Origin of the sequence: Plantibacter sp. MMLR14_011, assembly GCF_001865025.1 — a bacterium.
Lineage (GTDB): Bacteria > Actinomycetota > Actinomycetes > Actinomycetales > Microbacteriaceae > Plantibacter > Plantibacter flavus_A.
This window is the reverse complement of the sequence record NZ_MJGW01000050.1, coordinates 169158-226489: the sequence shown is the minus strand read 5'-3', so window position 1 is coordinate 226489 and position 57332 is coordinate 169158. Positions and strand designations below refer to the sequence as shown.

General features: G+C 69.5%; 50 protein-coding genes and 1 pseudogene (2 of these 51 cut by a window edge). 19 read left to right on the top strand and 32 right to left on the bottom strand.

Annotation, left to right across the window (positions count from 1 at the left end):
* A protein-coding gene (locus tag BIU99_RS15415; RefSeq protein ID WP_071262052.1) for an ABC transporter ATP-binding protein crosses the window boundary here: on the bottom strand, positions 1–24 show its 5' end (the start). It extends 990 nt beyond the left edge of the window; the window shows 24 of its 1014 coding nt (coding positions 1–24); it begins with the start codon at positions 22–24; its stop codon lies off the left edge, out of view.
* A gap of 120 nt (positions 25–144) precedes the next feature.
* Positions 145–1770, bottom strand: coding sequence for an ABC transporter substrate-binding protein (locus BIU99_RS15410; protein ID WP_064294093.1), 1626 nt, complete (start codon positions 1768–1770; stop codon positions 145–147).
* A gap of 143 nt (positions 1771–1913) precedes the next feature.
* Here BIU99_RS15410 and BIU99_RS15405 point away from each other — a divergent pair, with 143 nt between their 5' ends.
* Positions 1914–2612: a GntR family transcriptional regulator gene (locus BIU99_RS15405; protein WP_071262051.1), complete on the top strand. Its 699-nt coding sequence runs from the start codon at positions 1914–1916 to the stop codon at positions 2610–2612.
* A 65-nt stretch (positions 2613–2677) separates the two neighbouring features.
* Here BIU99_RS15405 and BIU99_RS15400 read toward each other — a convergent pair whose 3' ends face one another.
* Complete coding sequence (locus BIU99_RS15400) at positions 2678–3994, bottom strand: sugar ABC transporter substrate-binding protein (protein WP_071262050.1); 1317 nt, start codon at positions 3992–3994, stop codon at positions 2678–2680.
* Between the two features lie 129 nt (positions 3995–4123).
* Entirely contained in the window at positions 4124–5575 is a 1452-nt protein-coding gene (locus BIU99_RS15395; RefSeq protein ID WP_071262049.1) for a CCA tRNA nucleotidyltransferase, read from the bottom strand.
* Positions 5576–5763: 188 nt separating this feature from the next.
* On the opposite strand from BIU99_RS15395, the gene BIU99_RS15390 reads away from it, so the two are divergent.
* Entirely contained in the window at positions 5764–7404 is a 1641-nt protein-coding gene (locus BIU99_RS15390; RefSeq protein WP_371263816.1) for a stealth family protein, read from the top strand.
* A 51-nt stretch (positions 7405–7455) separates the two neighbouring features.
* Here BIU99_RS15390 and BIU99_RS15385 read toward each other — a convergent pair whose 3' ends face one another.
* On the bottom strand, positions 7456–8535 hold the full coding sequence (locus tag BIU99_RS15385; RefSeq protein ID WP_071262048.1) for an SDR family oxidoreductase: 1080 nt from the start codon (positions 8533–8535) through the stop codon (positions 7456–7458).
* A gap of 137 nt (positions 8536–8672) precedes the next feature.
* Positions 8673–9611 carry a phosphodiesterase gene (locus BIU99_RS15380; protein ID WP_234994036.1) on the bottom strand — a complete coding sequence of 313 codons (939 nt, stop codon included), beginning with the start codon at positions 9609–9611 and terminating at the stop codon, positions 8673–8675.
* Between the two features lie 179 nt (positions 9612–9790).
* On the opposite strand from BIU99_RS15380, the gene BIU99_RS15375 reads away from it, so the two are divergent.
* Positions 9791–10558 (top strand): DUF1353 domain-containing protein, encoded by a 768-nt coding sequence (locus tag BIU99_RS15375; RefSeq protein WP_071262046.1) that lies wholly within the window; start codon positions 9791–9793, stop codon positions 10556–10558.
* A 94-nt stretch (positions 10559–10652) separates the two neighbouring features.
* Here BIU99_RS15375 and BIU99_RS15370 read toward each other — a convergent pair whose 3' ends face one another.
* Genes BIU99_RS15370 through BIU99_RS15350 form a run of 5 tightly spaced genes read right to left on the bottom strand, consistent with a single transcriptional unit; the run spans position 10653 to position 15804 of the window.
* On the bottom strand, positions 10653–11432 hold the full coding sequence (locus BIU99_RS15370) for an ABC transporter ATP-binding protein (RefSeq protein WP_079003721.1): 780 nt from the start codon (positions 11430–11432) through the stop codon (positions 10653–10655).
* Positions 11429–12247: an ABC transporter ATP-binding protein gene (locus tag BIU99_RS15365; protein ID WP_064294086.1), complete on the bottom strand. Its 819-nt coding sequence runs from the start codon at positions 12245–12247 to the stop codon at positions 11429–11431. The genes BIU99_RS15370 and BIU99_RS15365 overlap by 4 nt, the downstream gene beginning before the upstream one ends.
* A 38-nt stretch (positions 12248–12285) precedes the next feature.
* Complete coding sequence (locus tag BIU99_RS15360; RefSeq protein ID WP_064294085.1) at positions 12286–13167, bottom strand: ABC transporter permease; 882 nt, start codon at positions 13165–13167, stop codon at positions 12286–12288.
* Positions 13164–14237 carry an ABC transporter permease gene (locus BIU99_RS15355; protein ID WP_071262045.1) on the bottom strand — a complete coding sequence of 358 codons (1074 nt, stop codon included), beginning with the start codon at positions 14235–14237 and terminating at the stop codon, positions 13164–13166. Before BIU99_RS15355 ends, BIU99_RS15360 begins: the two co-directional genes overlap by 4 nt.
* A complete protein-coding gene (locus tag BIU99_RS15350; protein WP_217635013.1) occupies positions 14221–15804 on the bottom strand; it encodes an ABC transporter substrate-binding protein in 1584 nt (527 codons plus the stop codon). The genes BIU99_RS15355 and BIU99_RS15350 overlap by 17 nt, the downstream gene beginning before the upstream one ends.
* A 174-nt stretch (positions 15805–15978) precedes the next feature.
* Between BIU99_RS15350 and BIU99_RS15345 the strand changes: the two genes are divergently transcribed.
* The gene (locus BIU99_RS15345; RefSeq protein WP_079003723.1) at positions 15979–16539 is read left to right on the top strand and encodes an Lrp/AsnC family transcriptional regulator; all 561 of its coding nucleotides are present in this window, start codon (positions 15979–15981) and stop codon (positions 16537–16539) included.
* Between the two features lie 32 nt (positions 16540–16571).
* Here BIU99_RS15345 and BIU99_RS15340 read toward each other — a convergent pair whose 3' ends face one another.
* A complete protein-coding gene (locus BIU99_RS15340; RefSeq protein WP_083397402.1) occupies positions 16572–16955 on the bottom strand; it encodes a hypothetical protein in 384 nt (127 codons plus the stop codon).
* A gap of 175 nt (positions 16956–17130) precedes the next feature.
* Here BIU99_RS15340 and BIU99_RS15335 point away from each other — a divergent pair, with 175 nt between their 5' ends.
* The 3 genes from BIU99_RS15335 to BIU99_RS15325 all read left to right on the top strand — a co-directional run bounded on the left by BIU99_RS15335 (position 17131) and on the right by BIU99_RS15325 (position 21613).
* Complete coding sequence (locus tag BIU99_RS15335) at positions 17131–18549, top strand: aminopeptidase P family protein (protein WP_139205473.1); 1419 nt, start codon at positions 17131–17133, stop codon at positions 18547–18549.
* A 131-nt stretch (positions 18550–18680) separates the two neighbouring features.
* Positions 18681–20159 carry a SulP family inorganic anion transporter gene (locus BIU99_RS15330; RefSeq protein WP_071262040.1) on the top strand — a complete coding sequence of 493 codons (1479 nt, stop codon included), beginning with the start codon at positions 18681–18683 and terminating at the stop codon, positions 20157–20159.
* A 371-nt stretch (positions 20160–20530) separates the two neighbouring features.
* Positions 20531–21613, top strand: a complete 1083-nt coding sequence (locus BIU99_RS15325) for an NYN domain-containing protein (protein WP_071262038.1) — start codon at positions 20531–20533, stop codon at positions 21611–21613.
* A gap of 91 nt (positions 21614–21704) precedes the next feature.
* Here the strand turns inward: BIU99_RS15325 and BIU99_RS15320 are convergent, their stop codons facing one another.
* Complete coding sequence (locus BIU99_RS15320) at positions 21705–22988, bottom strand: M18 family aminopeptidase (RefSeq protein WP_071262037.1); 1284 nt, start codon at positions 22986–22988, stop codon at positions 21705–21707.
* 63 nt (positions 22989–23051) lie between these two features.
* Between BIU99_RS15320 and BIU99_RS15315 the strand changes: the two genes are divergently transcribed.
* Both BIU99_RS15315 and BIU99_RS15310 read left to right on the top strand, forming a co-directional pair.
* On the top strand, positions 23052–24416 hold the full coding sequence (locus BIU99_RS15315) for an LssY C-terminal domain-containing protein (RefSeq protein WP_254773630.1): 1365 nt from the start codon (positions 23052–23054) through the stop codon (positions 24414–24416).
* Positions 24413–24910 carry a DUF2809 domain-containing protein gene (locus tag BIU99_RS15310; RefSeq protein WP_064294077.1) on the top strand — a complete coding sequence of 166 codons (498 nt, stop codon included), beginning with the start codon at positions 24413–24415 and terminating at the stop codon, positions 24908–24910. Before BIU99_RS15315 ends, BIU99_RS15310 begins: the two co-directional genes overlap by 4 nt.
* An 8-nt stretch (positions 24911–24918) precedes the next feature.
* On the opposite strand, the gene BIU99_RS15305 is transcribed toward BIU99_RS15310, so the two are convergent.
* From BIU99_RS15305 to BIU99_RS15295, 3 genes are all read right to left on the bottom strand, one after another.
* Positions 24919–26136: a DUF429 domain-containing protein gene (locus BIU99_RS15305; RefSeq protein ID WP_083397420.1), complete on the bottom strand. Its 1218-nt coding sequence runs from the start codon at positions 26134–26136 to the stop codon at positions 24919–24921.
* 125 nt (positions 26137–26261) lie between these two features.
* Positions 26262–27812: a S1C family serine protease gene (locus BIU99_RS15300; RefSeq protein WP_071262033.1), complete on the bottom strand. Its 1551-nt coding sequence runs from the start codon at positions 27810–27812 to the stop codon at positions 26262–26264.
* Between the two features lie 143 nt (positions 27813–27955).
* A complete protein-coding gene (locus tag BIU99_RS15295) occupies positions 27956–28537 on the bottom strand; it encodes a TetR/AcrR family transcriptional regulator (RefSeq protein ID WP_071262031.1) in 582 nt (193 codons plus the stop codon).
* 93 nt (positions 28538–28630) lie between these two features.
* On the opposite strand from BIU99_RS15295, the gene BIU99_RS15290 reads away from it, so the two are divergent.
* Positions 28631–29254, top strand: a complete 624-nt coding sequence (locus BIU99_RS15290) for an NAD(P)H-dependent oxidoreductase (RefSeq protein ID WP_071262030.1) — start codon at positions 28631–28633, stop codon at positions 29252–29254.
* Here BIU99_RS15290 and BIU99_RS15285 read toward each other — a convergent pair.
* On the bottom strand, positions 29229–32762 hold the full coding sequence (locus tag BIU99_RS15285) for a bifunctional RecB family nuclease/DEAD/DEAH box helicase (protein WP_071262028.1): 3534 nt from the start codon (positions 32760–32762) through the stop codon (positions 29229–29231). The two genes, BIU99_RS15290 and BIU99_RS15285, sit on opposite strands and share 26 nt — an antisense overlap.
* 214 nt (positions 32763–32976) lie before the next feature.
* Between BIU99_RS15285 and BIU99_RS15280 the strand changes: the two genes are divergently transcribed.
* A complete protein-coding gene (locus BIU99_RS15280) occupies positions 32977–33369 on the top strand; it encodes a (deoxy)nucleoside triphosphate pyrophosphohydrolase (protein WP_071262170.1) in 393 nt (130 codons plus the stop codon).
* 18 nt (positions 33370–33387) lie between these two features.
* On the opposite strand, the gene BIU99_RS15275 is transcribed toward BIU99_RS15280, so the two are convergent.
* The 3 genes from BIU99_RS15275 to BIU99_RS15265 form a co-directional block, all read right to left on the bottom strand.
* A complete protein-coding gene (locus BIU99_RS15275; RefSeq protein WP_071262027.1) occupies positions 33388–34263 on the bottom strand; it encodes a hypothetical protein in 876 nt (291 codons plus the stop codon).
* A gap of 109 nt (positions 34264–34372) precedes the next feature.
* Positions 34373–35206 (bottom strand): siderophore-interacting protein, encoded by an 834-nt coding sequence (locus BIU99_RS15270; RefSeq protein ID WP_071262025.1) that lies wholly within the window; start codon positions 35204–35206, stop codon positions 34373–34375.
* 63 nt (positions 35207–35269) lie between these two features.
* Positions 35270–36748: an MFS transporter gene (locus tag BIU99_RS15265; protein WP_071262023.1), complete on the bottom strand. Its 1479-nt coding sequence runs from the start codon at positions 36746–36748 to the stop codon at positions 35270–35272.
* Positions 36749–36884: 136 nt separating this feature from the next.
* Here BIU99_RS15265 and BIU99_RS15260 point away from each other — a divergent pair, with 136 nt between their 5' ends.
* Both BIU99_RS15260 and BIU99_RS15255 read left to right on the top strand, forming a co-directional pair.
* The gene (locus BIU99_RS15260) at positions 36885–37520 is read left to right on the top strand and encodes a uracil-DNA glycosylase (protein WP_158596626.1); all 636 of its coding nucleotides are present in this window, start codon (positions 36885–36887) and stop codon (positions 37518–37520) included.
* 97 nt (positions 37521–37617) lie between these two features.
* Complete coding sequence (locus BIU99_RS15255; RefSeq protein ID WP_064294068.1) at positions 37618–37830, top strand: hypothetical protein; 213 nt, start codon at positions 37618–37620, stop codon at positions 37828–37830.
* A gap of 72 nt (positions 37831–37902) precedes the next feature.
* Here BIU99_RS15255 and BIU99_RS15250 read toward each other — a convergent pair whose 3' ends face one another.
* The 3 genes from BIU99_RS15250 to BIU99_RS15240 form a co-directional block, all read right to left on the bottom strand.
* Positions 37903–39360: a catalase gene (locus BIU99_RS15250; RefSeq protein ID WP_064294067.1), complete on the bottom strand. Its 1458-nt coding sequence runs from the start codon at positions 39358–39360 to the stop codon at positions 37903–37905.
* Between the two features lie 115 nt (positions 39361–39475).
* A complete protein-coding gene (locus tag BIU99_RS15245; RefSeq protein WP_071262021.1) occupies positions 39476–39922 on the bottom strand; it encodes a Fur family transcriptional regulator in 447 nt (148 codons plus the stop codon).
* A 157-nt stretch (positions 39923–40079) separates the two neighbouring features.
* Complete coding sequence (locus BIU99_RS15240; RefSeq protein ID WP_071262019.1) at positions 40080–40691, bottom strand: TetR/AcrR family transcriptional regulator; 612 nt, start codon at positions 40689–40691, stop codon at positions 40080–40082.
* A 94-nt stretch (positions 40692–40785) separates the two neighbouring features.
* On the opposite strand from BIU99_RS15240, the gene BIU99_RS15235 reads away from it, so the two are divergent.
* Positions 40786–41559, top strand: a complete 774-nt coding sequence (locus BIU99_RS15235; RefSeq protein ID WP_071262017.1) for a 1-acyl-sn-glycerol-3-phosphate acyltransferase — start codon at positions 40786–40788, stop codon at positions 41557–41559.
* A gap of 111 nt (positions 41560–41670) precedes the next feature.
* Entirely contained in the window at positions 41671–42591 is a 921-nt protein-coding gene (locus tag BIU99_RS15230; protein ID WP_071262016.1) for a hypothetical protein, read from the top strand.
* A gap of 10 nt (positions 42592–42601) precedes the next feature.
* Here the strand turns inward: BIU99_RS15230 and BIU99_RS15225 are convergent, their stop codons facing one another.
* Positions 42602–43684, bottom strand: coding sequence for an alpha/beta hydrolase (locus BIU99_RS15225; RefSeq protein ID WP_175116600.1), 1083 nt, complete (start codon positions 43682–43684; stop codon positions 42602–42604).
* Between the two features lie 194 nt (positions 43685–43878).
* On the opposite strand from BIU99_RS15225, the gene BIU99_RS15220 reads away from it, so the two are divergent.
* Complete coding sequence (locus BIU99_RS15220; RefSeq protein WP_064294062.1) at positions 43879–44052, top strand: CsbD family protein; 174 nt, start codon at positions 43879–43881, stop codon at positions 44050–44052.
* Positions 44053–44148: 96 nt separating this feature from the next.
* Positions 44149–44412: a GlsB/YeaQ/YmgE family stress response membrane protein gene (locus tag BIU99_RS15215; protein WP_064294061.1), complete on the top strand. Its 264-nt coding sequence runs from the start codon at positions 44149–44151 to the stop codon at positions 44410–44412.
* Positions 44413–44707: 295 nt separating this feature from the next.
* Here BIU99_RS15215 and BIU99_RS15210 read toward each other — a convergent pair whose 3' ends face one another.
* The 3 genes from BIU99_RS15210 to BIU99_RS15200 all read right to left on the bottom strand — a co-directional run bounded on the left by BIU99_RS15210 (position 44708) and on the right by BIU99_RS15200 (position 47343).
* On the bottom strand, positions 44708–45259 hold the full coding sequence (locus tag BIU99_RS15210; RefSeq protein WP_064294060.1) for a type 1 glutamine amidotransferase domain-containing protein: 552 nt from the start codon (positions 45257–45259) through the stop codon (positions 44708–44710).
* A gap of 109 nt (positions 45260–45368) precedes the next feature.
* Positions 45369–46310 carry a G5 domain-containing protein gene (locus BIU99_RS19495; protein WP_083397398.1) on the bottom strand — a complete coding sequence of 314 codons (942 nt, stop codon included), beginning with the start codon at positions 46308–46310 and terminating at the stop codon, positions 45369–45371.
* Between the two features lie 88 nt (positions 46311–46398).
* Positions 46399–47343 carry a DnaJ domain-containing protein gene (locus BIU99_RS15200; protein WP_071262015.1) on the bottom strand — a complete coding sequence of 315 codons (945 nt, stop codon included), beginning with the start codon at positions 47341–47343 and terminating at the stop codon, positions 46399–46401.
* Positions 47344–47415: 72 nt separating this feature from the next.
* Here BIU99_RS15200 and BIU99_RS19490 point away from each other — a divergent pair.
* Positions 47416–47574 (top strand): annotated as a pseudogene (locus BIU99_RS19490) (Txe/YoeB family addiction module toxin); the annotation flags it as partial.
* 20 nt (positions 47575–47594) lie between these two features.
* On the opposite strand, the gene BIU99_RS15195 reads toward BIU99_RS19490, so the two are convergent.
* Together BIU99_RS15195 and BIU99_RS20310 are read right to left on the bottom strand one after the other, a co-directional pair.
* Positions 47595–49220, bottom strand: coding sequence for a methyltransferase (locus tag BIU99_RS15195; protein WP_083397397.1), 1626 nt, complete (start codon positions 49218–49220; stop codon positions 47595–47597).
* Positions 49183–52779 carry an efflux RND transporter permease subunit gene (locus tag BIU99_RS20310; protein WP_071262014.1) on the bottom strand — a complete coding sequence of 1199 codons (3597 nt, stop codon included), beginning with the start codon at positions 52777–52779 and terminating at the stop codon, positions 49183–49185. Before BIU99_RS20310 ends, BIU99_RS15195 begins: the two co-directional genes overlap by 38 nt.
* 256 nt (positions 52780–53035) lie before the next feature.
* Here BIU99_RS20310 and BIU99_RS15185 point away from each other — a divergent pair, with 256 nt between their 5' ends.
* On the top strand, positions 53036–53416 hold the full coding sequence (locus BIU99_RS15185) for a hypothetical protein (protein WP_064294055.1): 381 nt from the start codon (positions 53036–53038) through the stop codon (positions 53414–53416).
* Between the two features lie 19 nt (positions 53417–53435).
* Here the strand turns inward: BIU99_RS15185 and BIU99_RS15180 are convergent, their stop codons facing one another.
* From BIU99_RS15180 to BIU99_RS15170, 3 genes are all read right to left on the bottom strand, one after another.
* On the bottom strand, positions 53436–54008 hold the full coding sequence (locus BIU99_RS15180; RefSeq protein WP_071262012.1) for a hypothetical protein: 573 nt from the start codon (positions 54006–54008) through the stop codon (positions 53436–53438).
* 9 nt (positions 54009–54017) lie between these two features.
* A complete protein-coding gene (locus BIU99_RS15175) occupies positions 54018–56060 on the bottom strand; it encodes a primary-amine oxidase (RefSeq protein ID WP_071262010.1) in 2043 nt (680 codons plus the stop codon).
* Positions 56061–56121: 61 nt separating this feature from the next.
* Positions 56122–57332 carry the 3' portion of an APC family permease gene (locus BIU99_RS15170; protein WP_071262009.1) on the bottom strand. It continues 268 nt past the right edge of the window, so only the last 1211 of its 1479 coding nucleotides appear in the window; the start codon falls outside the window, past its right edge — the gene reads right to left on this strand; its stop codon occupies positions 56122–56124.

Genomic DNA, 57332 nt, shown 5'->3' with positions numbered 1-57332 from the left:
GGAGACGTCGAGCAGCGCACTCATGTCGCGTCCTTTCGGTGGGGGCGCCGCGGGTGGTCCGTCGAGGGACCACCCGCGGTTCGGGTTCCGTGGTGCGGTGATGCGGGTGGCGCGCCGGTGCGCCGGGTGATGCGTATCCGGTGGCTACCGCTTGGCGGTGCCGTCGGACTTCCAGTACTCGGCCATGTCCCAGCCCCAGATCGGCTGCGGGAAGTACCCCTCGATGCCGGTGCTGTGGAGCTCGGTCTTGGTACCGAAGTACAGCGGCACGATCGGGTTGTCGGCGAGCATGAGCTTCGACGCCTCCTCGTACTTCGCGGTCGCCGCATCCGGGTCGGTCTCGGCGAGCGCCTGGGCGACGAGGTCGTCCATCTCCGGGTTGCAGTAGTACGCGTAGTTGTGGCCCTGCGGGACCGCCGAGGCGCACGACATGAGCGCCTGCAGGAAGTCCGAGCCCTCGGGGTAGTCGGCCACCCAGAAGGTGAGGGCGAGCGGCGCCTTGCCGGCTCCCGCCAACTCGCTGAAGGTGTTCGGAGCCAGCGTCTGGAGGTTGACGTCGATGCCGATGGCCTTGAGGTCCTGCTGCATCTGCGGCGCCAGGGCAGAGAAGGGCGGGACGTTCCAGGCGTACATGTCGGTCGTGATGCCGTCCGCGAACCCGGCCTCCGCCAGCAGCTGCTTGGCCTTCTCGACGTCCTGTTCGTGGGTCATCTCGTCGCCCGTGTAGCCGAGGACCTTCGGCGGGATGAACTCGGTCGCCGCAGAGCCCTGGCCGTTGACGAGCTTGAGCAGCGCCTTCCGGTCGAAGGCGAGGGAGACGGCCTCACGCACCTTCGGGTTGTCGAAGGGGGCGGTGTTGACGTTCATCGTGAGGTAGTAGGTGCTCGGCTTCTCGATCTCGACGAGCTGATCCTTGAGCTTCGGGTCCGAGGTCACCTGGATGAACTTGGCTGGCGGGATCGGGCTGCCCATCAGGTCGATGTCGCCCTTCTGCAGCATGAGCACCTGGTTGTCGGGGTCGACGCCGAGGATCATGCGGATGTGGTCGGCGTACGGACGCGGGGAATCCCAATAGTCGGGGTTGCGGTCGAGCGTGATCTCCTTGCCCGCACTGAAGGTGTTCAGCGTGAACGGCCCGGAGCCGACGGGCTCGGTCGCGACGGTGCCGCCGCTGCCCTCGGGGATGATCGAGCCCGCGGGCATGGCGAGGATGTACTTGAACGAGGAGTTGGGCGTCGTCAGCGTGATCTTGAGGGTCTGATCGTCGACGACCTCGATGCCGGTCGGGAGTCCGGTCGGGTTCGCCGCGTACTCCTCGGCGCCGGCGATACCGCGCCAGAACTCCGCGAGACCCGCCTTCGTCGCGGGGTCGAGGACCCGGGCGTAGGAGTAGGCGACGTCCTTGGCCGTGAGCGGGTCGCCGTTGCTGAAGGTGAGTCCCTCCTTGAGCTTCATCGTGTAGGTGAGCCCGTCGTCACTGACCTCCGGGAACGACTCGGCCGCCTGGAGCTTCAGCTCGCTGGTGTCGCGGTCGTAGTCGTACATGCGGTCGAACATCATCCGCATCATGTTCCAACACGTCGCTCCCGTGCAGACGGCCGGGTCGAAGGTCTCGGGGTCGGACGCCGCGGCGGTGGTGATCGTGCCGCCGTACTTGGGGTCGCCACCAGTGGCGGAGGTGCTACCGCCGCCGGCACCGCCAGCGCTGCACGCCGTCAGAGCGACCGCGAGCGCTGCTCCGAGCAGCGCGCCTCGCAGTGATTTCTTCACTGAGTTCTCCTGTCAGGGTTGTGCCGGACCTCCTGAGGAAGCGAGCCGCCGACGGAACGTTCGTGTGCTGTTGGTGGACGATATCACAGACTGCACACTGTCGACAATCGACAACAACGATTCGTTTGAGCTAGGATTCGGGCATGGAAACTCTCGAACGAACCGGCTTGACAGGAGCCGCGGTCAACGAGCTGCGGGAGGCGATCCTCGAGGGTCGCCTCGTCCAAGGTGAACGCCTCAGCGAGGTCAATCTGTCGACCACCCTCGGCGTCAGCCGCGCCCCGGTGCGAGAAGCCCTCCTCCACCTCGAGCAGGAGGGGCTCGTCGTGTCGCTGCCGTACAAGGGAGCGTCGGTCGTCACGCTGTCACCACAGGACTTCCTCGAGTTGTCCACGCTCCGCACCGCCCTCGAACGGCTCGCCTGGTCGCGTGCGATCGAACGCACCGGCGACGACGAGGTCGCGGCCATGCGCGCGATCATCGAGGAGATGCGTGTCGCCGTGGAGACGGACCAGAAGGCGAAGCTCGTCCGACTCGACATCGACTTCCACGACCAGGTGTTCCTCCTCGCCGACCACTCACGGCTCTACACCGCCTGGCAGGCCATCAAGTGGCAGGTCGCGCTCTTCCTGCTCACCCGGCGCGTGAAGGTGGACGACTACCACAGCATCATCGTGCAGGAGCACACCGAACTCCTCGACCTGCTCGTCGGACGGCGTTCGGGTGCGATCGACGAGACCATCGAGCGGCACATCGGTTCCGGGTACGGGCGGGTCAGCGAACGACTGGCTGGAGACGCCCGCGCTGCTGCGAGCGACGGAGCGGTCGTCGAACCGGCGTGAGCCCTCGGGCGCGCTGACCGGTCAGAATTTGGCAGCGCTCGACGTGCGTCCGGCCCGGCGCCGACTCAATCGTTGATGGCGGCGTTGGCCGCCTCCTGCGCCTTCTTGAGGCCGTCGGCGACGGGCGTCGTGCCGGCGAAGATCTCCTTGAAGATCGGGTCGTAGGCGGCGAGTCCCTTTGCATACCCGGCACCCGTCGGCGGTGCGATGGTCTTCGCGTCGTCGGCGATCACGTCGAAGAAGGGCTGAACGTCGACGTCCTGGCCCTTCCAGTAGTCGAAGTACTGCTTCTGAGCGGCGGTGACGGCCGGGACCGCCGAGCCGGATGCACCGACGGGCGCGTTGCCCTCGGAACTGCCCAGCCAGGCGAGCACCTTCTTCACCTGGTCGGGGTGCTTGGTGGCCGCGTTGCCCGCTGCGGCGATCCCGTTCGTGACGCTGACCTTGCCCGCGGGACCGGCCGGGAGCTCGGCGACACCCCAACGGAAGTCGGCGCCATCGTGCACGGCCTTCAGGCTGTAGAGCCCCGACTGGAACATGGCGACCTTGCCCTGGATGAAGGCGTCGCGGGCGAAGTCACCGTCGGCGTTCGTGGAGGCGGCCGGCGGGGCGACCTTGGCGCCGTTGATCGCGTTCACGAGGTAGCTCACGGACTCGCTCGTCTTCGGGTCGTTGAACGCGAAGTCGTCGCCGTCCTGGTACTTTCCGCCGTTCGAGCCGATGAACGGCAGGAGCACGGCCTGCAGGTCGTACCCGAGGCCGGTGCCGTAGGTCGCGGGCGCTGCCGGGTTGAAACCGGGCTGATCGGCGGAGACCCCGGCCGCGTCCTTCGTCAGCTTCTTCGCCAGGGGCAGGAAGGTGTCCTTCGTCGCGTCGGGCGACCAGGTCGCATCCTCGAGCTCGGCGGGCTTCACGCCGGCCGCGTCGAGGAGGTCGGCGTTGTAGTAGACCGCGATACCGGCGTCGGACAGCTGCGGAACGGCCCAGAGCTTGTCATTCCGGGTGAACTGGCTGACCACGCTCGGTGCCCAGTCCTTCGAGGCGTCCTTGCCGAGCGTCTGACCGACGTCGAGCACGCTCCCGCTGTCCGCGTACCCGGCGAGATAGGAGTTGTTCAACCAGAAGACGTCTGGAGCGCTGTCCGCCGCGACGTCGGTGCGGAGCTTCGTCCAGTAGTCCGCCCATTCGACGACGTCGACGCGGACGCGGATGTCGGGGTTCTCGCGCTCGAAGGCGGCGAACGAGGTCTCATAGGCGTCGGCGACGGCGGAATCCCAGACACGCACGGTGACCGTCGTGCGCTCCGTGGATCCGGCGGCGCAACCGCTCAGCATCAGGGCGGAGGCGGCCGCGATCGCGAGGGCGGCGTGTCTCTTGAGCATGAGAATCCTTCGTTCCGTGAACCTCAGGGAGGCTAGCAGTTCAGTCTGAACGCCCGCGAGCTGTCAGAAACGGTCAGTGTGACGCCGTCGGACTGTGCGTTCGTGACAGTTCGCGGGCAGGTGGGGGCGTCACCGGGAGGACCACCAGTCGAGGAGGCGACGCGTCGCCTCCTCCTCGCCGAGCGGGCCCTCGTCGAGACGCAGTTCCAGCAGCCAGCGGTACGCCTCGCCGACCTCGCGACCGGGTGCGATGCCCAGCACCTCCTGGATGCGGTTGCCGTCGAGGTCGGGCCGGACGGACTCGACCTCCTCCTGCTCCTGGAGCTCGACGATGCGCTGCTCGAGGTCGTCGTAGGCGAAGCCGAGGCGGTCGGCCTTGCGCCGGTTGCGGGTCGTGACATCGGCACGGACGAGCATGTGCAGTCGCTCGAGCAGCGGACCGGCGTCGCGGACGTAGCGCCGCACCGCCGAGTCGGCCCACACGCCCTCCGAGTAGCCGAAGAACCGCATGTGCAGTTCGACGAGCCGCGCGACGCTCTTGATCGTGTCGCCGTCGTACCGGAGCGCGGTGAGGCGCTTCTTGGCCAGCTTCGCACCCACGAGGTCGTGGTGGTAGAAGGTGACGGCTGCGCCTGGGCCGGTCTTCTTCGTCGCGGGCTTGCCGATGTCGTGGAGCAGCGCGGCCCAACGCAGGACGAGGTCGGGCGCCTCACCGGGGTGCCTCGAGTGCTCGTAGCCGATCGCCTGCTCGAGCACCGTGAGCGAGTGCTGGTAGACGTCCTTGTGGTGATGGTGCTCGTCGGGCTCCAGCCGGAGTGCCGGCAGCTCGGGCAGCACCAGGTCGGCGATGCCGGTGTCGACGAGCAGCTCGAGGCCGGCGCGCGGGTGGTCCGTCGCGAGCAGTTTGCCGAGCTCGGCCTGGACGCGCTCGGGGCTCACGATCGAGATGGTCTCGCGACGCTCCTCCATCGCCTCGATCACGTCGTCGGCCGGCCGGAAGCCGAGTTGCGAAGCGAACCGCGCGGCCCGGAGCATGCGCAACGGGTCGTCGCCGAAGGACACCTCGGGCGAGCTCGGCGTCCGCAGCAGGTGGGCGACGAGGTCCTCGACGCCGCCGGAGGGGTCGACGAGGGTGATCTCGGGGATGCGGAGCGCCATCGAGTTGACGGTGAAGTCGCGCCGACGCAGGTCGTCTTCGAGGGTGTCACCGAACGCGACGACCGGCTTGCGGGTCACGCCGTCGTAGGCATCGGCCCGATAGGTGGTGATCTCGACCGTGTCGGCGTGCTCGACGCCGTCGTCGTCGGTGACGGTGACCTTCGCACCGATCGTGCCGAAGTCGCGGCCGACGTCCCACCAGGCGCTCGCCATCGGCTTGAGGACCGCGAGGATCTGGTCGGGCGAGGCGTTCGACGTGAAGTCGAGGTCGCTCACGGTGCGACCGAGCATCGCATCGCGGACCGGTCCGCCGACGAGGGCCAGCTCGTACCCGGCTTCGGCGAACGCCGACGCCACCCGAGCGACCACGGGCGACGAGGCCAGGTCCTGCAGGCGCACCAAGGATTCCGCCACGCTCACCATGGGGTCAATCGTACCCGGACGCCGCCCGCGACCCCGTCGCCGTCAAGCAGCGAGCGCTCCTGGGCGACGGCCGTACAATAACGAGGAACCCACTCCCCAGCAGACCAGAGGCGGACACGATCACGAACGAACTCGACGACCAGCGGCCAACCGTCGGCACTCAGGCACCGACGGCCTTCACCAGTACCGTGAAGGACCCGATTCCGCCGGAACTCCCGTTCACCACCGCCCCTGAACTCGTCCTCGTGACCGGAAGTTCGCGGTCCCAGCGCTTCGACCGACCGGACGTCGTGCAGCGCAAGGGCGTCTACACCCTCATCAACGGTCACCTGACCCCACAGCAGTCGATGGTGGAGGACCTGCTCGCCGTCGCCGACGTGCTCGACGCGGCCGAGATCGAGTACCTCCTCATCCGGGGCGAGCACGACCGCCCCGTCATCGTCGTCGACCGCTCCCTGCGCAAGCGCCTGCAGACCGCACTCGCGGAGGCGTTCGCCGACGAGCCCTTCTACAGCGTGCCGCTCAAAGCACGCATGTCGACGGTGAAGCCGGCCGGCGATCCGCACCTCCTCTCCGACGGCCTGCTCAACGGCGCCCGCAAGGCCGAGGTGTTCCGGCTGTACCGGCCGCGCATCGAACCGCTCGGCCGCCTCCGCTACGGCATGGAGACCGCCCTGCAGCTCGAACTCTGGCGCTTCGGCGACGAGGAGATCACCGCGCCCGTGGAGAACGTCCTCATGCGGACGTACATGCCGCGGACGGAGGCCGTCGAGACGACCGTCGAACGCTACGGCCGCAGCTGGCGGACGCTCGAGCACATGTTCGGCGCGCTCGCGAGCGACGTCACCTTCGACATCGACCTCGTCTTCTCGTGGGTGGACGGCTCCTCCGAGGAGTTCCAGCGCGCCCGCGCCAAGCGGATGCAGAGCTACGTCGTCGGCGACGGCGACGACTCCGACGCCCGCTTCCGCCAGATCAACGAGCTCAAGTACGCCCTCCGCAGCGTGCACACCTTCGCCCCGTGGATCCGACGCATCTTCATCGCGACCGACTCCCCCGCGCCCGAATGGCTGGCGGAACACCCGAAGGTCACCATCGTGCGCAGCGAGGAGTTCTTCGGCGATCTCGACGCCCTGCCGACGCACAACTCCATGGCCGTCGAGAGCCAGCTCCACCGCATCGAGGGGCTGTCGGAGCACTTCCTCTACTCCAACGACGACATGTTCCTCGGCCGACCGATCAGTCCCGAACTGTTCTTCTCACCGGGCGGCATCAGCAAGTTCGTGGAGGCGACCACCCGTATCGGCCTCGGGGCGAACGATCCCTCGCGCAGCGGCTTCGAGAACGCGGCCCGCGTGAACCGTCGGCTCCTGCACGAGCGCTTCGGGCGCGTCACCACCCGCCATCTCGAGCACTGCGCCGCCCCCCTCCGCCGGAGCATCATGGCGGAGATGGAGCGGGAGTTCGCCGAGGAGTTCCGCGCGACCGCCCACAGCGCCTTCCGCGCGGCCGACAACATCTCGGTGACCAACTCCTTCTACCACTACTACGGCCTCATGACGGGTCGCGCGGTCCAGCAGACTCAGGCGAAGGTCCGCTACATCGAGACGACGCTCAAGCAGTCGCTCGGGCAGATGGAGCGACTCCTCAAGCGACGCGACCAGGACATGTTCTGCCTGAACGACGGCAGCCGGCCGGAGATCTCGGTGGAGCAGCGCACCACCGCCGTGATCGACTTCCTCGAGCGGTACTTCCCGTTCCCGGCGCCGTGGGAGCGCGAAGCGGCCGTGCCGAACGCGCTCGAGATCGAGCCAGCCAAGCTCAGCTGACCGCCCTTCGACAGGCTCAGGGACCGGAGGGGTGCTCCGGGACCGCTACGGCTACGGGACGATGCGCTCTGCGCGGAGTCGGTCGAAGATCGCGGTGAAGGCGTCCAGCGTCCGCCGGTAGCCGGTGAAGCCGGCGAGTCGACTCTTGCTCATGTCGGTGACGACCTCGATGTCCCGGCCGAGGTCGCCGTCGGTGTGCCACCACGACGCCACGCGGGAGAGGTCGGCCTCGACGAGACCGTGTTCGGCCACCACCTCGGCCCAGGTGCCTCCGACGCCCGCCATCTGCTGCTCGAGCGGACGCGGCGCGGTGTCGAAGCCCTCCGGCTCGACGCCGAGGTGCGCCGCCAGGCGCGGCCACATCCAGCGCCAGCGGAAGACGTCGCCGTTGACGATGTTGAACGCCTCGTCCGCACCGGCCGGTGAGGTCGCCGCCCACAGCATCTGCTCGGCGAGGAGTCCGGCGTCGGTCATGTCGGTGAGGCCGTTCCACTGGGTCTCGGAACCGGGGAACACGAACGGTCGGTCGAGTCGCTTGCAGAGCGCCGCCTGCACCGCGAGCGTGGACGCCATGTTCATCGCGTTGCCCACCGCATGTCCGATCACGGTGTGGGAACGGTGCACCGACCAGGTGAAGCCCGCTCGCGCAGCCGCGGCGAAGAGCTCGTCCTCCTGCTCGTAGTAGAAGTTGGGCGTGTCGAGTCGGTCCTCGTCCTCGTGGAACGGGGTGTCGGGCATCTCCCCCGCCGCGTAGGCCTCGAACGGGCCGAGGTAGTGCTTGAGGCCGGTGACCAGGGCGACGTGCTGGACGGGCTCGGCGGCGAGGGCGGCGAGCAGGTCGCGGACCATGCCGCCGTTGACCCGGATGTTCTCGGCCTCGGTGTCCTGACGTGACCAGGCGGTGAAGAAGACGTGGGTGACACCGGTGCCGCCGAGGGCGTGCGCGAGGTCGTCCGCGTCCCGGAGGTCGGCCGCGACGTGCTCGACCTGCGGGTGGGCGGCGGGCGCGCGGCGAGAGAGGGCGAGGATGCGCCAGTCGCCGTCCTCGAGGAGCTGCGACACGATCGCGGAACCGGTGATGCCGCTGGCGCCGACGACGAGTGCGGTGCGGGGTGCTTCTGGGGAGGTCATCCGTCCACGATAGGCGCGTCCGACCGGGGAGGCTCCCGGAACGGCGGTTCCGCCGGGTTGCGGTACCCTGCCGCGGTGCGGCCCTTCGACAAGCTCAGGGACCGGAGGGGAAGCTCAGGGAGCAGGGAGGTGCAGCCCTAGACGAGGACGCCGATCGGCATCGTCAGCGGCGGCTCCGGCTGCACCGGCACCGTGTCCGACACGGGCAGCTCGATGCCGTCGCGAGCGAGCAGGCGCGCACTCTCCTCGGCGTCGATGTAGTGCAGCGGCGGGGTCTCCCCCAGGGGCACCACCGAGTGCAGGACCGTCTTGCCGTAGACGTGGACGAGGTTGAATGCCCGCGCGCCGTCGCGACCACGCGTGCCGCCGACGGGCACGTTGAGGTCCTGCGTGTAGCACGTGGCCGACGCGACCGACACCGGGATACCCGCGAAGGTCGCGGTCGACGAGTAGTGCAGGTGCCCGGCGATGATGCTCCGGACGTCGGACCCCTCGAGCACCTCGGCGAGCTTCGCCTGGTCGCGCAGCTCGACGCTCACGGCGAGGTCGAGCACGCTCGGGACGGGCGGGTGGTGCATCGCGAGGATCGTGCCGTGGGGCGCCTTGGTCGAGAGTTCCTCGGCGAGCCAGTCGAGCTGCTCGTCCGACACCTCACCGTGGTGGTGCCCGGGGACGCTCGAGTCGAGGGTGATGACGCGGAGGCCGTTGACGTCGTAGACGCGGTCGACCGGTCGGGTGGTCGGCACCTCACCGAACAGCCCGGCCCGGAACGCCTGGCGGTCGTCGTGGTTGCCCATCACCCAGATGATCTGCGATCCGAGGCGCTCGGCGACCGGCTCGACGATGGAGCGGATGCGGTCGTACGCGTCGGGTTCGCCCTTGTCGGCGAGGTCGCCCGTGAAGACGATCGCTTCAGGCCGACCGCCGGATGCCTCGAACTCGGCGAACAGTCGACGCAGGTGCGTCTCGCTGTCGACACTGTCGTAGAGGCTCCCCCCGCCGGCGAGGAGGTGCGTGTCGCTCACATGGAGCAGGAAGTGATCGGGCCTCGGGTACTCGGCCGTGCGAAGACTCACGTGACAACTCTCGTTCGAGCGATGCTCTCCGAACCGCATCGCAGCTGTTTGACCATCTGACCAGACTCGGTTGAACGGCGACGGAACGCCACGCTACGACGCGGGAAACTCGTGAGCAAGGTCAGAAGCCGACATCCAGGGGACTCACACCTGACGGTGGGCTGCGAGAGGATGTCCGCATGCCCTACCTCGACGACGATGAGCAGCCGCTGCAGCGGATCGATCTGGCGCAGATCCCCCCGGCCGGACGCCGGTTCCGCCTCGAGCGGCGGATCGGGTTCCAGGAGCACGCCCCTGACGGTCCCGTCGTGTGGGCACCGGCGTCCGACGACGGGCACGACGGCGACCGGGCGGAGGGCTGGACCGACCTCGCGTCCGTCCCGGGCGTCCTGTGGAGCTTCATCGGCAGCTACGGCCGACAGTCCGCGCCGGCCGTCGTGCACGACCACCGCGCGCTCCTCGCACTGGGGCTCCCGGCGGACCAGGCACTCGAGCAGCGGTTCGAGGACGACCGACAGTTCCGCGTCGGACTCCGCCAGCAGCGGGTGCCGCTCCTCCGGGCCTGGCTCATGTGGGCCGTCGTGTCGGTCGAGCGGCACGTCAGGCACACTCCAGGCGTCGCCGCCGTGCTGATCGGGCAGTCGGTCCTCGGGGTCCTGGCCGTCTGGGTCGCGACGATCGGACTCGTCACGCCCGTGCTCGGCGCTCCGACGCCCGGGTGGCTCGGCCTCGCGATGGCACCCGCGGTCCTCGCCGTGTGCTGGCGGGAGGAACGGAGACTCCTCGTCTGGTTGCCCTACGCCGGTGCGCTCCTCGGGCCGCTCCTCCTCGTCCAGCTCGCGGCGGTCGGCGCGTTCCGCCTCCTCGAACTGCTCGTCCGGGAGACGATCGACCGTCCGTTCATCGACGACTCCCCCGGCCCCGTCGGCCCGCCGACCCTCCGCTGACCGGTTCCCTGTCTCAGGAACGCCTCGGCGTGTCGAGCGCGGGGGACCCGACACGCCGAGACGCTCCTGAGACAGGGACGGAGCAGGGGTCCGGTCAGGCGCCGGGGAGGGTGCCGAGTCCGTCGACGACCGGGATCGCCGCGAGCAGCCGCTGCGTGTAGGCGTCCTGCGGGTCGGACCAGACGCGGTCGACCGGACCGTGTTCGACGATGCGACCGGCGCTCATGACCGCCACGTCGTCCGCGATGACCCGCACGACGGACAGGTCGTGGCTGATGAAGAGGAGCGCCGCGCCCGTCTCGACCGCCAGCTTCCGCATGAGCTTCGCCACGCGTGCCTGCAGGGAGGCGTCGAGCGACGCGATCGGCTCGTCGCCGATGAGCAGCTCGGGGCCCGCCGCGATGGCCCGGGCGATCGCGATGCGCTGCCGCTGGCCGCCCGAGAACTGGTGCGGATAGCGGGTGCGGCTGGCTGCGTCGAGCTCGACGTGCTCGAGCAGCTGACCGACGTCCCACGCGTCGCGCACCGGGTTGACCCGGAGGCCGTCCTCGATCTGACTCCCGACCGTGCGGCGCGGGTTCAGCGACGCGTACGGATTCTGGAAGACCATCTGGATCCGCAGCAGTTCGGGCGCGCGCTTCCGGAGGCCCAGCTTGCCGATGGGCGTCCCGTTGAACGTGATCGCGCCACCCGAGGTCGGTTCCAGCCCGCAGACCGCTCGTGCGAGGGTCGACTTGCCGCAGCCCGACTCCCCCACCAGGCCGAGCACCTGTCGCGGCTCGAGGTCGAAGCTCACGCCGTCGACCGCGTTCAGCGTGCCGCGACCGGGCAGCTTGTACGTCACATGGACGTCGTCGAGGTGCAGCAGCGTCATGACGCCGCCTCCGTTCCCGTGTCGGGCAGCGCGTCGATGAGCGCCTTGGTGTACTCGTGCTGCGGAGCGGTGATGACCTGGTACCGGCTGCCGTGCTCGACGATCTCGCCGAGCCGCATGACCGCGATCGTGTCGGCGAGCGCCGACATCACCCCGAGGTCGTGGGTTACGAGGATGATCGCGATCCCGAGCTCGTCGCACAGCTTCCGCAGCAGGCGGAGGATGCCGGCCTGGACCGTGACGTCGAGCGCTGTCGTCGGTTCGTCGGCGATGAGCACGGAGGGCTCGCACATGAGCGCCGAGGCGATCGCGATGCGCTGCAGCTGTCCCCCCGAGAACTGGTGCGGGTACTTGCGCAGCGCCGCCTCCGGGTTCGGGACGGCGACGAGGCCGAGCATCTCGAGCGCCCGCGCGTGGGCGGCCGCCTTCGAGGCTCCCGTGTGGTGCCGGTAGTGGTCGACGAGTTGGGCCTCGACCGTGAGCATGGGGTGCAGGCTCGCGGTCGGGTCCTGGAAGATCATCGCGATCTCCGTGCCGCGGTACCGGTTCATGGTGCGCTGCTTGAGCCCCACGAGTTCGGTGCCGTCGAAGCGGATGCTGCCGCCGAGGTCCGCTCCGGCCGGTAGGAGCCCGCAGATCGCGAGCCCGGTCATGGTCTTGCCGGACCCCGACTCACCGGCCAGCCCGGTGATGCGACCGGCGGGGACCTCGAGGTCGATGCCGCGGAGGATCTGCTTGGTGGCGGCGCCGCGACCGAAGCCGAGCGTGAGCCCCTCGATGACGATCCCGCCGCCACCGCCTGCTGCCTGCGTCATGTCGCGTCCTTTCGGGTCGCCCGCACCGCGTGCGCCGCTCACAGTGCGCGCCCCTGCACGGCTTCCTGCGACCGGGGGTCGAGGGCGTCGCGAAGGGCGTCGCCGAGGAAGTTGAAGGCGAGCACCACCGTGAGGATGGCGAGTCCCGGGAAGACGGCGATCCACCAAGACGAGAAGTTCTGCACCCCGTCGGACACCATCGCACCCCAGTCCGGCGTCGGCGGGACGGCACCGAGACCGAGGAACGAGAGACCCGACAGCAGCAGGATGGCCGTGCCGACGTCGAGCGTGGCGAGCACGACGACCGGCGACACGACGTTCGGCAGGATGTCCTTGCCGAGCGAGGTGAACGGCCCGTTGCCGAGCAGACGACCGGCGATGACGTACTCGGCTCCCCTGGCTCCGATGACGAGTGAACGCGTCACGCGGGCGTACGCCGGCCACGACACGATGAGCATCGCGATGACGGCGTTCGTGAGGCTCGGGCCGAGCGCTGCGGCGATGACCATCGCGAGGATGATCGTCGGGAACGCGAACACGAGGTCGGCGATCCGCATGATGGTCTCGTCGAGTGCCTTGCCGAAGTAGCCGGCGATCGCGCCGAGCAGCGAACCGATGAGCATCGCGAAGATCACGAGCATGAGGGCGAGCGGGATCGAGACCTGCGCGCCGCTGACGACCCGGGACAGGACGTCGCGGCCCACCTGGTCGGTGCCGAACCAGTGCGCGGCACTCGGGGCCTGCAGCCGGTCGAAGTCCTGGGCGAGCGGGTCGAACGGCCGGATCCACGGCGCGAGCAGCGCGACGAGCAGCCAGAAGAGCACGATGACACCACCCGCGACGGCGAGCGGAGTGCGCAACTGCTTCGAGATGCGGAGGCGGCCCCTGCGCTTGGTCTGGACGGCGAGGACGTCGGTCATGCCACCCTCACTCTCGGGTCGATGAAGCCGTACAGCACGTCGACCAGGAAGTTCAGGCCGATGTACACGAAGCCGACGATGAGCCCGACGCCCATGATCGCGGGCAGGTCGAGCTTGGTCGCCGCGGAGTACGCGTACTCGCCGAGGCCGTGCCACGAGTACACCTTCTCGACGAGGACCGTTCCGGACAGCAGCGATCCGAAGGCGACGCCGAGCACGGTGATGATGGGGACGAGCGCACCGCGGAGCACGTACCGGGTCACGACGACGTGGCCGGGAAGGCCTTTCGCCCGCGCTGCCCGGACGTAGTCGAGGTCGAGCACCTCCAGGATCGCCGACCGCGCGAACCGGGTGAGCAGGCCGATCGTGTAGAGCGCCAGGACGGAGGCGGGCAGGATGAGGTGGGCGATGGCGTCGCCGAAGGTGGACCACTGGCCGGCGAGCAATGCGTCGATCGTGTACATCCCGGTGACCTTCGGCGGCGGGATCGCCGCAGGCGAGAGCCGCCCGGAGCCCGGGAACCAGTGCAGCTGGGAGAAGAACACGAAGTAGACGACGAGTGCGAGCCAGAACGACGGTACCGAGATGCCGATGAGACTCACGACCCGGATGACCTGGTCGGTGATCGTCTTCCGGCGCAGCGCGGCCCACATGCCGAGGCCGACGCCGATGACGATCGAGATGACGATGGCGGTGAGCGCCAGTTCGGCCGTGGCCGGGAAGGCGCGACCGAGTTCGTCCGCGACGGCGCCCCGGGTCTGCTGCGAGGTCCCGAGATCGCCCTGGAACAGGTTCGCGACGTAGGTGACGTACTGGACGGGCAATGGCTTGTCGAGGCCGGCGTTCTCGCGGAACTGCGCGACGATCGTCGGATCCGCTGCGGCCTGCTCACCGAGCGCCGCCTGCACGGGATCCGCGGGGACGAGGTTGGTCAGCGTGAAGGTGACGAGCGTCACCCCGAACATCAGGAGGACCGTGAGTCCGAGCCGGATGCCGAGGTAGCGCGCGAGCGGGTGGAGACCCGCTCGCGCGCTGGACGTCGTCGGTGCGACGCTACTTGATTCCGGCAAGGTCGACGGTCCACGTCGGGTTCAGCGGAACCTCGGTGATCGTGGTCGCGGTGACCACGTTCTGCGCCGGCTGCAGGAGCGGGATGAACGGTCCGCTCGCGTTCTGCGCCTTCTGGAGGTCCTGGTACGCGGCGGCACGGGCGTCCGTGTCGGTCGCGGCGAGCGCCGCGTTCGCGAGGTCGGTCACGGTCGGGTCGGCGCCTGCCGGCCAGCCCGCGCGGAGGCCGACGAGCTCACCCGGCGTGAACGCGAGGTAGTTCGACGGGTCCGGGAAGTCCGGGCCCCAGTACCAGAGACCCACGGTCTCCTTGCCGTCGCGGTAGGCGTCCAGCTCGGTGGCGACCGGAGCCGGGGCCAGCGTGATGGTGATGCCGACCGACTTCAGCTGCGCCTGGACCGACTCGGCGATGCTCTGGAGCGACAGCCCCTGCACCGTGATGTCGTTCGGGAAGTTCAGGGTGACGGCTTCGCCGGCGTACCCGGACTCCTTGAGCGCAGCCTTCGCCGCATCGGCGTCGAACTGATTGCCGTCGGCGGCGTCGAGCGCCCCGTTGAAGATCGAGGGGATGAAGCCACCGGGACGGACGGAACCGTCGCCCGCGAGGTCGACGATCTTGTCGTAGTCGATGCCGAGCTTGACGGCCTCGAGGAACTTCGGGTTGCTCGTGATGTCACTGATCGCGGGGTCCTGGTTGAGCATGAGGAAGATCATGTAGCGCGAGGGGTTCGCGATGATCTTCACCTTCGAGTCGTCGAGCTCGGAGACCTGGTCGGGGTTCAGGTCGAGGGCGACCTGCGAGTCACCCGCCTCGACGTTGAGCTTCTGCGTCGGGCCCTGCACGTTGCGGAGGACGACGCGTTCGTACGCCGGCTTGGTCCCCGTGTACTCGGGGTTCGCGGTGAAGACGACCTGCGAGGCGGCGTCGAAGGACTCGAGCTTGTACGGGCCGGAGCCCGCGGACGTGGTGTTGAGGAACGACTCGGCCGCGTCGTCGGCGGTCGCGCTGCCACCGTTCTCCTCGACGACCTTCTTGTTCACGACACCGAGGGCCGGGTTCGGAAGGATGAACGGGAGGGCGGGGTTCGGCGTCGCCGAGGTGAGCGTGAGCGTCGTGTCCGAGGTCTTCTCGATCGTGACGCCGTCGAGCAGGAAGGACGGGTTTCCCTTCACGCCCTGGACGCGCTGCAGCGAGAACACCGCGTCGTCGACGGTGACGTCGGAGCCGTCGGAGAACTTCTTGCCGTCCTTCATCGTGAGGGTCATCACCGTGTTGTCGGCGTTCATCTCGTAGCTCGCGAGGCCGTCGACGGGGGCGGTGACGTCGTCGTCCTTGAAGGTGAGGAGGGTCTCGTAGAGCGCCTTCGCGACGATCGAGCCGGTGGTCTCGTACTCGCGGTTCGGGTCGGCGGTCTTGAGGTCGAAGGACGCGTCGACGACGAGCGACTTGCCCGCACTGTCATCGGAGCCACCTGAGGAGGAGCAGGCGCTGAGCGCGAGGCCGGCGGCGAGGGCGAGGCCGAGGGCCGCCATGCCGCGCCGGCTGGTGCGGCTGAAGGATCGTGACAAGGTGGAGCTCCTTATCTGGTTGGAGGGATGAGCTGAAAGTAGTGCGATATGCGATCATTCGTCAATCCACAAGCCGTTACCAAAGAAGAAATGTCTCGATTTCGCGGTGAATCTGCCATATCCTCTCAATCGACCGCCAGGACCACCGCCGAATCTGGACGTTTGGAGCAATCGATGCAACTCGACGACACCCACATCCGCATGCTGGAGCTGCTCCGGGAGGACGGGCGGGCTTCGGTCGCCGCTCTCGCGGAGGAGCTCGGGATCTCCCGCTCGAACGCCTACTCGCGCTACGAGGCGATGCTCCGCGCCGGCGTCCTGAAGGGGGTCCACGCGGAGATCGAGCCGGCCACGGTCGGGCTCGGTGTCGCGGCGATGGTCTTCATCACGCTGCGCCAGAGCCAGTGGGCCGACTTCCGCGCACGGCTCTCCTCGGTCCCGGAGCTGGAGTACTTCGCAGTGACGACCGGCGAGCACGACGCGATGATGCTGATCCGGGCCCCCGACGTGGCGGCGATCCACGAACTGGTCGCCACCCGGCTCGCACAGTGGCCGTCCATCAAGGCGACGACGACCGTCTTCCTCATGGACGAGGAGCGGTCGAACGTGTCGCTCCGCATGACGAGGTCCGAGCGCACGAGCGTCGAGGACTCCGGCGAGCGCTTCGGCATGACCCGGTTCGTCCGGACGAGCGACGAGCGCGCCCAGCGGGTGCCGGAGCGACGCGGACGCTGACCCGCCGGCGGTGGCGTGCCGACCCGACCGGTTCAGGCGGCGACGATCTCCCGACAGATGCTGACATGAGCCTGTCCGTCCGGACCGATGAAGTCCTCGGTGAGGATGAACGAGCCGTCCTCGGCGCGGGAGATGATCGAGCTCGCTTCGCCGCGCGTCGTCAGGTCGCCGGCACGGTTGCGGTGCACGAACGAGATGTCGATGCGTTCGCCGGTGCGCACCCCGCAGAACCGTCCGACGGAGACGGTGTCACCGACGTATTCGCCCCACAGCACGCCGTGCGTCTCGTGGTAGACGAATCGCGTGGGCGCGTCGACGTCGACGACGCTCGCGGACGACGAAACCATGTCGAACACCTTCGCGTCGAGGTTGAAGTCGAGCGTCGAGCTGGTGCCGGTGTCGGCGGTTCCTGTCATGCCGTCATTCTGCGGAGGCGTCCGAACAGGTGTCAACCTGCCGACGATCCGTCCATCCCGTCCATCACCTGAGCCGGTCGGACAGGACGAAACGACGGATCAGGCGGTACGGACGAGATGTTCCGCTGGCTCCGGAGGTCGCAGCTTGACGGCGTCCACCGCGGGTGGCTTACTGATGTCCATGTGTCCAGACAGCCTGCAGTTCCGCGACCCCCGCACCCAGCCACTCCCCCGGGACGACGCGTTCCGCGAGTACCTCGCGACGGGCTGGGGTGCGGTGGACCGCTCCGTGGACCTCGCCGAGGGCGCCGGCGCAGCCGCCGGACGTCACCGCGACGCCATCAGCGCGCAGTTCCCCGGCCACTGGCTCGTGGTCACCGCGGGACGCGCCGTGACGCGCGCGAACGACAGCGAGTTCCCGTTCCGTCCGGACAGCGACTTCGTGTGGCTCACCTCCTGTCAGGCGGAGGGCGCGGTCCTGGTGATGCGGCCGACCGCTGGTGGGCACGACGCGACGCTGTACCTCGCCGAGCCCGTCGGTCCCGGTGAGGAGGCGTTCTACGCCGACGCCATGCGCGGCGAGCTCTGGATCGGCCCGTCCGCCGGACTCCCCCAGTGGGCGGAGGCGCTCGGCATCGAGGTCCGCTCCCTCGAGGTGCTGGACGAGTCCCTCGCGCTCCTGCCCGCCGACGCACTCCGCGCAGGCGCCCCGGAGCCCCGGGTCGACGGTCGCTTCGCGGCGTCGCGAGCGCTCCTCATCGCCCTGTCCGCCGCGAAGCTCGTCAAGGACGACTGGGAGATCGCGCAGCTCCGCGCCGCCGTGGACGCGACGGTCGGCGGGTTCCGCTCGGTCGTGCGCGAACTGCCCGCCGCCATCGAGTTCGGCGGAGAACGCTGGTTGCAGTCGACCTTCGAGCGCCACGCCCGCACGTTCGGCAACGGTGTCGGGTACTCGACCATCATCGGCAGCGGGCCACACGCTCCCACGCTGCACTGGACGCGCTGCGACGGTCCGGTCCTCCCCGAGCACCTCATCCTCATGGACGCCGGCGTCGAAGCCCGCTCGCTGTACACCGCCGACGTCACGAGGACCTTCCCGGCGAGCGGGTCGTATTCCGCGGCCCAGCGCGAGGTCCACGACCACGTCGAGCGGGCCCACCGTGCCGCGATGTCGCAGGTCGGCCCCGGCCGCTCGTTCATCGACATGCGGAACACGGCGTACGAGCAGATCGCCACGAGCCTTCGCGACCTCGGCATCCTGCAGGTGTCGGTCGACGAGGCGATGTCGCCGAACGGCCAGCAGCACCGCCGCTACCTGCCGAGCGGCACCGGCCACCACCTCGGACTCGACGTGCACGACTGCGCCCGCATCGGGGACGAGCGGTACCTCGACGAGCCACTGCAGCCGGGCGCCGTCCTGACGGTCGAACCAGGTCTCTACTTCCACGCGAACGACCTCACCGTGCCGCCGGAGCTGCGCGGCATCGGCGTCCGCATCGAGGACGACCTGCTCGTGACCGCCACCGGCCACGAGGTCCTCTCCGCGGCACTCCCGATCAGCGCAGACGGTCTCGAGGCCTGGTTGCAGAGCTGACCGACGGTTCGCGACTCAGGACGGTCGCCGCGTGTCGCGGCCCTTCCGTTCGGTGCTACCAGCGACTCGCCCGGTGCGTCCTGCGTTGCGAACGAGCCTAGGCTTGCACGGTGAGTCAGCCCGACGCCCCCATGCGCACCGCCGTCCGCCCGAGCCCCGGCGTCCTCGCGACCCTGCGGAACCCCAGGGCCTTCAGCGTCGAGATCCTCGCCGGGATCGTCACGACGCTGGCGCTCATCCCCGAGGTCATCTCCTTCTCGATCATCGCCGGCGTCGACCCGAAGGTCAGCCTGATCGCCTCCGTGGTCCTCGCGATCTCGATGTCGATCCTCGGCGGGCGTCCGGCGATGATCACGGCCGCCGCGGGCGCCGTCGCCCTGGTCGTCGCGCCGCTCGTCAAGGAACACGGCGTGGAGTACCTGCTCCCCGCGGTGATCCTCGCGGGCCTCATCCAGATCGTGTTCGGCGTCACCGGTCTCTCCCGACTCATGCGGTTCATCCCCCGCTCGGTGATGATCGGCTTCGTCAACGCGCTCGGCATCCTCATCTTCGTCGCCCAGGTCCCCCACCTGCTCGGTGTCCCGTGGCTCGTCTACCCGCTGTTCGTCATCACGGTCCTGATCGTCCTCCTGCTCCCCAAGCTCACCACCGCGGTGCCGGCGCCGCTCGTCGCCATCGTCGTCGTCACCGCGATCACGATGATCGCGCACGCCGCCGTGCCGACCGTCGGCGACCAGGGCGACGTCTCCGGCGGCCTCCCCGGGTTGACCGCGCTGCTCGTGCCGCTGAACCTCGAGACGCTCGGCATCATCTGGCCGACCGCGTTGAGCGTCGCGTTCGTGGGGCTCATGGAGACCCTCCTCACGGCGAAACTCGTCGACGACATCACCGACACGACGTCGTCGAAGGGGCGCGAATCGTGGGCCCTCGGCGTCGCCAACATCCTGGCCGGGTGGTACGGCGGGATCGCCGGCTGCGCGATGATCGGTCAGACGGTCGTCAACGTCAAACTGGGCCGCGCTCGGACGAGGATCTCCACCTTCGTCGCCGGCGTCTTCCTCCTGCTGCTCGTGACCGCGCTCAGCCCGGTGATGGCGCAGATCCCGATGGTCGCGCTGGCCGCCGTGATGATGATCGTCGCCATCAAGACCGTCGACTGGCACAGCGTGCGCCCGGCGACCCTGCGACGCATGCCGATCCCCGAGACGGTCGTGATGGTGGTGACCGTCGCGGTGGTCGTCGTCACCCACAACCTCGCGATCGGCGTCGCTGCAGGAGCGGTCCTGGCCATGGTGCTCTTCGCGCGACGCGTGGCCCACGTCATCCGCGTCCGCCGGGTCCTCGCGGACGACGCCACCTCCGTCCGGTACAGCGTCATCGGCCCCCTGTTCTTCGGCAGCAGCAACGACCTGGTCGAGCAGTTCGACTACGCGGCCGACCCTGCGGACGTCGTCGTCGACTTCACCGCCTCGCAGATCTGGGACGCCTCGAGCGTCGCCGTCCTCGACGCCGTGCAGGAGAAATACGCCGCGCACGGCAAGCAGGTCGTGTTCACCGGACTCGACGAACGCAGCTCGGCCTTCCACGGGAAGCTCACCGGCCACCTCTGAGCCGATCGCTCCGGCACCACCTCAGAGGTGCAGCACTCGCCGGAGCCCCGCGTCCAGATCCAGTGACAGCGCGACGGGCACCCTTCCGGCGGCCGGACCGAGGTCGTCCTCATCGAGGGTGAGCAGCTGTGTGGTGTTCACGACCGAGTCCTTCGGCAGGCCGGAAGCCGTCGCAGGGAGGAACACGTTGCCCGGGAGCTCGGCGAGCGAGGGCTGGAGATGTCGACGGCGTGACTGGGCATGGGCGCACGCTACGCAGCCCAGGTCGGTCACGGCCTGGCCCGCGCAGCAGCGGTGGAGAGGAGCTTCGCAAGCCGAGCTGTGGAGGACTGAAGTCGCCGATTCGCAGGCCACCAGAGGATGATGGAGTCATGGCAGAAACCGGAACGCCCAGAGTCGCGGTCTACATCGACTTCGACAACATCGTCATCTCGCGCTACAACCAGCTCTACGGGAAGGCGGCGTTCAGCCGGGATCGCGCGCGGTCCCACGTGCCCTCCGCCGCACCCGAAGGCGACGAGATCTCCGAGCGCCTGCAGGCCGCTCGCGTCGACGTTGGCGCCATCCTCGACTACACCTCGTCGTTCGGGAACATCGTCATCAGCCGTTCCTACGCCGACTGGTCCGAGCCGGTCAACTCCGCGTACCAGAAGGACCTCGTGGACCGCGCGGTCGACCTGACGCAGATGTTCCCCACGACGAAGGCGATGAAGAACGGTGCCGACATCCGCCTCGCCGTCGACGTCGTCGAGGACCTGTTCCGCCTCCCCGACCTCACGCACATCGTGATCGTCGCCGGCGACTCGGACTACATCTCCCTCGCGCAGCGCTGCCGACGCCTCGGACGCCACGTGATCGGGATCGGTGTCGCCGGTGCGACGAGTCGTGCGCTCATGGCGGCGTGCGACGAGTTCTCCGACTACGACGACATCCCCGGGATCGTCCGCCCGGTCGTCACGCGCACGCCCCGCACCCCTGCCGCCGTCGAGAGCACGGCGGAGGTGTCCTCTGAGACACCGAAGTCCGCACCCAAGTCCGGAGGGCGTCGTCGCGCCTCGTCCGGGTCCGCGCCGACGGCCGAAGCACCGGTCGCCCAGACACCTCCGCGGATCGGCGGCCTCTTCACCGAGCCGGTCTTCAGCCACCGCGACGCCGACGACCTGGACGACTCCGACGACGAGACCGCGGACCCCTCCGGTCCCGACGCACAGCGCGCGGCGACGGAGCTCCTGGTGCGCGCACTCCGCCTCGTGCACGCCAAGAACGACGACGAGGACTGGCTGCTGAACGCCGAGGTGAAGAACCAGATGATCCGCATGGACCCGGCGTTCAAGGAGAAGCCGCTCGGCTACCGCTCGTTCAGCGACTTCATCAACTCGCGCTCGGACCTCGTCGAGGTGAACCCGGACGCGAGCCCCGACGGACGACGGCTGCGGCTGCGCGAACTGGGTTGAGCCCGACCCCGCGGCAGGAGATCAGCTTCGCAGCAGGACCGTCCGCCTTCGGGCGTCCTGCTCCCGCGAGGATCTCCTGCTGCGGCGGTGCTCAGGCGCCCCGGAAGAACGCCTGGACCGCCGCGCTCAGAGCGGTCGGATCGTCGATGTGGCACAGCTCGCGGGCGGAGTGCATCGACAGCAGCGGCGTCCCGACGTCGACCGTCCTGATGCCGAGTCGCGTCGCGGTGAGCGGGCCGATGGTCGAGCCGCACGGCACCGTGTTGTTCGACACGAAGTCCTGCGAGGGCACACCTGCGGCGGCGCAGCTCCGGGCCCACAGCGCGGCCCCGAGGGCGTCGGTCGCGTAGCGCTGGTTCGCATTGATCTTGAGGAGCGGACCGCCACCGGCGATCGGCCGGTTGGCCGGGTCGTGGCGTTCCGGGTAGTTCGGGTGGATCGCGTGGCCGGCGTCCGCTGACAGGCACCAGGAGGCCGCATAGGCCTGGAGCCGTTCGGACACCGTCGCCCCCAGCGACGCACCGATGCGGGTGAGGACGTCGTCGAGGAACGGACCGCTGGCGCCGGAGGTCGAGGCCGAACCGAGCTCCTCGTGGTCGAAGGCGGCGAACACCGTGATGTGTGCGGCGTCGTCCGTCGCTCCCCCGTCACTCGCGGCCAGCAGCGCCGCGAGTCCGGCGTGGACCGAGGTCAGGTTGTCCATGCGTCCGGCGGCGAACAGCTGCCCGTCGAGACCGAATCGCCGGGGCTCCTGGGTGTCGGCCAGGAGCACGTCGTACCCGGCGATCGCGGTGGGATCGATGCCTGCGATCGACGCCAGATGCGCGAGCACGTCGGCGTGGCCGAGGTCACCGACCCCGTACACCGGCTGCAGGTGGCGCTGGCGATCGAGGACGAGGCCGTCGTTGGCGCTTCGGTCGAGGTGCACGGCGAGCTGCGGGATGCGCAGGAACGGGCCGGTCCGGACGAGGTGCACGGTCCCGTCGAGCGTCACCAGGCGTCCGGCGAGTTCGAGTTCGCGGTCGAGCCAGGAGTTGAGGAGCGGTCCGCCGTAGACCTCCACCCCGGCCTGCAGCCACCCGTGGGCGCCGGTCGTCGGCTTCGGCTTGAGCTTGAAGCTCGGCGAGTCCGTGTGCGAGCCGAGGATGCGGAACGGCGTCGTGGCGTGCGCCTGCTCGGGCTGCACCCAGGCGATCACCGCACCCTCGCGTTCGACGAAGAACCGGCCGGCGCCACCGTTCCAGGACTCGGTCTCGAGCCGCCGGGTGAAGCCGGCCGCCGTGAGGCGCCGAGCGCTCTCCGCGACCGCGTGATACGAGGTGGGCGAGGCGACGATGAAGTCGGCGAGGTCGGTGATGTGGGCGACGGAGTCCATGCCACCATCCTCCCACCAGCCACGCACCCGGCACGTGGATGCACCAGGCCCTACCCTGGACGGGTGACGAAGACCCGCAGCGACCTCATCGGGCCCGCAAGCGGCCTGTCCGAGGATCGTCGCGGACGGATCGCACGCATCGTCGACGGTTGGTTCTTCGCCTTCGGCACGGCTGCGGCGGTCTTCCTGGCGTACGTGCTGCTCACCGAGGCGTTCGCCCGCGGGTGGGCCCAAGCCTGGTTCATCCTCGTCATCTACCTCGTCATCGCCTACCTGATCCTCCCCCGCCTGCACACCGTGCTGTCGCGCGTCTACCTGCCCGACTACTTCATCGGACGCACTCGCACGCGCGAGGGCATCCTCGGTGATCCCGTGAACCTCGGCCTCCGGGGTCGGGAGGAGCAGATCCACATGGCGATGCTCTCGGCGGGCTGGACGCTCGCCGACGACCTCGGCCTGCGTGCGAACCTGCGGATCGTGACCTCGACGCTGACCAGGCGCAGCTACTCGGAGGCGCCCGTCTCGTCGCTCTACCTGTTCGGTCGCCGCCAGGCGTTCTGCTACCAGCAGGAGGTCGACGGCAGTCCGGGGAAGCGGCACCACGTCCGGTTCTGGCCGACACCAGCGGGCTGGCTGCTCCCGGGCGGATACCAGGCGGATTGGTTGGCCGCCGGGACGTACGACCGATCGGTCGGGATCAGCATCTTCACGCTGCAGGTGACCCACCGGATCGCCGACGACGTCGACGACGAGCGCGATCACATCGTCGCGTCGATCGCGGCAGCGGACGTCGGAGCGACGACGTCCGTGATCGAGAACTTCTCCACCGGCTACCACTCACGGAACGGCGGAGGCGACGCGATCGTCACCGACGGCGACCTGCCGATCATCGATCTCAGCGCGGTGGTCGTCCCGCCGGCGGCGACCCTGCCGGCCGCCGACGCTCCCCCGACGCGCTCCCTCATCCGGGCCGGCGACCCGCGGCCGCTGGACACCACCGTCGGCGTGGTCCTGATGGTCGTCGCGGCACTGTCCACCGTGCTCTCCGGCGTCATCCTCGTCTCCGATTGGAAGCAGGTCATCTCGGAGGCCCGTGCAACGGCCGCGACGGCTGACGACGTCGTCCTCATCCCGTGGGTCGTCGGGGCCGTGCTGGCCCTGTCGGCCGTGGTGACGCTCTGCTACCTCGTCCTCGCCTGGCGGGTCCATCGGGGAGGCAACCTCGCGCGCCTGCTCGCCATGACCTTCAGCTCGACGTCCATCGCCACCCTCGCCGCGAGCTATGTCGCCGGCGCCGGCGGATTGACGCTGCAGACCAACCTGATCGGCTTCGCGGTCGACTGTTCCATCATCCTCGCCCTCTCCGGAACCGAGGCCCGTGACTGGGCCCGTGGGCGACAACGACGCACCCGGAGGACGAAAGCATGACCGACGCACCCGACCAGACGGATGAGGGGCCACGCCCCGCCACCTCGCTCAAGCGCGCGCTGCTCCTCGGCGCAGCCATCATCACGATCGTCGCCGGGCTGACGGTGCACTGGTCGGTGGCAGCGGCCTGGGCGAACCCCGTAACCAACGCGCTCTACACGGTCCTCGTCGCGCTCCTGCTGGCCTTCGCCGCCCCACGGCGTCCGCTGTGGCAGATCGCCCTCGGCGCGTTCGGCTTCTCGGCGGCGATCGAGTGCTTCCAGGCCACGGGCGTGCCGGCCGCACTCGCGGACCAGTGGCCGCCCTCGGCGCTCGTGCTGGGCACGACGTTCATCCCGACGGACTTCATCTCCTACGCCCTGGGCGCGGCGGCGTTCCTGTTCCTGTCGCTCGCCATGTCGCTGGTGATCCGCTGGGTTCGCAACGACATCCTCGAACGACGCGCACGCGCGGACCGGGAGACACGGCGCCGATCGGACTCAGGACCCGCCTGACCAGTGCCCTAGCCGCGAGTCGTCTCCCCGTACTGGACGTGTTCGAGGTCGAAGACGGCCTCGGCCAACGCCGACCTCGCCGCTTCGAACTCGACGTCGTCGGGGTGGCCCACCACCCGGGCATGCTCGAGGTGCCAGGTGGCACTGCGCAGGAGTTCGACGGTGGTCGGAGCGGGGGAGGGCGCTCGCGTCGAGGCCGCGGGTGAGACGTCGGCGTTCGCCGCTCCGCCGGGGACGAACTCGATCGTGTTCGATTCCGCCGGAGTGTCGTCCTGAGCGTATGCCTTCTTCTTCATATGTCCTTCATCGAGGTTGTGAACTGTTGTGGCTTGCCGGGCGATGGGCTCCGATAGCGGCGAAGATGCCAGCGGCGGAGCCGACCTAATATATGCCGATATTGGAATGTCCTGCTTGGGGCGCTGTTCAGGTCGCGCCATGGCGAGGAGCGTGGGGACACGCCCACGGTCGTCCGGAGCATCCGAGGCACCGAGGACCTGGAACCGTTCCAGGCCCCAACGGGACCAGGCGGACGCCGTCCACGCGCAGATGGCCGCGTCGATGAGGTCCTCCCGATGCTTGTGCGCCGATTCCTTCAGCGGCGACGGTTCCGCGGCGAGGAGCGCCGTCACCGGGTGGGTGTCGAGGTCGAGTGGCGGCGTCGCCGAGGTCAGCGCCTGCAGGCGCGAGACGAGGTCGTCACAGACCTCCGCGCGGCGTCGCCGTCGCTCGGCGGCGGGGAGACCGGGGTCGAGGCGTTTGTACCGGGGCCGCGCATCCGGGTACCCGAACTCCTCGGCACCCACCAAGGTGGTGTGGGGATAGGCCTCGAAGAACACGACGGCATCCGCCGCCGGCGTGCTCAGTCCGTCGAAGTACTGGAACCCCGCCGCCTCCAGCGCCGTGAAGAGCGCGACACCACCGAGCGCGGGCAGGCCGAGGTTCGACGGGTAGGCCGAGACCTGCCAGCGCCCGTACCGCTGCCCGACCTCACGTTCACAGAGACGCATGCCGGTCTCGTTCCGGACGAGCAGAGGGGCGTCGACCGCGATCACGGAGCCCGGTGAGGCGGTGGCGACGATCCAGGCGACGACGGCGTCGATCCCCACGGCCCACCCGGCCTCGATGACCGTCCCGGTCTCGTCGATGCACACCAGTCCCGACTCGTTCGCCGCGCGGGAGCCGGTCCCCTCGCCCCAGGCGAGGTCGACTCCGAGGAAGCGGGTCACGAGCGGTTCCTTCCGGTGCATGCGGCGAGGCACCGCCTCCCGAGCCTACTGGGCAGACGTCGACGACTCCTCGGATCCGGCGGCGGGCCGGAGGTGAGGAGCCGTCGAGCCTCCCGAGCGCTCGATCAGCCGACCGGGCCCTCGATCAGCGTCACGTCAGCGGTCTGGGAGGTCCCATTCGCCGTGGTCCAGGTGACGGAGACCGTCTGGCCGGGTTCGAGCGTGGCCATGGTCGCCGTCAGGGTCTGAGCGGAGTCGATGGCGGCACCGTTGATGCCGGTGATGACGTCGCCGGCTGCGAGGCCGATCGACGCCGCGGGCGTGTTCTCGATCACCGAACCGACCACGGCACCCGGCATGGTCTGGGCTGCGCCGGACGCGGCCAGACCGATCCCGATGAAGGCCGGGTAGCCGATCGAGACGGTGTCGGTCTCGACGCCGGTGCGGATCTGGTCGACGATGGACAACGCGTCGTCGATCGGGATGGCGAATCCGTCGATGTCGGTCCCACCGGAGGAGGCAGCGGTGTCGACGCCGACGACCTCGCCCTCCGAGTCGTAGAGCGGCCCGCCGGAGTCGCCGGACTGGATGTCCGCGTCCGTCTGGATCAATCCGGTCAGCTGCTTGCCCGCCCCGGTCGTCTCATCCTGGACCGTGATGTCCTGCTCGAGGGCGGTCACGGACCCGTCCGCAGCGCTGGGGGTCCCACCCGTGCCGCCGGCGTTCCCGACCCCGGTGACGGCGTCACCGACGGCTGCGCCGCCGTCGTCGTCGATCGTGACGGTGTCCAGCCCCGAGGCGCCGTCGAGCTGCAGGAGCGCGACGTCGTTCGTGGCATCCGTCCCGACGACGCGCGCGTCGTACTGCTCTCCGGTCGCCACGACGGTGACGACGATGCTCGTCGCTCCCGCGACGACGTGGTTGTTGGTCAGGATCTGGCCGTCCGCGGTGAGGATCATCCCGGTTCCCGCGGCGGCGGCCCCCTGATAGGCCAGCTCGGTGTCGATGTCGACGACACCCACGGACTCCGCGGCGGTGGCGCTCCGGGTGTTCGCCGTCGCGGCATCCGGCGTCGCCTGCTGTGGCCCAGGCTGCCCACCGGGAGCGCGGAAGCTCTGACCGCCCTCGTCCGGCACCGTCTCCGTCACCTGTGAGGAGGCGGCGACACTCTGGAACGCGCCGGCCGCCAGCGAAGCGAGGCCGAGGCCACCGGTCACGAGGGACACGACCGTGGCGGCCGTCGCGGCGGCGATGATCCACCCGATGGGCTGCTTCTTCGCCGGGGTGCCGGTGGTCGACGGCGGCTGGGGCATCGTCTGCTGTCCGTACGGTCGGAGCTGCCAGGTGCCGGAGGGGGCGTACTGGCCCTGGCCGGCGGCGTACGGTCCGTACTGACCCTGCGGGCCCTGGTGATGACCGGGCCACACGTGACCGCTCGTCGCGTGGGGAGCCGTCGCGTAACCGAAGGGCGTCGTCGGCTCGCGTCGTGGGCCACCCGCGGCCGTGTTGCCGGGGTAGCCGGCCGGGGGAGTGACGTCCACATCGGGCTGGGGCTGGTACGAGCCGGTGGGCGGCTGGTACGGATCGGGAGCGGGGGACGACTGCGGCGTCTCCGCCGCTCCGGTGCCGTCCGTTGGACGCGGCTCAGGGCGTTCCGGGTCTGGGGTGGTGTTCACGGGGATTCCTCTCGGCGGGGGTGCTGAGATCATCTGACTCCCGCAATCCGAGTGAATCGTCTGGTTCGACCATGAACGACCTTTGAGCTTCCCGACCGTTTCCCGGATGACGATCGTGTACAGGCTCCATGCGGGACACCACCTCAGGGTCGCGTGAGCAACGCCTCCAGCGCGGGTCGGGCCTCAGCCTCGGAGATGTGTCCGGCGACGACGAGTTCCGCGAGGCCGTGGACCGCGGCCCAGACCGCCGTGGTCAGCGCGGCGATGATCTGCGGCTCGGCGCCGGGGGCCAGCGACGCCGTCGTCTCGGCGAGCAGCGCTTCGACGCCACCGATGAGTGGCGCCATAGCCTCGCTGGGTGAGCCGGGGACACAGACTTCGGGGTCGTAGATCAGGCGGAACCGCTCCGGATGCTGCGCCGCGTAGTGCACATACGTCGAACCGATCCGGACGGCCGTCTCCTGTGGGTCTCGACCCGCCGTCGCGTGCCGCTCCTCGCGCATGGCGTCCAAGAGCTCGGCCATGCCGCGTTCGCTCAACCGTTTCAGGAGCGCGGTCCGGTCGCCGAAGTGGTGGTACGGCGCGTTGTGACTGACTCCGGCGCGACGTGCGACCTCTCGCAGGCTCAGCGTGGCATGGCCGTGCGTCCGCATGAGTTCGAGCGCAGCGTCCTCGAGCGCCGGCCCGAGGTTGCCGTGGTGGTACGCCGTCGTCGATCTTGACACAAGCAACATCGTACCCGTACCGTCGGTTCCGACCAGAAGTGGACAGTGTCCAGATTCTTGGCACTGTCCAGACCTACAACTGATGGAGAACTGATGCCCACCCTCGTCATCGACGGACACCCGAACCCCGGGTCTCTGTGCGCCGCCCTCGCCGCGAACTACGCGGAGGCGCACGGCGACGCGACCGTCCTCGCCGTGCGCGACCTCGCGTTCGACCCGAACCTCCGCCTCGGGTACACCCGCCGTCAAGACCTGGAGCCCGACCTCGAACGAGCGTGGGAGCAGATCCTCGCCGCGGACCACCTCGTGATCGTGGCGCCGGTCTGGTGGGGATCGGTGCCGGCGCTGCTCAAGGGGTTCTTCGATCGCCTGCTGCTTCCCCGTCGCGCCTACCGGACCAAGGACAACGGTCTCCCCGAGGGACTGCTCGCCGGCCGCTCGGGGCGGGTGATGGTCACGACCGACTCGCCGTGGTGGTACCTCCCGCTCGTCGGCGACACGACGGTGAAGCAACTCCGCACCACCACCCTCAGGTTCTGCGGGGTCAAGCCCGTCGCCGTGAACCGGTTCGGTCGGGTGAAGGATTCGACCGTGGAGCAGCGTCGGCGGTGGCTCGCGAAGGCGGCACAGAACGGTCGTGCCGACGCGGCGCGACGGAGTTCTCGTTCCTCCGCTGCGGCCGCAGAACTGGTCAGTGGCCGTCGACCAACCGGATGAAGGCACTGAGCTCGGCGACGCCCTCCGGCGTGACCGGCAGGTACTCGGTGAGTGCGGGGGAGTGCACGAGGTACGCCGCCCACTGGGCGCGGGAGATACCGACGTTCAGTCGGTTCTTCATCAACAGGAACGACATACCCCTCGGGACGTCCGCGGGGGAGGACGCGGCCAGCGAGACGATCGCGATGACGGCCTCCTGACCCTGGAACTTGTCGACGGTCCCGACGCGCACCGCGTCGAACCCGGCCGCGTCGAGCGTCGCTCGGACGACGGCGACGTGGGCGTTGTAGGGACAGACGACGATGATGTCGGCCTCGCTCACCGGGTCGTCGATGCGGCCGGCATCCGGATCGGTCCAGCGGAGCCCGATCGTCGACCGGACGAGCTCGGCGACGCGGTCGGCCTCCTCCTGCGAACTCGTCGCGTTTCCGACGTGATGGACCGGGACGACGTGCAGTCCCGGCACACGACCCTCCAGACGCCGCTTCGTCGTGGCCGCTGCCGAGCGCAGCTCGCCGCCGTACGACAACCGCGAGACCGGCTCGGTGACCGCGGCGTCCATCCGCCAGGTCTCGTGGAGGAAGTAGCCGAGTTCCGGAGGGAGGACGTCACGCCCGTCGGCCACGAATCCGAGCGCCGAGGTGTCGATCGGTTCGGGATGCGTCCCCTGGCTCACCTGCGGCAGCTGCTGCGGGTCGCCCAGAAGCAGGAGGTTCCGCGCGGCGACGCTCGCCGCGATCGTGTAGGCGAGTGAGAACTGCCCGGCCTCGTCGACGACGAGCAGGTCGAGCGATCTCCGGTCGAACCGGTTGGGATTACTGAAGTCCCAGGCGGTCCCGCCGATGACGAAGCCGCCGGTCTGCTCCGCCACGAACGCGCCATGACCATTGGCCGGAAGGACCGTGTAGCCGCGCTCAGCATCCGGGTCGGCACCGGATCGCAGGGTCTTCGCCACGAGCGCGGGGGAGAGCCCCGCCTTCACCACACGCTCGAGCAGGTTCTCGACGACGTCGTGCGACTGCGCCACGACCCCGATCCGCCAGCCGTGCTGCTGCACGAGGGCCGTGATGACGTGCGAGGCGACGTAGGTCTTGCCGGTTCCGGGCGGCCCCTGGACGGCGAGCGCCGAGTCGTCGAGGTCGAGCAACGCGGCGGTCACGTCCTCGATCGTCCGGCCGTCTCCGCGGTGGGGGAGTGGATCGCCCGAGCTCGTGCGGGGCGGTCGTCGCCGCAGGATGTCGACGACGCCGTCGTCCGGCCACCCGGGAGCGGCGTCGAGGACCGCTTGCCCCCACTCGGCGATGGCGTCGACCTGTGTTCCGGGTCGCGGGGGAGGAGACGGCGTGAGCGCGACCGGCAGCTCCGTGTAAGGCTCACGATCCGTCTTGAGCGTCTCCTGGATGAGCAGGGAGTCGTCGTCGACCTCGAGGATCGTGATCTGTCCGGCCGGGCGCGAGCCGGGCTCGGCGCGGGGGACCGTGTACGGTCCCGGGTGGTCGTAGACGGCGAACGGATCGGCGCCGACCTTCACGCTGCTGCCGGGAGCCCATCGGCCGCGGAGTCGGACGTGACGGCGGTCGCTGCGCTGCCGCCCCTCGCGGAACCAGTCGCGCTCGACGACTCCCGAGGTGACGGTGAAGACGTTCCGGGTGTCCTCCCATTCGTCGCGCGCGGCGATGAGTCGGGAGAAGTGCTCCTGCCAGAACGACTTGTGCTCGCGCCGGTGGTAGTCGATGGCGGCGGCCGCGAGCGCATACGCGGTGGCGTCGTCGGAGCGTTCGGGGTCGAGGGGGTCGCCGGCCAACGCCGTCAGCGCGTCGTGGAGTGGCGTCGGTTCGTCCACCAGGGGCTCGGGTGCGTCGGTGACGAAGGTGCCGGGCAGCACGCCCCGTTCCGCACCGAGGTCGAGCAACCAGTTCCGCAGCCGACGGGTCGACTCGCAGTCGTACGCGTTGTACTCGGCGATCTCCGAGAGCTTCCGTTCGCCTTCGGCGACGAGCTCCGGGTCGTCGCTCCGACTCAGCTCGCGCGCCTCCGCGTAGGCCGTGATGGATGCCGCGGCGTCGGTGACGTCGCTGTCGCGGTGCTCCTCACCCATGTAGAGCGGCTCGAGCTTCTTGATCGAGTACGACCGCGATCCGACACGCACCGTCTTGCGGACGAACGGGTAGAGGTCGAACAGCACGGCCTCGCGGAGGAGGTCGTCGATCGTGTCCTCCCCGACCCCGTGCCGGGCGGCCAGCGAGAGCAGGTGCGTCCGCTCGTAGGCGGCGTAGTGATACACGTGCATGCCCGGGAACTCGGCACGGCGGGCGGCGAGGTAGGCGAGGAAGTCGATCAGCGCCGTCCGCTCCTCATGGAAGTCGTGCGCCCACCAGGATCGGAACCGGCCGTCGGTGTCGACCAGGCCGAACAGGTAGTCGATGCCCCACCTCGTGCGGTCGCCCCGGCGGGCGTCACCCGGCTCGCCCTCGGTGTACAGCGGGTCGCCCTCGAAGTCGAAGAAGAGGTCGCCGGGATCGGGTTGCGGCAGGAGCCCGAGTGCCGTGGCGTCGTGCACACGGAACGCCGGCACGCCGGCGGCTGGTGACGGCTCGAGCTGCAGATGCGCCTGCTCGCGCAGCGCAGCGAGCGTGCTCTCGGCGATGCCGTCGACCGTCCCGCCGGCGCCACCCGACAGCCCGTGCGGCCCTGGTCGCTCGGTCGACCCGGTGAGCGTGAGCGACGCCAGATCGTCGATCGTGGCGATGCCGGCCGCCAGCAGGCGGTCGCGCTGCGTCAACCGGAGCCCGGCCACCAGCAGGACGTCGCGTGAGGCCGTGATCTCGGCGTCGCACCACGCGCATCGTCCGCAGACGCTGTAGCGCTGGTCGCCCCAGGCCACCGGAGCGTCGGCTTCGAGCCGTTCGGCGACGATCCGCAGCAGGCGCGCACGACGGCGACGGTACACCGGCAGGATGTCGGCCACCGCGTGGGTGCTGACGGTGCCGTCTCCCAGGATGAGGTCGACGTCGTCGTCGACCGGGATCCCGGCCGTCTCCAGCTGCTCCACGTAGGCGGCGAGCTGGAGCAGGGCGGTGACCTTCGGCGAGCGCGCGAGTTTGGTGTCCTGCACGCGATACCGGCCGTCGGGCCGGCGCACGATGAAGTCGGCGAAGCCGATGAACGATCCGTCGAAGAACGCGGCCTGGAAGACGACCGGGGCTCCGTCGCGGAACGCCGTGATCGTCGACTCGACGGCTGCGGCGAGCGCCACCGTGTCTCGGACGTCGGGGCGGTCGAGCTCGACGACGCCGGTGCCGAACTCGGCGCGGTACGACTCGAGGACCCGCAGCTCGTGCTGGTCGCCGAGCTTGGAGGTCCGCATGAGCATCTCGTCCTCCGGCTCGACGATCGGTTCGATCCGACCGAGCTTCGCGTCGACCGTGCGCAGGAACGCGAACTCGCAGTGGGAGGCGTTGGAGAGGTCGCTGGCGCTCGTGATGGCGGAACCGTCGAGGAGGAACATCGGTGCGGTGGGTGCCTTTCGAGACGACTGCTGCGGGGGCAGGTCCGCCTCCGATCGCTGTCAGTCTGGCACGCACCACCGACCACAGCGCCGCCGCGGGACGCAGGGTGAGGCCAGCCGAGCGGCAGCCGTCTGTGGAGCGGCGTCGGGCGCGCTCGATCCCGCGTCCCCTAGCCTGGAGACGGACCACGACGCCATGGGACGGGAGTGCATCATGACCACCACGATCCAGGTCGTCGCGGGTGTCGCCACGCAGGACGACACCGTGCTCGCGTGCCGGCGGGCACCCGGGCGGGCGTCCGGTGGCCTGTGGGAGTTCCCCGGAGGCAAGGTCGAGACCGGCGAGCGGCCGCAAGACGCGCTGGCTCGTGAGCTGCGCGAGGAGCTCGACGCCGCCGTCGCTGTGGGGGCACTGCTGGACCGGTCCACCGTCACCGTGGGCGAGCTCGTGATCGACCTCGCCTGCTACGAAATCACCTTCCTCGGCGCGCCCCCGGTCCACAGCACGGACCACGACGAACTGCGCTGGGTCACCCGCGAACGGCTCCTCGGGCTGGACTGGGCGACGCCCGACCTCCCGATGGTCGGGCGACTCACCGCGAGCTGACCCCGGAGCCCCAGGGCGTCACTCGACCGCGTGGAGCGGGATGCGGGCGAGCGTGCGTCCGCTCAGCACGAGGTCGTCGTTGGTCGAGGTGACCGCCAGCTCGGTGACCGTCCACTCGAACAGGGTGACGTCGCGCCAACGCTCGAGGAATGCGGCGAGCGCCGCGGTCTCGGCGGCGTCGAGCTCATCGCGGAAGTGGTGCAGGCCCACCCCGACGAGCGGTGCTGGACGCCCGCCGACCGCCCGCTGGATGGGGGCGAAGGCGTCCGCGATGGCGGGGAGGTAACAGCGTCCGCGGTTGAAGCCACCGATGACGGGGCCCGCCAGCCTGACCCGGAAGGGCGTGAACGCGCCGACGCTCGTCCGCAGCCCGTCGAGGAACCCGGATTCCGCGTCGATGGAGGAGAGCGTCGCGTGCAACCGGTGTGCGCGTCGGAGCTCGATGCCTCGGGCGAGCTTGGGTGCGAAGGGTGCCGAGGCGAGGTCGGCCTCGTAGCTCAGGAAGATCGGATCGACGAACAGCCGTTCGACCGGGACGGGGACGACGACCGTCAGGCGCGCCTCGTCGTACCGCCCGTCACGGTAGACGCCGTCAGGACTCGCGGCGAGCGCGAGCGGGTGGTCGGCGTCGATCAGGGGGAGCTGGGCGTACCGGTAGCGCTCGTCGAAGGTGAGCGCCTCACCTGGTCCGAAGGTGGAGCGGACGACGTCCCAGCTGCGGAGGGCGTCGTGCGAGTCCGACGACGTGTCCACACCGCTCGAGGCCGTTTCGGGGACATCGACCTCGAACGCCCGGTCGGCCGATCCGCCGGTCACCGTCCGGATCAGACCCGTCGCGACGCCGGTCGGCAGCGCACCGATCGTGTTTCCGGACGCACCGGCGGAAGAGGGCATGTCGTGAGGTTAGTGGAGCCGTCAGCGCAGCACGTCGGTGACACCCCGAATTCGGGTGATCGACCCAATTCACCGCATGGCCGACCCGAACGCCGACACCGTCAGCCGATCAGTGCGCCTTGCCGACCTTCCAGTAGCCGCAGAACATGACACGGTCCTTGGGCATGCCACCACGGACCCAGAGCCGACGCACGTTCGCCGCCAGGGACTGCTCTCCGACGACCCACCCGTAGCACGGGGCGGTCGGCACCCCGAGGGCCGTCGCGGCGGCCAGCGCCGCTCGTCCGGGGACGTCGTGCGGATCCTCTCGGACCACCCATCGCAGCTCGACCCCGTCCGGGACACGCACGTCCTGCGCGTCCTCCGCGGAGGGGATCTCGACGATCGCCGTCCCGACGGTCGACGCCGGAAGCGAGGTCAGGATGCCTGCGACGGCGGGGAGCCCGGTCTCGTCGGAGACCAACAGCACTCGATCCACGTCGGCCGGGAGGTTGAACATGCGCCCCTCGTCCAGCAGCCCCACCGCATCGCCCACCTCGCACGACTGGGCCCAGCTCGCCGCGGGCCCCGCGGTCCCCTCGGCGGCCGACCCGTGGATGACGAAGTCGATGTCCAGCTCCGGCCCGTCGGGACCGTCACGCCGGTAGTCGCGCACCGTGTAGTTCCGGAGCACCGGTCGCACGGACTTGGAGATCGCGAGGTATTTGGCGTAGGCCAGCATGTCGAGTTTGGTCGGCAGCCGCTCGAGCCCACCTTCGGAGACCGGGATGAAGAACCGGAACCACTGGTCGTAGCCGAGGAAGGTGAAGTCGGCGATGTCACCGCCACCGAGGGTGACCCTGGCGATCTTCGGTGAGATGCGCGAGCGGCGGACGACCCGCAGCGTGAGGAGTGTCGCCGCGTCGGGTTTGATGCGCGCCGTCTCGGCATTCGTACGAGCCACTCGAGCCCCTTCCTCCGGCGGCTCCGGCGGCCGCGACTGAGGCTACCCTAACTCAGGTCGCCCTTACTTGGAGGCGTCGGGTTCGGCAGCGGCGACCTTCCGGGAACGGGCGTCGAGTGACGCGAACACGAACGCCACGACCACGAAGCCGATCGTGACGAGGGTGCTGTTGCGATACGCGTCGTGATAGACGTCGAGCGACGCACCGGAGGCGCCGCCGTCGTTCTCGGAGTACACCGTCGCGTAGAACGTCGCCGTCGCGGCGGCGAGTCCCACCGCGGTCCCGATGCGCTGGCCGAGCTGGCCGATCGATCCGGCGACACCACCGGAGGCCACGGGGATGTCCGCGAGCATCAGTGTCTGGTTGGGGGAGATGACCGCGCCACCGCCGATGCCGGCGAGAAGCATCGCGGCACCCATCGCGTACGGCGTGATCTCCGGGGGCGTGATGAAGGCGAGGAGTGAGTTGAGACTGAACCCCACCACGACCAGCACGAGCCCACCGACGACCAGGGGGCGTCCGAGTCGGTCGACGACCCGACCGCTCAACCACGAGCTGACGGCCGAGGCGAGGGCGAAGGGGATCGTGATCATGCCCGCGAAGACCGGCTCGAGCCCAAGCCCCTGCTGTACGAACAGCGTGAGCGTGAGGAAGGTGGCCGGCATCGCCGCGAAGTACGTCGTGGAGATCAGGACGCCGTTGCGGTAGCTGCCGAGCTTGAACAGGGAGAAGTCGACGACGGGTGTCTTCCCGGCGCGTTGATAACGACCCTCCCACCAGGCGAAGAGGCCGGCGAAGACGGCGAACGCGACCAGCAGCCACCAGCGCGCCGGGTCGTCGCCCGGGGAGCCGGTCGTCAGGACGAACGGCAGCATGAGCGACAGCACGGCGAGACCGAGGAACACGATGCCCACCGGGTCGAGCGATCCGGCGCCCGCCTCGTGCGGCTGCTGCTTGGGCAGCAGTCGAGCGGCGATCGGCAACAGGATGATCGCGAGCGGGACGTTCATCCAGAAGAGCAGGCGCCAGCCGTCCTCCGGGCCGCCGATGGCGATGAGCAGGCCGCCGAGCGTCGGTCCGAACGCCGTCGAGAGGCCGATGATGGCTCCGAAGAGACCGAAGGCGCGGCCACGCTCCTTGCCGACGAACAGCTGCTGGATGAGCCCGATGACCTGCGGCATCAGCAGACCCGCGGCGATGCCCTGGAGGATCCGACCGCCGATGAGGATCCCGACGTTCGGTGCGACGGCGCAGGCGAGACTGGCCGCCCCGAACACACTCAGGCCGATCATGAACATGCGACGCCGGGAGTGCAGGTCGCCGTAGCGCCCGGCGGGCACGAGGATCAGACCGAACGCCAGGGCGTACCCGGCGACGATCAGCTGCAGGGCCGTCGGGCCGGCGTCGAGCGCCTGCTCGATCGACGGCAGTCCGACGTTGACCTTCGAGAGGTCGAGGATCGTGAGGGCGGCGACCGACACGCAGATGGCGAACGCGCGCCATTTCGTCCGGTCGTCGGGGGCGGTTCGCTCGTCAGTCATCCTGGCCACCCTAGGCCCGCGTCAACCCGGTCCGCCCCGGCTTGACGGGCGCGGATCCACCGTCCAGTGCAGCATCTTCGGGCTCAGAACCGGCGCAGACGATGACGGGGCAGCCGTCACGGGCTACGCTCGGAAGATGCATATGGATGCCCCTCGCGGGCTGCAGGACCCCGACGAACTGGCCGAACGACACCGCATGCTGGCCGAGTCGCCGGCACTCGCGCCGCTGCGCGACTGGTCGGACGCGATGATGACCCGCCGAGGACGGCGGCAGGCGGACCTCGTCCTCCCGCTCGTCGACCCGGCCGATGCGGCCGTCAACGCGAAGACACTGATCCTCCTCGACGCCCCGGGGACCCTGGCCCCCGACAGCCTCGACGCTCCGGGATCCGGGTTCGCCTCGGTCGACAACGACGACCCGATCGCCGAGAGCCTCTGGAATCTGCGGAACGACATCGGCTTCGACGACGTCATGGTGTGGAACATCGTCCCGTGGTACCTGAGCGCCGGGCGGAAGAAGCCGAACGCGCCCGAGGTCGCCCAGGGCGCGATGGAACTGCGCGCCCTCCTGCCGCTCCTCAAGAACCTGCGCGTCGTCGTCCTCTGCGGACCCCACGCTCAGGACGGTTGGTGGAAGCACGTCGAGCCACTGCTCGGCAACACGTACAGCGCCTTCAACGCTCCGCACCCCTCGCCGTTGTCGCTGAAGCAGCCGGGTCGTCGCGAGGAGATCGAGAAGGTCTTCGCCCGCGCCAAACAGGTCGCCGGCTGATCACACGCCCCTTTCGCAACCCCCTCGCCCGTCGGGCGAGGGGGTTGCGTGCATCTGAGGCCTCGTTAGGGTCGATGGACGAGGAGAGGAGCATCACATGGACATCGGCACCATCGTCATCCTCGCCGCGCTCGTCCTCCTGGCGGTCGCGGCCGTCTGGTACGTGTCACGGCGAGACCGCGCCGCGCGTTCGGCCGACGAACACCACTCGCACGACAACGACGCGGAGGTCGAGCGCGAGCGCGCGAGAGGCCTCGCGGAGGGCACCGGCGGCGTGCCGCGCCGTGGCGGTGGCCCGATGGGGTTCTGACCCCGCGAACGCACAGGAACGGTCGCCACCCGCGAGGGATGGCGACCGTTTCCGCACATTGGGCGCTGGGCTCTAGACGAGCGGCGGGAGGCCTGCTGCGACGCGAGCGCCTAGCGTGCCGTCGACGGCGGTCCAGTAGGCGATGACCCGCTCGCGGAGATCCGCTCGCGTCACCTTCGAGACGTGGCCGATGATGTTGCCGACGAGACGGTCGCGTGCGGCGTCGTCGAGCACCTCGCGCACGAGGGTCCCGGCCTGACCGAAGTCGTCGTCCTCGGCGTGCAGCGTCGCGGCTGCCCGCACGAGCTCGCCATCGGACTGCCACCCGTTGGACTCAGCGGCACGCGCAGGGTCGGCGTGGGCGCCACCGACCGAGTTGGGTGCGTAGACCGGCGCGTCCGCGTCGTTGAAGGTGTAGCGCATGGCGCCTTCCTTCGAGTACGTGTGCACCGGCGCATGCGGGGCGTTCACCGGCAGCTGTGCGTGGTTGGTGCCCACGCGGTAGCGGTGTGCGTCCGCGTAGCTGAAGATGCGGGCGAGGAGCATCTTGTCGGGGCTCGCAGCGATCCCGGGGACGAAGTTCGACGGCGCGAAGGTCGCCTGCTCGATCTGCGCGAAGTAGTTCTCCGGGTTGCGGTCGAGGGTCATCTTGCCGACCTCGATGAGCGGGTAGTCGCTGTGCGGCCAGACCTTGGTGAGGTCGAACGGGTTGAAGCGGTAGCCCGCGGCGTCGGCGTACGGCATGACCTGCACGGAGAGCGTCCAGCTCGGGTGCTCGCCACGGGTGATCGCCTCGGAGAGGTCGCGGATGTGGAAGTCGGCGTCCTCGCCGGCGATCTGGTCGGCCTGGTCCTGCGTGAGGATCTCGATGCCCTGGTCGGTCTTGAAGTGGTACTTCACCCAGAAGCGCTCGCCTGCGGCGTTGACCCACTGGTAGGTGTGCGACCCGAACCCGTCCATGTGCCGCCAGGAGCCCGGAAGACCGCGGTCGCCCATGAGCCAGGTGACCTGGTGTGCACTCTCGGGGGAGAGCGTCCAGAAGTCCCACTGCATGTCGTGGTCGCGCAGGTGCGAGCCCGGGAGTCGCTTCTGCGAGCGGATGAAGTCGGGGAACTTGATGCCGTCGCGGATGAAGAACACCGGCGTGTTGTTGCCGACGAGGTCGTAGTTGCCCTCGCTCGTGTAGAACTTCAGCGCGAAGCCGCGGGGGTCGCGCCAGGTGTCGGGGCTGCCCTGCTCACCGGCGACGGTGGAGAAGCGTGCGAGCATCTCGGTCTCGACACCGGGCTGGAACAGTGCGGCACGCGTGAACTGGGAGACGTCGCCGGTCGTGACGAACCGTCCGAACGCACCACCGCCCTTGGCGTGGACGACACGCTCCGGCACCCGCTCGCGGTTGAACTGAGCGAGCTTCTCGACCAGGTAGTGGTCGTGGAGCGCGATCGCTCCGTCTGCGCCGACGCTCTGGGAGTGCTCGTCGCTCGCGACGGGTGCTCCGCTGTTGGTGGTGGTGTAGCTGGTCTCGGACATGTCTCTCCTCGAGGGTGGGGCTGGTCGGACGGTCGGATGGATTCAGCACTGCCACCTTGGCGGTGACAGCTGACGATCGGCATGGAGGTGCCGTCGAGTGGTCTGTGGAACGGTGTCAGGCGGCATCCGCCTGGCACGCGGGGCACACTCCCCAGAACGTGATCTCGGCCGTGTCGATCAGGTACCCCGCCGCGTCGTCCGGGTGCATGCACGGCGCCGCGCCCCGCGTGCAGTCGACGTCGACCACGGCGCCGCACGAGCTGCACACCAGATGATGGTGGTTGTCGTCGACACGCAGCTCGTACCGGCCGGGATGGCCGTCCGGTTCGATCCTGCGCACGAGGCCGGCTGCGACGAAGGCGTTGAGCACGCTGTACACGGCCTGTGGGGAGGTCTGCGGTGCTCGCGGCTTCAGGGAAGCGACCACCTGCTCCACGTCGGCGTGCGGTGTCCGGGCGAGGATCTCGAGGACGGCGAGACGTCCCGTGGTCACCCGCAGCCCGGCGGCCCGGATCCTCGTGTGGAAGTCGTTCGTCGCCGACTCCACCTTCGATCCGTTCATGCAGCCACCGTACCGAGTTGTTTTGAATTAGTCAAAATAAGGACTTCCCCTCCGCGTTGTCCCGCAGCCAGCTCAACTCTAATATCAGATATGAGTGATGGACCGATGGGTGGCGCCGGATGTGGAGAACTCCCGGTCACGACGGGCGAGCGCCGGGCTACAGCTCGACCGTCAGCAGAGGTCGAAGCGAACGTCGGGTCTCCTCGGCCATGTCCACGGAGTCACGATCGAGCAGCCACTGCAGCTGGAGACCGTCCATCATCGCGATGAGCATGCGCGCTGCACTCGCGGGTTCGACGCCGTCCACCAGCTGACCCTCGCGCGCCATCACCTCGAAGGAGACGGTCATCCCGTCGATCAACCAGCTGTACCGCCGGACGAAGTGTTCGTGCGCCGGGTGGTCCGGTGAGGTCGCCTCGGCGGACAGGACGCAGTGGAGCTCGACGAGACCGGGGACGCGCATGTTGTGCTCGACGAGGCGGAGGAGCCCGCGGATGCCTTCGATGCCGCTCCCGATCTCGATGCCCGACTCCTCGCGATCCCGGTCGTCGCGGAAGTCGAGGATCGCGGCGAGCAGGTCGTTCTTGGTCGAGAAGTGGTGGAGGAGGCCGGCCTGGCTCATGCCCACGCGCTCCGCGACCTCGCGGAGCGATCCGCTGCGGAAGCCCTGCTCGGCGAAGACGTCCATCCCCGCCTCGAGGATCTCCCGGCGTCGTGCCGCCGTCTTGGCGTAGCTGCCGCGGGAGCGGCCCGTCTGCGTCACCGTCATCCTGCGATCGTATCGGGCGTGCGGTCCGCCGGCGAAGGGTCCCGAGGCACCCCCAGCCCGGTACTTCCCCAGGTCCCTGTCGTACGGTGTCGCCATGAGACGCCGCATCGAGCCCGTGTACGACACCGCCGTCGGTGTCGGTCGCTCCCTCTTCGGCTTCTGGCGCCTGCGCCGTCACACCAGTGGCATCGAGCACCTGCCCGACGAGGGTGGCGCGGTGATCGCGATGACCCACTTCGGGTACCTCGAGTTCGCACTCGTCGAGTGGGCGACCGTGCTCCACAACCGGCGCCGCATCCGATTCATGGCCAAGCAGGGCGCCTTCGACCAGCCCCTGGTGGGCCGTCTCCTCCGGAGCATGCGGCACATCGCCGTCGACATGCGCGCCGGCGCGGCCGCCTATGCCGACGCCGTCGCAGCACTCCGCAGCGGCGAGCTGGTCGGGGTCTTCCCCGAGGCCGGCGTCAGCGCCTCGTTCACCGTCCGCGAGCTCAAGTCGGGCGCGGTCCGCCTCGCACAGGAGGCCGGCGTGCCGATCATCCCCGTCGCGGTCTGGGGTGGTCATCGCCTCCTGACGAAGAACCACCGGGTCGGCTTCCGCGAGCGGTTCGGGGTACCAGTCCACTTCTCGTTCGGCGAGCCGATCAGCGTCGCGCCCGGCGCCGACGTGGGCGCGAGCACCGAGCAGCTCCGCGACCGCCTCCAGGGCATGATCGACGAGCTGCAACGCGACTATCCCGTCGACGGCACCGGGGCGTGGTGGCAACCTCGCGCTCTGGGCGGGACGGCTCCGACGCCTGCCGAGGCTGCAGCCGCCGACCTCGAACGCGAGCGCCGACGCGAGGCGCGTCGGCAGACGACGAGCTGAGCGAACGTCCGCCGCGGTCTATCCTGTGGAGGTGCCACCTCTGACCTCGTCGACCCACCCCGCAGGGCGTCGTCGCTCTGCCAGCCCGCGCCCCGAGCGGAGCGTGGCACCGTGAGTCGTGGGTGGAACGGCTTCGTCGCGAAGTCGACGTGGCTCCCGAAGTCCTGGCGCGAACGCGCTGAGCGCGCGCTGTCGGAGACCCCCGCGGCGCCGATCGCACCGGACACGAACGACGCCGAGTCCGCAGCGGACCACTCGCCACGGCGCACGCCGGATCCCACGCCTTGGGCGACGCCGACGCCCGAGGCTCAGCAGCCCGACGACTCGGCGCCACTGGACGGCGGTGACGCGCACGCACCCCGGAGGCCCGTCGCCGGCCCGGACGTCGACGAGGCGGCCTCAGCAGACGCGCGGTCCACGACCGGCCTGGTGGACCCGGTCGCCCTCCCCGTCACCGCGTCAGCCCCGGTCGTCCCGCTGAGCGTCGCCATCACCGATTTCGAGCTCGCCGACGACTCCGTCATCGGCCCGGCATCCGTCCTCGACAACCTCGAACTCACGAAGGCCGCCGTGACCCGGGTCGCATCGGCGATCCTCACGACCGAGGGCCCGATCGCCGTCCCTCGCCTCGTGACCATCGTGGCTCGGCGCTTCGGCGTCGACCGACCGTCCGAGGAGTCCCGCACCGAGCTGTCGGCGCTGGTGACGGACGCGTTCGTCGTCCAGAACGGCTTCGCCTGGCCCACCGGACTCGACGTCGTCACGTGGCGAGGCGTCCGCCGGGTCGTGCATCGCGACCACCGCGCGGTCACCGACATCAGTCCCGCGGAGATCTGCAACGCCATGGAGCTCGTGATCACCGCGAGCCCCGATCACGAGGTCGACCGCGAGCAGCTGCCGATGCAGGCGGCGTCCGTGCTCGGCTACGGTCGCCTCGGTGAGACCGCTCGACGCTGGCTCGACCTGACACTCGCCCAGGCGGTGCTCCACGGTCGTCTCATCGAGGACGGCGAACGCATCCGCCTCCCCTGACACAGGTCGTTCAGCGGACGGGCGGACCCTGCTGGCCGAACGGCAGGCTCGTGTCGGTGACGCCGTCGATGAAGGCGTCCATGCGCTGGAGGTTGAACCGACCCTGGTCGTTGAGCAGGAACTGGTACTCGTGCTCGAGCCCTGGCCGGAAGTCCGGGTTGAAGATCATCGATTGCACATCCACGCCGAGGCCCTGGAGCCTCGCCTTGAACTCGACCGACTGCGGGTAGAGCGGATCCCAGTTGCCGACCGTGATGTACGTCGGCGGATACTTCGCGGTCAGGTAGTCGACGACGGACGCGGACGCCACCTCAGGTCGGGTCTTGTAGTCGCGCGCACCGAAATACGACCAGAGCACCGTGTCGAGGAACCACCCGAAGCTGCCCTCGGCGTTGACCAGGCTGAGGTCGTACGCCCCGCACGCGAGGACCACCCCTGCGAGCTGCTCCGGCTCGATCGGCGATTCGACCTTGATGGAGCTGGCGTACTCGGAGCTCGTGACCACGTTCGCGACCTGGGCGGCGATCTGGGCACCGGCGGAGTCGCCGGCGAGGATGAGCTTGGACGAATCCACGTTGAGCGCGCGTGCGTTGGCGTCGAGGTAGCCGAGCGAGTCGGCGACCTGCTCGATGGGCAACGGGTACTGGCCCTCCGGCGCGATCGTGTACTCGACCGCGACCGCCGTGTACCCCTCTCCGGCCAGCACGCGCATGTAGTTGGAGATGAGTTCCTTGCTGCCGGAGATCCAGGCTCCGCCGTGCACCCACACGATCGTCGGGAGGGCCGCGCCACTCCCGCGGACGCCATCGGGCGTGTAGACGTCGAGCAGCGCGTCCGCGTCGCCGGAGCGGTACGGGATGTCCTGTCGGACGTCGACACCGTCTGGGACGTACTTCACGAGGTCCGATTGCACGACCTTCGCCCGCTCGTCGAAGGCCATGCGGATGACCATCGAGCCGGGCCACGGGGTCAGCTGCAACCAGACGAAGATCACCAGCGCGATGGCGAGGATCACGCCGATGATCCAGAACATCGTGTTGCGGACGACACGGAGGAAGCGCGCGAAGCCCGAGCGAGGGGGTGCTGTCCTCAAGCGATTCACCTCCTGGCGGGTCTGGACGGCGGCGCTGCCTGGCGGAACACGAACGTCCAGTCTCGCATTCGATCGGACACCCACTGCGCCCCGGAAGTTTTTCGACGGATTTCGTGACGAATGCCCACTGAGCTGCGTCTTACCCGATGACCGGACATCATCACCGGTTTCCAACGCAGACGAAGGAGAACGCCATGAGTGCATCGGACAAGATCCAGAACGCCGCTGAGGACCTCGCGGGCAAGGCGAAGGAGGCCCTGGGCAAGGTCACCGGCGACGACAGCAAGGTCGCAGAGGGCAAGGCCGACCAGACGAAGGCCGACGCCAAGAAGGCCGGCGAGAATGTCAAGGACGCGTTCAAGCACTAGTCCTCGCGATACAGTGGCTGCCCCCGCTCACCGGCGGGGGCGGTAACACGGTCGACCGGCACCCCGTTCGATCCAGCAATCACATTTGGAGACATCATGAGTTTTCTCGGCTTCCTGCTGCTCGGCCTCATCGCCGGCGCCCTCGCAAAGGCAATCCTTCCGGGCCGTCAGGGCGGCGGCTGGTTGATCACGCTGCTGCTCGGCGTCGTGGGAGCACTGCTCGGCGGCTGGCTCGGTGGCATCCTGTTCGGCGCGAACCTGCAGGAGTTCTTCTCCCTGCAGACGTGGCTCCTCGCCATCGGCGGATCCATCGTCGTGCTGCTCATCTACGGCGCACTGACCCGCAACAAGAAGGCGTAAGCGCCTCCACACAGCACTCGAACGCCCGGCCCCTCCAGGGGGCCGGGCGTTCGTGCGTGTCGAGGTCGTCGCCGACAGCACGGTGTCCGCCGTTTCGGGGACTGTGTAGCGCCCCGGGTCCTGTCAGAATGTCTGATGTCCGATATCAGCATCTGATATGAGAGGAGGGGGTCTCATGGACTTCTACCGGAAGCTGCTCGAGCTGCTGCGCGCGATCTGCGGCTGGCTCTGACCCGCACGCACGAACGCCCGGTCTACCAGGACCGGGCGTTCGTGCGTCACGCTGCGACCGGAGTCAGGCGTGCTGGCCCTCGTGCTCGCCCTCGCCGATCTCCTCGACGAGCTTCGCGTTGAAGGCCGGGAGGTCATCGGGCGTGCGGCTCGACACGAGTCCCTGGTCGACCACGACCTCCTCGTCCACCCAGGATGCACCCGCGTTGCGCAGATCCGTCTTGAGGCTCGGGTAGCTCGTGAGTTCGCGACCGCGGACGACGTCCGCCTCGATGAGGATCCAGGCGCCGTGGCAGATCACCCCGACCGGCTTGCCCTGCTCGAAGAAGGCCTTCGCGAAGGCGACCGAGGTCTCGTCCACGCGGAGGTCGTCCGCATTGACGACACCGCCGGGCAGCACCAGTGCGTGGTAGTCGTCGGAGGAGGCCTCGGCGACCGCGACGTCGACGGGCTGGACGTGTCCGTTCTTCCCGGTCACGTCCTGGGTGGCGGGCGACACCAGTCGGGCGGTCGCTCCGGCTCCGGTGACCGCCTCCCAGGGACTCGTCAGTTCACTGTCCTCGTAGCCGTCCGTGAGCAGGAAGGCCACCTGCTTGCCGTTGAGTTCTGCGCTCATCGTCGCTCCAATCCGTCAGCGTCGAGACACCGTCCGGCGCCTCGCCAGCGACGATACGCTCGGCTCCACCGCTCGGACCCGGGCTTCCGCCGAACGCGAACGGGGTTGCTCAGGCGTCGCAGGCGATGCCGTCACCGTCCCGATCGAGGTCGTAGACATCGCTTCCGACGACGTACACGGGGCCGGGCGTGTACGCCGGGCCGTTGCCGCTCCCGCCGGCGCAGTCGACGTCGCTGGCGATCGGAACGCACTGCCCCTCGTAGTTCGGGTCGCATCCTCCACCGGCGGGCTCGGCGACGGGCGCAGGAGGCGGCGGCGGAGCGGGTTGCCGCGTCCCGACGGACGTCACCTGCGCGATCGGTTGGACCGACACGAGCTGCGCGACGAGCTCTCGAGCGATCTCGACCCCGGCTCGCGTGGTGACGCGGTAGGTGTTCGTCTGCTGCCCGGGGACGCCCGCCGTCGTCACGACGACCTGACCGACGTCGATGTCCGGGTCCTGGACCTCGGTCACCGCGAACGGGATCTCCACCACCTCGGTCACCTCGGTGACGACCTCGGTCGGGGTGGGGGTCGGCGTGGCACTCGGTTCGGCGGCGGACGTCCCCTCCGGAGCCGACAACAGCGCCGCCGGCCGGGGCGCGACCGGGTGGATGGCCGCGTTGGCGCCACCACCCACGACGACCAGGCACAGGGCGGCACCGATCACCGCGGCCGCCATCCCGCGGTTGCGGATCCCGAGGGAGGAGACGCGACCACGGACGAGCGCGACCGCACCGATCACCATGGCCACCAGGGCGACGAGTGCGAGCATCGCCCAGAACGCGCCACCGACGGCGCTGACGAGCAACAGTGCTCCGACCAGGCTGAGCAGGACGATGTGGAGCGGACCGAGGTGGCGCGTCCGGGTCGCCCCAGCAGCAGGAGGGACGGTGGCCGGGGGAGCGGGCACGGCCGCCGGCACGCGTTGTCCACCCCAGCCGACTCCGGTCCACCATCGTTGCTGGCCGGCCTGCTCGGGATCGGGATACCAGCCTGCGGGAGAAGTCATGCCCTGATGCTGGGGCCTGGAGCAGGACGGCACAAGGTCCCCGAGTGGGGCGAGAGGGGATTCCTCCCCCGCCGTGTCGGGCCGCTCGTCAGAGTCCGACGAAGCGGATGGTCTGCTGCAGGCGCGTGCGGATGTCGAACAGCTGGTTGCCACCCATGCGGTCGACGCCCGGGAGACCGGTGCGGAGGAGGTCGGCCAGGCGGGAGCGCTCGACGAGCACCGTCACCGGATGCTTGCGACCGATGAACTCCACCGACTCCGGGGTGGTGCCGTCCGGCACGACGATGACGGAAGCCGTGAACTTCACCCGGGCCGCCTTCGCGACGGTCCGGGCCGAGCGCACGATCGACCGGACGGGCTCCTCGCGAGGATCGAGCGTCTCCCCGACGACCTCGCCGCGGTGCACCCGGACCGGCCCACCCCAGTCCTCCGACTTGACCGCGAACAGGCCGGTCGGGCCGAGGACGACATGGTCGAGCTTCGCTTCGCCCGGCGCCAGGACGTCGTGCCAGACCGTGTATCCGATGCCGAGCGTCGCCACGGTGCGCGCCGTCTGCTCCTCGGCGAGCGCGTTGGCCAACTGGTGCCGGATCTCGCGCGGAGCCGAGCGGACGAGCTTCGGGTCGTAGGGGTCGTCGAGCGGGACACCACGGCCGACCCACTCCCGGATGAGCCCGAGGTAGGCCTCGCGCGAGTCTCCGCCGGGGTGCCCGTAGGCGCGAGCGCGGGGTCGCGAGTCGGCGCGCTGCGTACCCGACCGACCCGTGCTCGACGCCGACCAGGTCGGAGCGTCGTCGTCGCCCGCGTCGGAGGACGGCGTGTTGCGCCCGCGGTCGTAGGCGGCCCGGTCCTGTTCGGTTCCGACGCGCTCCCAGGCGAGCTGGACGGCGTTGAACTGCCGCGCGCTCCCGCCGAGGTCGGGGTGGGTCTCGCGCATGAGCCGTCGGTAGGCCCTTCGGAGCTCGTCCTGCGTCGCCGTCGTGCTCACACCGAGCACCTCGTACGGGCTGGCTGAGAGTGGGCTCTCCGGCATGGAGGGTGGTCGCTTTCGTCGGCGGCGTCGGTCGGTCCGACACGGCAGACTATCGCCATCACCTGGAAGACCGCCCGAACCGGCGCCCGGTCGGGCATCGGCAAACCCGAGGCGCTCAAGCACGGCTTCCAGGGATTCTGGTCACGACGGATCACCGACGAGCATCGGCTGGTCTACCGCCGCACGGACGACGGCGTCCTCATCGCCCAGGCGCGCTTCCACTACGAGTAGGGCCGGGGACCCGGAACGGCTCAGGAGCTCGGTAGGAGGATGCCGTCGTCCAGCAGTGCGCGGACCCGGGGGAGGAGTTCGGCGCGGAGTTCCGCCGCATCGACCTCGACGAGCTGGGCGATCGCGTCGATGATGGCTCCCAGGGTCAACTCGCCGTCGCAGGCGCCGACGAGCCCCGCCAGGCCCGTGTCGATTCCCACCGAGCGGGCCAGGCCGCCACCCTGCCGCAGGGTCATCGCCGTCGGATCCTCGTCACCGGGCCAGTAGTGGCGCTCCTCGGTGACGTCGCCCGCGAGGATGACGCGTTCGCCGAGCAGCTGCTCGTCGTCGAGCGCGACCTGCCAGTCGTGTGCGAGGAGACACACGGTGAGGTGCGCACCGAGCCCGGCGGCGTTCGAACCCGCCTGCCCGTGCAGCCGCTCGAAACGGCGCAGCGGCGTGGACGGGTCCGATCGACGGAGCAGGACATAACCGAAGCCGACGCCGGTCACAGCCCGAGCCGCGAAGTCGTCGAGCCAGGCTGCCGCGAAGCGCTCGAACTCCGGCGTCCCGAGACGGGTGCCACCGTCCCTGATCCAGGTCTCCGCGTATTCGGCCGGATCCTGCACCTCGCGCTCGATGACCCAGGCGTCGACCGGTTCCGGACTGCGCTCCACCCATCCGGCCACGCGGTCGAGCCCGTCGGCACCGTCTCGGTACTCCCAGTTCCCGAGGAACTGCGCGACCCCGCCGGGCGTCAGATGCCGGGCGGCCTCGAGGAACACCGACTCCACGAGCGCATCGCCGACCAGACCGCCGTCGCGGTATTCGTAGCTCGGCACGCCCTCGGCGCGCGGGGTGATGACGAACGGCGGGTTGGAGACGATGCGGTCGAACCGTTCACCGGCGACGGGTTCGAACATGCCGCCGTGGCGGAATTCGATCGAGTCGATGCCGTTCAGGCGCGCGTTGAGTGCGGCGAGCTCGAGTGCTCGTTCGGAGATGTCCGTCGCGACCACGTGATCCGCGATCCGCGACAGGTGGAGCGCCTGGATGCCGCACCCGGTCCCGAGGTCGAGTGCCGTTCCGACCCGCTCGGGGAGGATGATGCCGCTCAGGGTCATCGACGCGCCGCCGACCCCGAGGACGTGCTCTTCGCCGAGCTCGTGACCCAGCGCGAGCTCTCCGAGGTCGGAGGCGATCCACCACGCACCGCTCCCGTTGGCGTCGACCCAGGCGTACGGACGCAGATCGATGGCCGGGGCGACCGATCCGTCGTGACTCAGGCCGACGAGACCGAGCGCCACCGCGCCATCGAGGCCGAGCGACGGCAGAGCACGCGCCGCGTCATCGGCCCCCACGGCGACGCCGAGCACGAACAGCGTCGACAGCGTCGCGATCGGTTCAGTGCCGGCCGTCCGGCGGCGTTCGTCGAGCGAACGGATCGCCACGGCCCGGTTCGAGCGGTGCAGGGCGGCCTCGGCCGTCTCACCCCAGAGACCGCGCACCCGTTCCACCGTGTAGCCGGCCGCGTCGAGGTCGGAACGGAGGAGGTCGATCAGTCGCTGGTCCACGCCCACCAGTGTGCCAGCTGCGGGGTGGGCCGGATCGCCCACCCCGCAGCCGCCGTCAGCGATCCGTGGTGAGGATCGCGTCGAGGTCCTCATCGGTCTGCTCGTCGTGCTCCTCGACCTCGCGCTGCGCGGCCTTCGCCGTGCGCTTCAGCTCACGCTTCTCCAGACGGCGCTCGGTCCGGCGCTCCAAGAGCAGGTACAGCACGGGCACGAGGATGAGCGTCAGGAGCGTCGACGACACCAGGCCACCGATCACGACGATCGCGAGCGACTGCGAGATGAACACCCCACCGCCGGTGAGCCCGAGCGACATGGGCACGAGCGCGAAGATGGTCGCGCAGGCGGTCATGATGATCGGCCGCAGACGGAGTCGGGCTCCGTGCAGGACCGCGTCGTCGATGCCGTCGCCCCGAGCCCGGTACGAGTTGACCAGGTCGATGAGGACGATCGCGTTCGTGACGACGATGCCGATGAGCATGAGGAGGCCGATCATCGACGGGATGCCGAGCGGGGTCCCCGTGATGAGCAGGGCCGCGATCGCGCCGGTCGCCGCGAAGGGCACGGAGACCAGCAGGATGAGCGGCTGCAGGAGGCTCCGGAACGTCGCCACCATGACGATGAAGACGAGCACGATCGCGATGAGCATCGCGAGGCCGAGCTGCGCGAACGACTCCTCCTGCTCCTGGGCGACACCACCGACCGAGGCGGTGACCCCGCTCGGCAGGTCCAGGCCGTCGAGGCCCTCCCGGACGGCGAGCGTCGTCGCGCTGAGGTCGTCACCCGTCGGCGTCGCCGACACGGTCACGGTCCGGACGCCGTCGATACGCGTGATCGCCGCTGCGGCACGTTCCTCGCCCACCTGCGCGACGGCGCTGACCGGGATCGGGACGGCGCTGACGTTGGCGAGGTCCTTCTGCGCCTGGGTGAGGCGGTCCGCCTCCGCCTGCTGTTCGGCGGCCTCGCTCTCGGCGTCCCGCATCGCTTCCAGCTGCTCGTCGATGGTCGTGATCGAGCCTTGGAGCTGGGAGATGGCGTCGCTCAATCCGGCGAGTTGGGCGGCGCGTGCCTCGTAGGCCTGTCGTGCCGCCTCCTCCTCCGGTGTCGTGGGCGTGACCGGCGGCACCTCGACGGGAGCCGCTTGCAACGCACTCAGCTGAGCCCGCAGGGCGTCGAGCTGCGAGGCCGCGGTCGAGCGGGCGTCCTGGAGTTCCGAGCGCTGGGTCGCGGCCTGGGATGCCGCCTCGTCCTTCGCGCGCTGGGTGGCCTCGTCCTGCTCGGCCGTGAGGGCGTCGGTCGCGGCCTTCTGAGCCGCGGCCTGCTGCAAGGCACTGACGGGGAGGGGGAGTGCGGCGATCTCGGCCGGCGTCGTGCCGACCCGCTGCGAGCGGACGATGATGTCGCGAGACGCTCCCTCGAGGATGACCGAACCCATCGGGGTGCCGCGGAGCGCACTGGCGATGGCCTGGCCGACCTGTTCCTGCGTGAAGCCGTACCGGGCGGCGGCGGCGCGGTCGACGTTCACTTTGAGCAGGCCCTGCTCGTCGGCGAGGTCGCTCGTCGCATCGCGGAGGCCGTCCGTACCGCCGAGCATGTCCTGTACCGCGGCCGCCGCCGTGGCGAGCGCCGCTGGGTCCTCACCCTGCAGCGTGACCTCCATGCCGCCTCCGCCACCGGTGAATCCGCCCCCGGCGTCGCCGACGGTGACCTCGCCGACGTCGTCGAGCTTCGCCACGGCGTCCCGGATGGTGTCGGCGACGCCCTCGCGCGAGCTCTCCTCACCGACGGTCACGCTGATCTGTGCCGTGTTGCTCGAACCGTTCCCACCGACGGTGGTCAGGTATCCGGACACGCCGGCGGTCTTCGCGAGGACCGCTTCGACGGCCGCGGCCGCGTCGCTGGTGACGTCGAGGCTTGTCCCCTCCGGGAGTTCCTGCGTGACCGTGACGGTGTTCTCGCCCCCGATGTCGCCGAGGTAGTCGGTCTTCAGGAACCCCGCCGAGACGATCGTCCCCGCGAACACGACCGCCGCCACGAGCAGGGTCACGAACGGACGCTTCAGGGCGGTGCGCAGGACCGGCAGGTAGGCGCGCTGGAGCTTCGAGTACGCCTCGGACTCGTCCTCGACGACGGACGCCGCTTCGGTGGCCGCATCGTCGGTGGCCTTGCCGACAGCCGGGGCGGAGGAGCCTCGCATGAACCAGTAGGCGAGCACCGGCACGATCGTGAGCGAGACCACGAGGGATGCGATGAGCGCGACCGACACGGTGACGGCGAACGGTCGGAACAGCTCGCCGACCGTCCCGCCGACGAAGGCGACCGGGAGGAACACGGCCACGGTCGTGATCGTCGACGCGGTCACGGCCCCGGCGACCTCGCGGACCGCCTCGACGACGCTCGTGGTCGTCATCGCCCGCCCGGTGTGCCGACGCTTGATGTTCTCGATCACCACGATGGAGTCGTCGACCACCCGCCCCACGGCGACGGTCAGCGCCGCGAGCGTGAAGATGTTGAGCGAGTAGTCGCCGATCCACAGACCGATCATCGCGATGAGGAGCGAGAGCGGGATCGACACGGCCGTGATGATCGTGGACCGGATCGACAGCAGGAACACCAGGATCACGATGATCGCGAACAACAGCCCGAGCCCGCCCTCGACGGAGAGGTCGTGGATGGACTGCTCGACCATCGGCGACTGGTCGAAGACGACGGTGAAGGCCGCACCCGAGCCGAGCTCCTGCTCCAGCCCGGGGAGGGCGTCACGGATGGTGTGGGCGAGTTGGACGGCGTTGGCCGACGGGTCCTTGAGGATCGTGAGCGACAGCGACGGGAGACCGTCCGCCCGGGCGATGGAGGTCTCGGCTGCGGGCACGAGCTCCACGTCCGCGACGGCGGAGAGCGCGAAGGGCCCGTCCTCGTGCTGGATGGGGAGCGCCTGCACCTCGGCCAGCGAGCCGACGGCCGAGCCGACCTCGATCGAGAGCTCCTTGCCGGCGTCGACACTCGTCCCGGCAGCCGTGATGACGCCGCTCGCCTGGACGGCCGCCATGACCTCCTCCGCGGTCACCTTCTTGGCCGCGAGGTCGGCCGGACGCATCGTGATGACGAGCTGCGTGGCGTTCTCGCCCGCGAGATCGACCTGGCGCACGCCGGCGATGCCGCGGAGCGCGGGGAGCACGGTGGTCTCGACCCTGCCTGCGAACTCACCGGACTCGTCCTCGGACGCGACCGCGAGCTGCAGCACGGGGATGTCGTCGCTGCCGCCCGCGTAGACCTCGGTGGTCGTGTCGCTCGGAAGCGTGCTCTTCAAGCCGGCGAGGGCGCTGCGGATGTCACCGACGATCTTCTCGTCGTCCTGCCCGAAGTCCCAGCTCACCTGCACGGACGTGGAACCGCTGACCGACGTCGAGGTGACGCCGGTGACGCCCTTGACCCCCTGCACCGCCTGCTCGACGGGCTTCGTGACCTCGCGCTCCACCGACGACGGCGAGGCGCCGGGGTACGTCGCGGCCACGACGGCACCCGGCTGCTGCACGGACGGCAACAGTTCCTGCTTCAGGGAACCGACCGCGAAGAGTCCGAAGGCCACGATCGCCGCGGTGATGAGGCCGACGATCAGTCGATTGGCGAGGCTGAGCCTCGTGAGGAATGACATGGAAGGACGGGCCTCTCGGTCGCGGAGTGGGCGCCATCCGCCCCACTCCACGCTATGGAGCGGCGCCCCTGATCACATCCGCACGAGGATGGACCTGAAACGGCACCGACATCCGCCGATCGGACGACATCGGTGGTCCCGCAGTACCAGCCTCGACCGCGAGGGAGCTGCGCCTTGACGGCACGGTCCTCCGATACCGGGCGTACCCTTGATACCCGAGTGCGCGCCGCGGGGTGCGCCGGAGCGAGGAGGGTACGTGGATCTGCAGGCCGTCGACCTCCCCAGGTTGCGCCGCGACGCACAGCTCGAGCGCGAGGTGATCATCGAGCACCGCGCTCGCGACGGTGAGGACCCCTGGGACTTCCTGCCCTCGATGCCGACGGTCGACGAGCTCGTCGTCGCCGTCCTCCGGGACGACGCGCTGCACGCCCGGGGTCTGGCCGCCCAGCACGCGATGGCGCGGCTCGCCGGGTACTCGTCGCTCGACGACGCGCAGGATCACCGCGACAACGCGGACCACCTCGAGTACGAGGTGCTCCGTGAGATCGCCCGCGTGCACCCCGAGTTGACCCGAGCGGTATGGCGGATGTCCGGCAAGGTCGCCCGGCCGCCGTGGGAGGGCGACGACGCCGAGTAGATCGACGCCGCCGCCCAGGTCACAGCGCCGCGGCGAGCGCCATGGCGACGACGGAGACCGTCATGCTCACCACCTCGATGACGACGACCCGCTCACGCCGGCGAGCCGCCTCGACCGCGATCCGCGTGGACAGGGCCGTGAACACCGCCATGCCGGCCGCGATGAGCACGGCGGGGAGGGCGCCCATTCCGTTCTGATGTCCTGTCGGGTGCATACCCGATCCGGTATATACACTCCCGGCGGCATGACCCGCCATGGTGCACATGAGCGCCGCCATGATGACGAGACCGCCTGAGGTGTGCACGGTCATCGCCGCACGGTGGCGCTTGACGGCGAGCGCCACCGCGTCGTCGACCGGAGCCGGCAGCCCGGCGACGGACCGAAGCCGGACCGCCGAGGCGACGGCGAGGACGATCAGGACGACCGCCCAGAGCAACGGATGCAGCATCCCGGCACCGGTCGCCAGGTCGAGCATCGCCGCGAGCATGACGATCGCGGCCACGAGGTCGAGGGGTCCGCGTCGGCCGCCGACGGTGCAACAGGCGCCGACGGCGGCCGGGACGAGCGCCCCGAGGTGGAGGACCTCGCTCATCGCCGCGACCTAGTGCCCGTGGCCACAGTGCTCCTCGGCACCCTGGTCGTGACCGCCGTGTCCCACGTGCGCGGCGCCGGTGTCGTGCGAACAGTGCCCGCCCGCTTCGTTCGGCGGGACGTTCAGGGTCGGGTTCTCACCGAAGAAGCCGTAGGGCTTGAGCGTGAACCGGGCGTAGTCCACCGGCATGACCGGCCAGTCCTCCGGACGGGGGAAGTGCGTCGGTCCGAAGGTGTGCCAGAGCACGATGTCCTCGCCGTCGATCGACTCGTCGCCCTCGATGAACCGCGTGATTCCGTCGCCACCCGGGTTCTGGTGGACGAAGTCGCCCGCCGCGTATCGTTCAGCCGGGTCGTACTTCGTGACGAAGAGGTGCTTCGTCGCGAACTCCGCCCGCTTGGCGATCGACGACGACGCGTCGGCCATGAGCGTCGGCGACTCCTGCGGGTACAGCACGTACCCCGTCGGGCGTCCCATCCGGTTCGTCTTCTCCGTGTTGACGATGTGCCAGGCTCGAGCGGCCGAGCCGTCCGCCATGCGTCCGGACCCCGCTTCCGTGCTGAGCCGCGTGACCCGCTTCGTGAACGCGTTGCCGTGCTCGTTCCCCGGCCCGATCGGCACCCGGACCGCGTCCACCTCCTCGACCGCGTTCGACAGACCGTCGACCATCATGTCCAGACGGGCCGAGAAGAGGTGCTGGTGGTACGGCCCACCGAGCCCGGGCGCGACCTCCGAGGCGTACGGGTAGTCGGCGCCCTCCGCGTCGAGCCCGGGGTACGCGGAGGTGAAGAGGATGCCCGTCAGCTTCGACTCGCACTCGATGGTGCCGTCGAGGTACAGGTACCAGTAGAACCCGTAGTCGTAGTTGCCGACGGTCGTGAAGAAGGAGATGACCAGCCGACGCGACCGCCGGACCTCGTTGGAGCCGGTGTACAGGTCTGAGTGCTTCCAGAGGGTTCCGAAGTCCTCTTCGTGCATGCAGATCCCGTTCTCGATCGTGAACGGGTTGCCGAGTTCATCGGCGAGCACCGCGTCGAAGTACTTGATCTCGCCCACGCAGTCGCACCCGAGCGCCAAGGAGTTCGTGAACCGGCCGAACAGGTACTCGCCGGTGTCGAAGTAGTTCTGCCAGAAGCGCACGGGGGAGGGGTCACCGTAGGGGACCAGCATCTCGTTGATCGACGCCCGGTAGATGATCGGTCGTTCCTCGCCGGCATCGTCGAACGACAGCTGCCGGAGGACGAGCCCCTCACGGACGTCGAACCCGACCTGGAACCGCCAGTTGCCCCACTCGACGAACTCGCCGTCGACCTGGAAGCTCGGACCCTCCGGCTGGGTGATGACGATCGGCTTGAGCGAGGAGAGCGGAGCACCCTGGACCGCCGGGTCGTCGAAGTTCCCGGGCTCCGCCGGTATGGCCAGGGCTGTCGCGTCGATCAGGCGGGTGATCCGTCGTGCCGCGGTGTCGACATAGGCGCTCAGTCCGTCGACGGGGTGGGCCCACGGGTGGTCGGCCGGGTAGTCCTGGCGGAACGCGAGGACCCGGACGATCCGACGCCCGACCTCCTCCGGATAGTCGTAGAAGCCGGCCGACAGCGGGACGACCTTCACCTCGTCGACCGTGCAGCCACGGGCGGCGAGGGCGGCGACCCACCCCTCGTCCTCCGCCACGATCTCCGCGATGGCGTCGAACTCCTCGATGAGGATCGGCAGCTGGCCGCGGGAACCGTCCAGAACGACCGTGCTGAGCAGGGACCCGCTGTCGATGGACACCACGTTGTCCGTCGATCGACCCGTGGCCATGTCGAGCAGCATCACGCGGGCGAGGCGTTCCGGCAGGGGACCGTCGCCGGCCTGCCAGGCGAGCACCGCCCGCTTGTGGGGCTCCTCGAGGCCGACGTAGGCGAACCGGGTCGTCTCGGTGAAGTCGTCGAAGCCGGTGACGATGTCGCGGATGCGGTCGAACTCCGGCGCGGACAGGCTGGCGAGCGGGTGCTGGATGGGCGTGTCGCCGCCGGTGCTGCGCAGGGTGGTGGGGTCGGTGATGGTCATCGTGAGGCTCCTGGTTCGGTGATGCGGCTGGTCTCGGAAGGTGAGGGGAAGAGTCGGATGGTCAACCGCCGATGGCGTCCATGACGTCGGCGTAGGCGGCCGGGCGACGACGACGCAGGTACGCGGCCTGCACGAGGCCGACGACGGGGCAGACCACGATGAGGGCGAGGAGGACGGCGCTCACGGTTCCGAACACGGGGTTGCCGCCCGCATCCACGTCTCCGACGAGCATCGGGAAGTAGACGACGATCACGACGGCCGAACCGACGAGTCCGATGAACCCGAGGCCGGGTGCGACGACCGTGTTCCACACCCGCCGATCCTGCTTCGTGCGAGCGAAGTACACGATCACCGCGAGGCTCGTGACCGCCATCAGGATCGCGATCGCGAGGGTCGCGACGCCGGCGAACCACGTGAACACCTGCAGGACGGGGTCGAGACCGAGCACGGCGAAGACGACGATCAGGATCGCCGCGGTGGCGCTCTGGACGAGCGACGAGGTGTGCGGCGAGAGGTGCCTGGGGTGGACGCCGCCGAGCCGGCCCGGCAGGACGCCGGCGTTCGACATCGTGTGCTGGTACCGGGTGATGACGTTGTGGAAGGAGAGGACGCAGGCGAACATGCTCGTGATGAGGAGGACGTTGATGACGAGCTCTCCCACCGGCCCGAGGTAGAGCAGGGTGGTGCGGAGGATCATCGCGCCGGGATCCTCACCGGCCACGGCGAGGACGTCGTCCGGGCCCCAGGCCATGACGAGCGCCCAGGAGGCGAGGGTGTAGAACAGGCCGATCCCGATCACCGCGATGTAGGTCGCCCGTGGGATCGTGCGGGACGGGTCCTTCGCCTCGTCGCGGAAGATCGCGGTCGCCTCGAACCCGATGAACGCCGCGATCGCGAACATCAGTCCGACACCGGGCGACCCGGAGAACACCTGCTCTGGCACGAACGGCTCCGCCGACAGCCCGTCGGCACCGCCGGTCACGATGACCGCCCCGGCGAGGACGAGGACGATCCCGACCTCCGCCACGAGCAGGACGCCGAGGACCTTCGAGCTGAGGTCGATGTGGCGGTAGCCGAGCAGACCGACCACGGCGATCGAAGCGAGCGAGTAGAGGTACCAGGGGATCTCCGGAGCGCCGAGACCGGCGAAGGTCACGCTCAACAGGTAACCGATGTAGCCGTACACCGACACCTGGATCGTCGTGTAGGTCAGGAGGGCGAGGAACGCCGACGCGAGACCGGCCGGTTTGCCGAGCCCGTATCCGACGAAGG

Bases quoted from the DNA above. Each gene is read 5' to 3' on its own strand.
- BIU99_RS15265 (WP_071262023.1), bottom strand. From the start codon at position 36,748: ATGACTGACGAGCGAACCGCCCCCGACGACCGGACGAAATGGCGCGCG.
- BIU99_RS15180 (WP_071262012.1), bottom strand. From the start codon at position 54,008: ATGAGCGAGGTCCTCCACCTCGGGGCGCTCGTCCCGGCCGCCGTCGGC.
- BIU99_RS15375 (WP_071262046.1), top strand. From the start codon at position 9,791: ATGCCCTACCTCGACGACGATGAGCAGCCGCTGCAGCGGATCGATCTG.
- BIU99_RS15325 (WP_071262038.1), top strand. From the start codon at position 20,531: ATGGCAGAAACCGGAACGCCCAGAGTCGCGGTCTACATCGACTTCGAC.
- BIU99_RS15200 (WP_071262015.1), bottom strand. From the start codon at position 47,343: ATGCCGGAGAGCCCACTCTCAGCCAGCCCGTACGAGGTGCTCGGTGTG.
- BIU99_RS15220 (WP_064294062.1), top strand. From the start codon at position 43,879: ATGAGTGCATCGGACAAGATCCAGAACGCCGCTGAGGACCTCGCGGGC.
- BIU99_RS15275 (WP_071262027.1), bottom strand. From the start codon at position 34,263: ATGCCCTCTTCCGCCGGTGCGTCCGGAAACACGATCGGTGCGCTGCCG.
- BIU99_RS15215 (WP_064294061.1), top strand. From the start codon at position 44,149: ATGAGTTTTCTCGGCTTCCTGCTGCTCGGCCTCATCGCCGGCGCCCTC.
- BIU99_RS15255 (WP_064294068.1), top strand. From the start codon at position 37,618: ATGGACATCGGCACCATCGTCATCCTCGCCGCGCTCGTCCTCCTGGCG.
- BIU99_RS15365 (WP_064294086.1), bottom strand. From the start codon at position 12,247: ATGACGCAGGCAGCAGGCGGTGGCGGCGGGATCGTCATCGAGGGGCTC.
- BIU99_RS15195 (WP_083397397.1), bottom strand. From the start codon at position 49,220: ATGAGGACCTCGACGCGATCCTCACCACGGATCGCTGACGGCGGCTGC.
- BIU99_RS15240 (WP_071262019.1), bottom strand. From the start codon at position 40,691: ATGACGGTGACGCAGACGGGCCGCTCCCGCGGCAGCTACGCCAAGACG.
- BIU99_RS15405 (WP_071262051.1), top strand. From the start codon at position 1,914: ATGGAAACTCTCGAACGAACCGGCTTGACAGGAGCCGCGGTCAACGAG.
- BIU99_RS15260 (WP_158596626.1), top strand. From the start codon at position 36,885: ATGCATATGGATGCCCCTCGCGGGCTGCAGGACCCCGACGAACTGGCC.
- BIU99_RS15250 (WP_064294067.1), bottom strand. From the start codon at position 39,360: ATGTCCGAGACCAGCTACACCACCACCAACAGCGGAGCACCCGTCGCG.
- BIU99_RS15210 (WP_064294060.1), bottom strand. From the start codon at position 45,259: ATGAGCGCAGAACTCAACGGCAAGCAGGTGGCCTTCCTGCTCACGGAC.
- BIU99_RS15400 (WP_071262050.1), bottom strand. From the start codon at position 3,994: ATGCTCAAGAGACACGCCGCCCTCGCGATCGCGGCCGCCTCCGCCCTG.
- BIU99_RS15385 (WP_071262048.1), bottom strand. From the start codon at position 8,535: ATGACCTCCCCAGAAGCACCCCGCACCGCACTCGTCGTCGGCGCCAGC.
- BIU99_RS15335 (WP_139205473.1), top strand. From the start codon at position 17,131: ATGTCCATGTGTCCAGACAGCCTGCAGTTCCGCGACCCCCGCACCCAG.
- BIU99_RS15245 (WP_071262021.1), bottom strand. From the start codon at position 39,922: ATGAACGGATCGAAGGTGGAGTCGGCGACGAACGACTTCCACACGAGG.
- BIU99_RS15360 (WP_064294085.1), bottom strand. From the start codon at position 13,167: ATGACCGACGTCCTCGCCGTCCAGACCAAGCGCAGGGGCCGCCTCCGC.
- BIU99_RS15370 (WP_079003721.1), bottom strand. From the start codon at position 11,432: ATGACGCTGCTGCACCTCGACGACGTCCATGTGACGTACAAGCTGCCC.
- BIU99_RS15330 (WP_071262040.1), top strand. From the start codon at position 18,681: ATGCGCACCGCCGTCCGCCCGAGCCCCGGCGTCCTCGCGACCCTGCGG.
- BIU99_RS15310 (WP_064294077.1), top strand. From the start codon at position 24,413: ATGACCGACGCACCCGACCAGACGGATGAGGGGCCACGCCCCGCCACC.
- BIU99_RS15290 (WP_071262030.1), top strand. From the start codon at position 28,631: ATGCCCACCCTCGTCATCGACGGACACCCGAACCCCGGGTCTCTGTGC.
- BIU99_RS20310 (WP_071262014.1), bottom strand. From the start codon at position 52,779: ATGTCATTCCTCACGAGGCTCAGCCTCGCCAATCGACTGATCGTCGGC.
- BIU99_RS15285 (WP_071262028.1), bottom strand. From the start codon at position 32,762: ATGTTCCTCCTCGACGGTTCCGCCATCACGAGCGCCAGCGACCTCTCC.
- BIU99_RS15280 (WP_071262170.1), top strand. From the start codon at position 32,977: ATGACCACCACGATCCAGGTCGTCGCGGGTGTCGCCACGCAGGACGAC.
- BIU99_RS15340 (WP_083397402.1), bottom strand. From the start codon at position 16,955: ATGACAGGAACCGCCGACACCGGCACCAGCTCGACGCTCGACTTCAAC.
- BIU99_RS19495 (WP_083397398.1), bottom strand. From the start codon at position 46,310: ATGACTTCTCCCGCAGGCTGGTATCCCGATCCCGAGCAGGCCGGCCAG.
- BIU99_RS15175 (WP_071262010.1), bottom strand. From the start codon at position 56,060: ATGACCATCACCGACCCCACCACCCTGCGCAGCACCGGCGGCGACACG.
- BIU99_RS15345 (WP_079003723.1), top strand. From the start codon at position 15,979: ATGCAACTCGACGACACCCACATCCGCATGCTGGAGCTGCTCCGGGAG.
- BIU99_RS15235 (WP_071262017.1), top strand. From the start codon at position 40,786: ATGAGACGCCGCATCGAGCCCGTGTACGACACCGCCGTCGGTGTCGGT.
- BIU99_RS15395 (WP_071262049.1), bottom strand. From the start codon at position 5,575: ATGGTGAGCGTGGCGGAATCCTTGGTGCGCCTGCAGGACCTGGCCTCG.
- BIU99_RS15320 (WP_071262037.1), bottom strand. From the start codon at position 22,988: ATGGACTCCGTCGCCCACATCACCGACCTCGCCGACTTCATCGTCGCC.